Origin of the sequence: Streptomyces sp. NPDC002574 (assembly GCF_042889545.1) — a bacterium.
Lineage (GTDB): Bacteria > Actinomycetota > Actinomycetes > Streptomycetales > Streptomycetaceae > Actinacidiphila.
This window is the reverse complement of the sequence record NZ_JBIARB010000003.1, coordinates 1-54,212: the sequence shown is the minus strand read 5'-3', so window position 1 is coordinate 54,212 and position 54,212 is coordinate 1. Positions and strand designations below refer to the sequence as shown.

General features: G+C 73.2%; 58 protein-coding genes (1 of these 58 running past the window's edge). 23 read left to right on the top strand and 35 right to left on the bottom strand.

The genetic code is table 11. The annotated features are described in order from the left end of the window. The 3 genes from ACFYXS_RS07175 to ACFYXS_RS07165 form a co-directional block, all read left to right on the top strand. Nucleotides 1-1,041, top strand: the 3' portion of a protein-coding gene (locus ACFYXS_RS07175) for a phosphotransferase family protein (RefSeq protein ID WP_389244828.1). It extends 21 nt beyond the left edge of the window; the window shows 1,041 of its 1,062 coding nt (coding positions 22-1,062); its start codon lies off the left edge, out of view; it ends in the stop codon at nucleotides 1,039-1,041. A 135-nt stretch (nucleotides 1,042-1,176) separates the two neighbouring features. Beyond that, nucleotides 1,177-2,052, top strand: coding sequence for a glycerophosphodiester phosphodiesterase (locus ACFYXS_RS07170; RefSeq protein ID WP_389244826.1), 876 nt, complete (start codon nucleotides 1,177-1,179; stop codon nucleotides 2,050-2,052). A 167-nt stretch (nucleotides 2,053-2,219) separates the two neighbouring features. Then, nucleotides 2,220-2,594 carry a hypothetical protein gene (locus tag ACFYXS_RS07165; protein ID WP_389244824.1) on the top strand — a complete coding sequence of 125 codons (375 nt, stop codon included), beginning with the start codon at nucleotides 2,220-2,222 and terminating at the stop codon, nucleotides 2,592-2,594. A gap of 74 nt (nucleotides 2,595-2,668) precedes the next feature. Here the strand turns inward: ACFYXS_RS07165 and ACFYXS_RS07160 are convergent, their stop codons facing one another. After that, nucleotides 2,669-3,313 (bottom strand): response regulator, encoded by a 645-nt coding sequence (locus ACFYXS_RS07160; protein ID WP_389244822.1) that lies wholly within the window; start codon nucleotides 3,311-3,313, stop codon nucleotides 2,669-2,671. Continuing rightward, entirely contained in the window at nucleotides 3,301-4,551 is a 1,251-nt protein-coding gene (locus ACFYXS_RS07155) for a sensor histidine kinase (RefSeq protein ID WP_389244820.1), read from the bottom strand. The genes ACFYXS_RS07160 and ACFYXS_RS07155 overlap by 13 nt, the downstream gene beginning before the upstream one ends. Before the next feature lie 166 nt (nucleotides 4,552-4,717). Between ACFYXS_RS07155 and ACFYXS_RS07150 the strand changes: the two genes are divergently transcribed. Then, on the top strand, nucleotides 4,718-5,218 hold the full coding sequence (locus ACFYXS_RS07150; RefSeq protein WP_389244818.1) for a hypothetical protein: 501 nt from the start codon (nucleotides 4,718-4,720) through the stop codon (nucleotides 5,216-5,218). A gap of 9 nt (nucleotides 5,219-5,227) precedes the next feature. On the opposite strand, the gene moeZ is transcribed toward ACFYXS_RS07150, so the two are convergent. From moeZ to ACFYXS_RS07085, 13 genes are all read right to left on the bottom strand, one after another. Then, entirely contained in the window at nucleotides 5,228-6,406 is a 1,179-nt protein-coding gene (gene moeZ, locus ACFYXS_RS07145; protein ID WP_389244816.1) for an adenylyltransferase/sulfurtransferase MoeZ, read from the bottom strand. A 106-nt stretch (nucleotides 6,407-6,512) separates the two neighbouring features. Then, nucleotides 6,513-7,274 (bottom strand): spherulation-specific family 4 protein, encoded by a 762-nt coding sequence (locus ACFYXS_RS07140; protein WP_389244814.1) that lies wholly within the window; start codon nucleotides 7,272-7,274, stop codon nucleotides 6,513-6,515. After that, nucleotides 7,262-8,176 carry an NAD-dependent epimerase/dehydratase family protein gene (locus ACFYXS_RS07135; RefSeq protein WP_389244811.1) on the bottom strand — a complete coding sequence of 305 codons (915 nt, stop codon included), beginning with the start codon at nucleotides 8,174-8,176 and terminating at the stop codon, nucleotides 7,262-7,264. Before ACFYXS_RS07135 ends, ACFYXS_RS07140 begins: the two co-directional genes overlap by 13 nt. Nucleotides 8,177-8,228: 52 nt before the next feature. Further along, entirely contained in the window at nucleotides 8,229-9,380 is a 1,152-nt protein-coding gene (locus ACFYXS_RS07130) for a hypothetical protein (RefSeq protein ID WP_389244809.1), read from the bottom strand. Then, nucleotides 9,377-11,038: a GT4 family glycosyltransferase PelF gene (pelF, locus tag ACFYXS_RS07125; RefSeq protein WP_389244806.1), complete on the bottom strand. Its 1,662-nt coding sequence runs from the start codon at nucleotides 11,036-11,038 to the stop codon at nucleotides 9,377-9,379. The genes ACFYXS_RS07130 and pelF overlap by 4 nt, the downstream gene beginning before the upstream one ends. 125 nt (nucleotides 11,039-11,163) lie before the next feature. Next, nucleotides 11,164-12,039 (bottom strand): alpha/beta hydrolase, encoded by an 876-nt coding sequence (locus ACFYXS_RS07120; protein WP_389244804.1) that lies wholly within the window; start codon nucleotides 12,037-12,039, stop codon nucleotides 11,164-11,166. Nucleotides 12,040-12,112: 73 nt separating this feature from the next. After that, on the bottom strand, nucleotides 12,113-13,711 hold the full coding sequence (locus ACFYXS_RS07115) for a dipeptide ABC transporter ATP-binding protein (protein WP_389244802.1): 1,599 nt from the start codon (nucleotides 13,709-13,711) through the stop codon (nucleotides 12,113-12,115). Next, the gene (locus ACFYXS_RS07110) at nucleotides 13,708-14,697 is read right to left on the bottom strand and encodes an ABC transporter permease (RefSeq protein ID WP_389245790.1); all 990 of its coding nucleotides are present in this window, start codon (nucleotides 14,695-14,697) and stop codon (nucleotides 13,708-13,710) included. Before ACFYXS_RS07110 ends, ACFYXS_RS07115 begins: the two co-directional genes overlap by 4 nt. 5 nt (nucleotides 14,698-14,702) lie before the next feature. Beyond that, nucleotides 14,703-15,698 carry an ABC transporter permease gene (locus ACFYXS_RS07105; RefSeq protein WP_389244799.1) on the bottom strand — a complete coding sequence of 332 codons (996 nt, stop codon included), beginning with the start codon at nucleotides 15,696-15,698 and terminating at the stop codon, nucleotides 14,703-14,705. Continuing rightward, nucleotides 15,695-17,410, bottom strand: coding sequence for an ABC transporter substrate-binding protein (locus ACFYXS_RS07100; protein WP_389244797.1), 1,716 nt, complete (start codon nucleotides 17,408-17,410; stop codon nucleotides 15,695-15,697). Before ACFYXS_RS07100 ends, ACFYXS_RS07105 begins: the two co-directional genes overlap by 4 nt. Nucleotides 17,411-17,565: 155 nt before the next feature. Beyond that, the gene (locus tag ACFYXS_RS07095; protein WP_389245788.1) at nucleotides 17,566-17,685 is read right to left on the bottom strand and encodes an Ms4533A family Cys-rich leader peptide; all 120 of its coding nucleotides are present in this window, start codon (nucleotides 17,683-17,685) and stop codon (nucleotides 17,566-17,568) included. 40 nt (nucleotides 17,686-17,725) lie between these two features. Further along, on the bottom strand, nucleotides 17,726-19,108 hold the full coding sequence (locus ACFYXS_RS07090) for a DUF3152 domain-containing protein (RefSeq protein WP_389244795.1): 1,383 nt from the start codon (nucleotides 19,106-19,108) through the stop codon (nucleotides 17,726-17,728). Between the two features lie 4 nt (nucleotides 19,109-19,112). Then, nucleotides 19,113-20,087 carry an alpha/beta fold hydrolase gene (locus tag ACFYXS_RS07085; RefSeq protein ID WP_389244793.1) on the bottom strand — a complete coding sequence of 325 codons (975 nt, stop codon included), beginning with the start codon at nucleotides 20,085-20,087 and terminating at the stop codon, nucleotides 19,113-19,115. Between the two features lie 229 nt (nucleotides 20,088-20,316). On the opposite strand from ACFYXS_RS07085, the gene ACFYXS_RS07080 reads away from it, so the two are divergent. The 4 genes from ACFYXS_RS07080 to ACFYXS_RS07065 all read left to right on the top strand — a co-directional run bounded on the left by ACFYXS_RS07080 (nucleotide 20,317) and on the right by ACFYXS_RS07065 (nucleotide 22,046). Then, complete coding sequence (locus ACFYXS_RS07080) at nucleotides 20,317-20,562, top strand: hypothetical protein (RefSeq protein WP_389244791.1); 246 nt, start codon at nucleotides 20,317-20,319, stop codon at nucleotides 20,560-20,562. 100 nt (nucleotides 20,563-20,662) lie between these two features. Further along, the gene (locus ACFYXS_RS07075; RefSeq protein WP_389244789.1) at nucleotides 20,663-21,298 is read left to right on the top strand and encodes a TetR/AcrR family transcriptional regulator; all 636 of its coding nucleotides are present in this window, start codon (nucleotides 20,663-20,665) and stop codon (nucleotides 21,296-21,298) included. Nucleotides 21,299-21,414: 116 nt separating this feature from the next. Beyond that, nucleotides 21,415-21,645, top strand: coding sequence for a DUF3107 domain-containing protein (locus tag ACFYXS_RS07070; protein ID WP_319665118.1), 231 nt, complete (start codon nucleotides 21,415-21,417; stop codon nucleotides 21,643-21,645). 122 nt (nucleotides 21,646-21,767) lie between these two features. Further along, on the top strand, nucleotides 21,768-22,046 hold the full coding sequence (locus tag ACFYXS_RS07065; RefSeq protein WP_389244787.1) for a hypothetical protein: 279 nt from the start codon (nucleotides 21,768-21,770) through the stop codon (nucleotides 22,044-22,046). 35 nt (nucleotides 22,047-22,081) lie between these two features. On the opposite strand, the gene ACFYXS_RS07060 is transcribed toward ACFYXS_RS07065, so the two are convergent. Beyond that, nucleotides 22,082-22,816 carry a ferritin-like fold-containing protein gene (locus ACFYXS_RS07060; protein WP_319665121.1) on the bottom strand — a complete coding sequence of 245 codons (735 nt, stop codon included), beginning with the start codon at nucleotides 22,814-22,816 and terminating at the stop codon, nucleotides 22,082-22,084. Nucleotides 22,817-23,223: 407 nt separating this feature from the next. Between ACFYXS_RS07060 and ACFYXS_RS07055 the strand changes: the two genes are divergently transcribed. Beyond that, nucleotides 23,224-24,996, top strand: coding sequence for a DEAD/DEAH box helicase (locus tag ACFYXS_RS07055; RefSeq protein ID WP_389244784.1), 1,773 nt, complete (start codon nucleotides 23,224-23,226; stop codon nucleotides 24,994-24,996). A gap of 144 nt (nucleotides 24,997-25,140) precedes the next feature. Further along, complete coding sequence (locus tag ACFYXS_RS07050; protein ID WP_389244782.1) at nucleotides 25,141-26,058, top strand: alpha/beta fold hydrolase; 918 nt, start codon at nucleotides 25,141-25,143, stop codon at nucleotides 26,056-26,058. Here the strand turns inward: ACFYXS_RS07050 and ACFYXS_RS07045 are convergent. Then, the gene (locus ACFYXS_RS07045; RefSeq protein WP_389244780.1) at nucleotides 26,055-26,963 is read right to left on the bottom strand and encodes an NYN domain-containing protein; all 909 of its coding nucleotides are present in this window, start codon (nucleotides 26,961-26,963) and stop codon (nucleotides 26,055-26,057) included. The two genes, ACFYXS_RS07050 and ACFYXS_RS07045, sit on opposite strands and share 4 nt — an antisense overlap. A gap of 223 nt (nucleotides 26,964-27,186) precedes the next feature. Here ACFYXS_RS07045 and ACFYXS_RS07040 point away from each other — a divergent pair, with 223 nt between their 5' ends. Beyond that, entirely contained in the window at nucleotides 27,187-27,342 is a 156-nt protein-coding gene (locus ACFYXS_RS07040) for a hypothetical protein (protein ID WP_319665580.1), read from the top strand. Nucleotides 27,343-27,416: 74 nt separating this feature from the next. Here ACFYXS_RS07040 and ACFYXS_RS07035 read toward each other — a convergent pair whose 3' ends face one another. The 4 genes from ACFYXS_RS07035 to ACFYXS_RS07020 form a co-directional block, all read right to left on the bottom strand. Then, the gene (locus ACFYXS_RS07035; RefSeq protein ID WP_389244778.1) at nucleotides 27,417-28,031 is read right to left on the bottom strand and encodes a MarC family protein; all 615 of its coding nucleotides are present in this window, start codon (nucleotides 28,029-28,031) and stop codon (nucleotides 27,417-27,419) included. A gap of 4 nt (nucleotides 28,032-28,035) precedes the next feature. Continuing rightward, nucleotides 28,036-28,914 carry a PHP domain-containing protein gene (locus ACFYXS_RS07030; RefSeq protein ID WP_389244776.1) on the bottom strand — a complete coding sequence of 293 codons (879 nt, stop codon included), beginning with the start codon at nucleotides 28,912-28,914 and terminating at the stop codon, nucleotides 28,036-28,038. A gap of 95 nt (nucleotides 28,915-29,009) precedes the next feature. Continuing rightward, nucleotides 29,010-29,648 carry a DUF6758 family protein gene (locus ACFYXS_RS07025; RefSeq protein WP_389244774.1) on the bottom strand — a complete coding sequence of 213 codons (639 nt, stop codon included), beginning with the start codon at nucleotides 29,646-29,648 and terminating at the stop codon, nucleotides 29,010-29,012. A gap of 118 nt (nucleotides 29,649-29,766) precedes the next feature. After that, nucleotides 29,767-30,459, bottom strand: a complete 693-nt coding sequence (locus ACFYXS_RS07020) for a suppressor of fused domain protein (protein ID WP_389244772.1) — start codon at nucleotides 30,457-30,459, stop codon at nucleotides 29,767-29,769. A 437-nt stretch (nucleotides 30,460-30,896) separates the two neighbouring features. Between ACFYXS_RS07020 and ACFYXS_RS07015 the strand changes: the two genes are divergently transcribed. Then, the gene (locus ACFYXS_RS07015; protein WP_389244770.1) at nucleotides 30,897-32,012 is read left to right on the top strand and encodes a magnesium and cobalt transport protein CorA; all 1,116 of its coding nucleotides are present in this window, start codon (nucleotides 30,897-30,899) and stop codon (nucleotides 32,010-32,012) included. Between the two features lie 7 nt (nucleotides 32,013-32,019). Here ACFYXS_RS07015 and ACFYXS_RS07010 read toward each other — a convergent pair whose 3' ends face one another. Beyond that, on the bottom strand, nucleotides 32,020-32,964 hold the full coding sequence (locus ACFYXS_RS07010; RefSeq protein WP_389244768.1) for a DMT family transporter: 945 nt from the start codon (nucleotides 32,962-32,964) through the stop codon (nucleotides 32,020-32,022). 127 nt (nucleotides 32,965-33,091) lie between these two features. Here ACFYXS_RS07010 and ACFYXS_RS07005 point away from each other — a divergent pair, with 127 nt between their 5' ends. Continuing rightward, entirely contained in the window at nucleotides 33,092-33,613 is a 522-nt protein-coding gene (locus ACFYXS_RS07005) for a hypothetical protein (protein WP_389244766.1), read from the top strand. Between the two features lie 6 nt (nucleotides 33,614-33,619). On the opposite strand, the gene ACFYXS_RS07000 is transcribed toward ACFYXS_RS07005, so the two are convergent. Beyond that, nucleotides 33,620-34,318 (bottom strand): hypothetical protein, encoded by a 699-nt coding sequence (locus ACFYXS_RS07000; RefSeq protein ID WP_389244764.1) that lies wholly within the window; start codon nucleotides 34,316-34,318, stop codon nucleotides 33,620-33,622. Between the two features lie 165 nt (nucleotides 34,319-34,483). Here ACFYXS_RS07000 and ACFYXS_RS06995 point away from each other — a divergent pair, with 165 nt between their 5' ends. The 3 genes from ACFYXS_RS06995 (at nucleotide 34,484) to ACFYXS_RS06985 (ending at nucleotide 37,513) form a co-directional block, all read left to right on the top strand. Next, complete coding sequence (locus ACFYXS_RS06995; RefSeq protein WP_389244762.1) at nucleotides 34,484-35,797, top strand: magnesium transporter MgtE N-terminal domain-containing protein; 1,314 nt, start codon at nucleotides 34,484-34,486, stop codon at nucleotides 35,795-35,797. Beyond that, a complete protein-coding gene (locus tag ACFYXS_RS06990) occupies nucleotides 35,790-36,284 on the top strand; it encodes a DUF1003 domain-containing protein (RefSeq protein WP_389244760.1) in 495 nt (164 codons plus the stop codon). Before ACFYXS_RS06995 ends, ACFYXS_RS06990 begins: the two co-directional genes overlap by 8 nt. Nucleotides 36,285-36,355: 71 nt before the next feature. After that, a complete protein-coding gene (locus ACFYXS_RS06985; RefSeq protein ID WP_319665564.1) occupies nucleotides 36,356-37,513 on the top strand; it encodes an Mrp/NBP35 family ATP-binding protein in 1,158 nt (385 codons plus the stop codon). A 65-nt stretch (nucleotides 37,514-37,578) separates the two neighbouring features. Here the strand turns inward: ACFYXS_RS06985 and ACFYXS_RS06980 are convergent, their stop codons facing one another. The 5 genes from ACFYXS_RS06980 to sigE form a co-directional block, all read right to left on the bottom strand. Next, a complete protein-coding gene (locus ACFYXS_RS06980; protein WP_389244757.1) occupies nucleotides 37,579-38,190 on the bottom strand; it encodes a hypothetical protein in 612 nt (203 codons plus the stop codon). Nucleotides 38,191-38,269: 79 nt separating this feature from the next. After that, nucleotides 38,270-38,719 carry a sec-independent translocase gene (locus tag ACFYXS_RS06975; protein WP_389244755.1) on the bottom strand — a complete coding sequence of 150 codons (450 nt, stop codon included), beginning with the start codon at nucleotides 38,717-38,719 and terminating at the stop codon, nucleotides 38,270-38,272. A gap of 130 nt (nucleotides 38,720-38,849) precedes the next feature. Beyond that, complete coding sequence (locus tag ACFYXS_RS06970; RefSeq protein ID WP_389244753.1) at nucleotides 38,850-40,328, bottom strand: S1C family serine protease; 1,479 nt, start codon at nucleotides 40,326-40,328, stop codon at nucleotides 38,850-38,852. A 69-nt stretch (nucleotides 40,329-40,397) separates the two neighbouring features. Further along, nucleotides 40,398-41,336, bottom strand: coding sequence for a zf-HC2 domain-containing protein (locus ACFYXS_RS06965; RefSeq protein ID WP_389244751.1), 939 nt, complete (start codon nucleotides 41,334-41,336; stop codon nucleotides 40,398-40,400). After that, nucleotides 41,333-42,109: an RNA polymerase sigma factor SigE gene (gene sigE / locus ACFYXS_RS06960; RefSeq protein WP_360907370.1), complete on the bottom strand. Its 777-nt coding sequence runs from the start codon at nucleotides 42,107-42,109 to the stop codon at nucleotides 41,333-41,335. The genes ACFYXS_RS06965 and sigE overlap by 4 nt, the downstream gene beginning before the upstream one ends. A gap of 136 nt (nucleotides 42,110-42,245) precedes the next feature. On the opposite strand from sigE, the gene ACFYXS_RS06955 reads away from it, so the two are divergent. Further along, nucleotides 42,246-42,911, top strand: coding sequence for an O-methyltransferase (locus ACFYXS_RS06955; RefSeq protein WP_319665578.1), 666 nt, complete (start codon nucleotides 42,246-42,248; stop codon nucleotides 42,909-42,911). 179 nt (nucleotides 42,912-43,090) lie between these two features. Here the strand turns inward: ACFYXS_RS06955 and ACFYXS_RS06950 are convergent, their stop codons facing one another. Continuing rightward, a complete protein-coding gene (locus ACFYXS_RS06950; RefSeq protein ID WP_018561471.1) occupies nucleotides 43,091-43,258 on the bottom strand; it encodes a DUF3117 domain-containing protein in 168 nt (55 codons plus the stop codon). A gap of 262 nt (nucleotides 43,259-43,520) precedes the next feature. On the opposite strand from ACFYXS_RS06950, the gene ACFYXS_RS06945 reads away from it, so the two are divergent. Continuing rightward, entirely contained in the window at nucleotides 43,521-44,312 is a 792-nt protein-coding gene (locus tag ACFYXS_RS06945; protein WP_389244748.1) for an enoyl-CoA hydratase/isomerase family protein, read from the top strand. A 30-nt stretch (nucleotides 44,313-44,342) separates the two neighbouring features. Here the strand turns inward: ACFYXS_RS06945 and ACFYXS_RS06940 are convergent, their stop codons facing one another. Together ACFYXS_RS06940 and ACFYXS_RS06935 are read right to left on the bottom strand one after the other, a co-directional pair. Next, nucleotides 44,343-44,936: a DNA-3-methyladenine glycosylase I gene (locus ACFYXS_RS06940; protein WP_389244746.1), complete on the bottom strand. Its 594-nt coding sequence runs from the start codon at nucleotides 44,934-44,936 to the stop codon at nucleotides 44,343-44,345. Continuing rightward, the gene (locus tag ACFYXS_RS06935; protein ID WP_319665556.1) at nucleotides 44,933-45,316 is read right to left on the bottom strand and encodes a DivIVA domain-containing protein; all 384 of its coding nucleotides are present in this window, start codon (nucleotides 45,314-45,316) and stop codon (nucleotides 44,933-44,935) included. Before ACFYXS_RS06935 ends, ACFYXS_RS06940 begins: the two co-directional genes overlap by 4 nt. A gap of 122 nt (nucleotides 45,317-45,438) precedes the next feature. Between ACFYXS_RS06935 and folP the strand changes: the two genes are divergently transcribed. After that, nucleotides 45,439-46,299: a dihydropteroate synthase gene (gene folP / locus ACFYXS_RS06930; protein ID WP_389244744.1), complete on the top strand. Its 861-nt coding sequence runs from the start codon at nucleotides 45,439-45,441 to the stop codon at nucleotides 46,297-46,299. Nucleotides 46,300-46,342: 43 nt separating this feature from the next. Here the strand turns inward: folP and ACFYXS_RS06925 are convergent, their stop codons facing one another. Beyond that, complete coding sequence (locus tag ACFYXS_RS06925) at nucleotides 46,343-47,137, bottom strand: TIGR00730 family Rossman fold protein (RefSeq protein WP_389244742.1); 795 nt, start codon at nucleotides 47,135-47,137, stop codon at nucleotides 46,343-46,345. A gap of 89 nt (nucleotides 47,138-47,226) precedes the next feature. Continuing rightward, nucleotides 47,227-48,294 (bottom strand): succinyl-diaminopimelate desuccinylase, encoded by a 1,068-nt coding sequence (gene dapE, locus ACFYXS_RS06920; RefSeq protein ID WP_389244740.1) that lies wholly within the window; start codon nucleotides 48,292-48,294, stop codon nucleotides 47,227-47,229. Between the two features lie 64 nt (nucleotides 48,295-48,358). On the opposite strand from dapE, the gene ACFYXS_RS06915 reads away from it, so the two are divergent. Continuing rightward, entirely contained in the window at nucleotides 48,359-49,384 is a 1,026-nt protein-coding gene (locus ACFYXS_RS06915; protein WP_389244738.1) for a heavy metal transporter, read from the top strand. A 284-nt stretch (nucleotides 49,385-49,668) separates the two neighbouring features. Beyond that, nucleotides 49,669-50,085: an ATP-binding protein gene (locus ACFYXS_RS06910; protein ID WP_389244736.1), complete on the top strand. Its 417-nt coding sequence runs from the start codon at nucleotides 49,669-49,671 to the stop codon at nucleotides 50,083-50,085. Nucleotides 50,086-50,169: 84 nt separating this feature from the next. Here ACFYXS_RS06910 and dapC read toward each other — a convergent pair whose 3' ends face one another. Then, a complete protein-coding gene (dapC, locus tag ACFYXS_RS06905; protein ID WP_389244734.1) occupies nucleotides 50,170-51,270 on the bottom strand; it encodes a succinyldiaminopimelate transaminase in 1,101 nt (366 codons plus the stop codon). 99 nt (nucleotides 51,271-51,369) lie between these two features. Further along, nucleotides 51,370-51,690 (bottom strand): ferredoxin, encoded by a 321-nt coding sequence (gene fdxA / locus ACFYXS_RS06900; protein ID WP_018561461.1) that lies wholly within the window; start codon nucleotides 51,688-51,690, stop codon nucleotides 51,370-51,372. Between the two features lie 113 nt (nucleotides 51,691-51,803). On the opposite strand from fdxA, the gene ACFYXS_RS06895 reads away from it, so the two are divergent. Together ACFYXS_RS06895 and ACFYXS_RS06890 are read left to right on the top strand one after the other, a co-directional pair. Continuing rightward, the gene (locus tag ACFYXS_RS06895) at nucleotides 51,804-52,820 is read left to right on the top strand and encodes a GNAT family N-acetyltransferase (RefSeq protein WP_389245786.1); all 1,017 of its coding nucleotides are present in this window, start codon (nucleotides 51,804-51,806) and stop codon (nucleotides 52,818-52,820) included. A 10-nt stretch (nucleotides 52,821-52,830) separates the two neighbouring features. Further along, the gene (locus tag ACFYXS_RS06890) at nucleotides 52,831-53,655 is read left to right on the top strand and encodes a transglutaminase-like domain-containing protein (RefSeq protein ID WP_389244732.1); all 825 of its coding nucleotides are present in this window, start codon (nucleotides 52,831-52,833) and stop codon (nucleotides 53,653-53,655) included. Nucleotides 53,656-54,212: the final 557 nt, after the last annotated feature.

Below are 54,212 nucleotides of genomic sequence, written 5' to 3'. Positions count from 1 at the left end.
ACCCGTGACCCCGAACTGCTGTGCCGCCGACTCGACCTCTGGCTGAACGCCAAGCACCCCGGCGCCCGCTGCCGGAACGTGCGGGTGCCCGTCGCCGGCGGTCCGTCGAGCGGGACCGTCCTGTTCGACCTCGCCGTCCCGCACCCCGCCGGCACCGCCCGGCAGCGGGTCCGGCCCTGCGTGCTGCGGCTGGCGGCGGACCGGGGGGCGTCCGGGGCCCTCCCGCCGTCCGGAATGGCCGCCCAGTACGGCACCATCCAGGCCGTCGCCGCGCGCACGCGCGTCCCCGTCCCCGAACTGCTGTGGCTGGAGACCGACCCGGAGCCCCTGGGCGTGCCGTTCTTCGTCATGGAGCGGGTCGCCGGACGTGTCCCGCCGGACGTCATGCCGTACACCTACGGCTCGAACTGGCTCTTCGACACCACCGAGGAGGAACGGATGCGGCTGGAGCGCGCCACGGTGGGCGTGCTGGCGGAGATCCACTCGGTGCCGGCGGAGGGCGGGCTGCGGGAGCACGTCGACGCGTACCGCGCCCTGTATGCCCGGGTGGTCGAGGGGCGGGCCCCCTCCCCCGTGATCGAGCGGGCCTTCGCCCGGCTGGAGGACAGCCGGCCCGCCGACCCCGGTCCGTCCGTGCTGAGCTGGGGCGACGCCCGGGTCGGCAACATCGTCTACGACGCCGACTTCGCGCCCGTCGCCGTGCTGGACTGGCAGATGAGCGGCGCCGGGCCGCGCGAACTGGACCTGGCCTGGCTGGTGCACCGGCACCGCCACTTCCAGGACCTGGCGACCGCCTCCGGCTTCCCGGGCATGCCCGGCTTCCTGGACCGCGGCCGGGTCGACGGGATCTACGCGGAACTGACCGGGCACACCCCGCGCGACGCGGACTTCCACGCCCTGTACGCGGCCCTGCGGCACGCCGTGGTGATGCTCGACGAGGGCTACCGGCAGGTGCGTTCCGGGGAGCGGGAGATGCCGGCCGACCCGGACGACCTCATCCTGCACCGCGGATCGCTGGAGGCCATGACCGAAGGCCGCTGACGCGGCCGTGCGCCGCGGCGGGACCAGGGCCGGGGCCGGCGGTCACCCGTCTGCCGCACCCCTCTGGCCGCCGCGGCGTGTCCTGCCCGACACGCGCCACGGGCCCGCGGATCCGCGCCGTCGTGAGGAGAGCGCATGCAGCGTCGTACCGCCGGAGCCGCGCTGGCCGCCGTCGTCGCCGGCTCCCTGCTGGGCTGCTCCGCCCCGTTCCCTCCCGTGCACGCCGCGCCCGACGGGCGGGCGCCCACGGTGTTCGCGCACCGCGGCGCGTCCCGGCAGGCTCCCGAGAACACTCGCGCCGCGGTGCGCCGGGCCCATGAGCTGCACATCACGTGGATCGAGAACGACGTCCAGCGCACCCGCGACGGCGCCCTCGTCGTGATCCACGACCCGACGCTCGCCCGCACCACCGACGTCGAGCAGGTCTTCCCCGGCCGCGGGCCCTGGCGCGTGGGCGACTTCACGCTCGCCGAGATCCGGCGGCTGGACGCGGGCAGTTGGTTCGGCAGCCGCTTCAAGGGCGAGCGCGTCCCCACCCTCCAGCAGTACCTGACCCTCCTCGACCGGGACCACCAAGGGCTGCTGCTGGAGCTCAAGCAGCCGGAGCTGTACCCCGGCATCGAGCGCCAGACCCTCGACGTCCTGGACCGGGCCGGCTGGCTGGACCCCGCCCACGTCCGCGACCGGCTCGTCGTCCAGAGCTTCGACGCGGCCGCCCTGCGCACCACCCACCGGCTGCGGCCCGCGGTACGGATCGGCTTCCTCGGAAAACCGCCGGTCTCCCGGCTGAAGGAGTACGCCTCCTTCACCGACATGATCAACCCCGACCACCGCGGACTGACCCGCGACTACGTCGTCCACGTCCACCGCCTCAAGGGCCCGCACGGCGCGCCGCTGCGCCTCAACGCCTGGACGGTGGACGACGGGCCCACCGCGGCCCGGCTCGTCGCCCTCGGGGCGGACGGCATCATCACCGACCGCCCCGACGTGATGCGCGCCCGGCACTGGTGAACACTGTGACGCGTTCATGAACACGTCCGGGGGTCCTGGTGAAGCGGTATTCGATGTCGACGGCGATTCTGACGCTCGCTCTGCTGACAGGCTGCGGCGGCACTGCCGGTGAGCCCGACCGCGACCGGGCGGCCGCGTCGCAGGCCCCGCGATCGTCGGAGGCGGTCATGGCCGAGCGCGTGAAGTCGGCCTTGGAGGCCCGACTGACCCCGAACGAGGCGCGGTTCGGTTCCGGTACGGGATCGCCCTGCTCGACCTCGTCGGCCCGGATGTTCGCCGCCGAGTGCGGCGACGCGGCGAAGGCCACGGGAGCGGACGCGTCGTTCGCCCTGGAGCAGATCGAGGGACGGCAGGGTTTCACCACGCTGCGCACGGTCGCGGTCGGGCTCCGCTCCGCCGTCGCCTCCTACCAGCGCCTCGGCTGCGCCGACCACCCGGCCGCGACCGCGACCCGCCACGCCTGCCTCGCCCCCGCGGCCGTCATCGCCCAGGGCTTCCCCGACCTCCGCGACGGCGCCGACCTCGGCCTGCGCGGCGCATAGCGGGGCGCACGAGCGGCGTCGGGCCTCGGGGCGGGCAAGCACGGGCGCCGCACCGCAATCGCCGGCTCGTGACGTCAGGAGACGCCGAGGAAGCGCAGTACGGCCAGCACGCGGCGGTGGTCGGCGTCCGCCTTCGGCAGGTCGAGCTTGGTGAAGATGCTGTTGATGTGTTTGGCCACCGCGCTCTCGCTGATCACGAGCTGTTCGGCCGTCCCGGCGTTGGACCGGCCGCTCGCCATCGACTCCAGGACCTGGCGTTCCCGGACGGTGAGCCGGTCCAGCGGATCGCTGTGGCGGCGCACCAGCAGCTGAGAGACCACCTGCGGGTCCAGCACGGTGCCGCCCGCCGCCACCTTCCGCAGGGTGTCGGCGAACTCCTCGACGTCCGCGACCCGTTGCTTGAGCAGGTAGCCGATCCCCGAGGTGTGGGCGGACAGCAGATCGGCCGCGTACCGCTCCTCCACGTACTGGGAGAGGAGCAGGACCGCCGTGTTCGGCGACTGTCGCTTGATGACCAGCGCGGCCCGGACCCCCTCGTCCGTGAAGCCGGGTGGCATGCGGACGTCCACCACCGCGATGTCCGGCCGGTACTCCTCCACCACCGACAGGAGCGTCTCAGCGTCACCGGTTTCGGCGACCACCTCGAAGCCGGCCATCTCCAGGACCTTGACCACGCCGATCCGGAGCAGCACGGAATCCTCGGCGATCACGGCACGCACGGCAGCTCCACGGTCATCGAGGTCGGCCCCCCGGCGGGGCTGTCCAGCGACAGGGTGCCATCCACCGAGGCGACGCGGTGGGCCAGCCCCGCCAGCCCGGTGCCACGGGCCGGATCGGCGCCGCCCACCCCGTCGTCACGGACGACGACCAGCAGGGTCGGACCGAGGCCCTCCACGGTGACCTCGGCCCCGGACGCCCCGGCGTGCTTCACCACGTTCGTCAGCGCTTCGGAGATGACGAAGTACGCGACGGCCTCGATCGTGGGCGACGGTCGTGACGGCAGGTCCACCGTCACCCGCACCGGGATGGGCGCCCGGGCCGCGACCCCCGAGATCGCGGCGTCGAGGCCACGGTCCTCCAGAACGGCCGGGTGCAGCCCGCGGACCAGACCGCTCAGCTCCTCGATCGCCGCCTTCGCCTCCCGGTGCGCCTCGTCGATCACGCGGCGGGCGTCCTCGGACAGGTCGCCGAGCGTCGCCCTGGCCAGTCCGAGGTTGACCGCCAGGGAGACCAGCCGCTGCTGGGCGCCGTCGTGCAAGTCCCGCTCGATGCGCCGCCGTTCGGCATCGACGGCGCCCACCAGGGCCGCCCTGCTCTCGGTCAGGTCGTCGACGCGGCGCGCCAACCGCTCCGCGCGGTTCGGCCCGAGCAGTTCGGTCGCGACGCGGGTGTCGAGCCGGGACAGGGCGCGGGACAGCCACGCCGCCGCGAGGAGCAGCGCGATTCCGGCGGCGGTGACGTAGGCCGCCCAGGTGGTGGAACCGGGGTGGTCGACGCGCCAGTCGAGGGGCACCAGCCAGAGCCACCCGTAGACCGAGACGGCCGTACCGGCGGCGAGCCACATCAGGAGGACGAGGGCCGCCGCGAAGGCCAGGAGCGGTCCGTACAGCAGGTGGTACGTGAGCTGCCGCCGTCCCGCCGGCGTCCGTATCCAAACACGCGGTCCGGGGCGCCGCCCCGCGTGGGGCGAGGCGATGTCCACACCGAGCCGGACACGGAAGCGGCCGTGCTGCACCGCGGTCACCAGCGGCCCGGCCAGCACGACAGCGGCGAGCGGGACGAGAACCGCGAGAAGAATGGCCCACACCGCGGTCGGCACGAAGATCGTCCAGGGCAGTGCCATGACGAGCAGGACGCCGAACTGGATCAGGACACCCGTGGCGAGGAACGCGACCGAGCGTCCGGCCCCCCGGAACGCTCCCGGGATCACACGCTGCGGGCGGGCGGTTGTGTGCATGGGACGACGGTAGGTGTCCCGGCCGGAGTCGGTCCATGGCGTGGGCATCCGGTCAGGGGGTGCAACTGGTGCCACCCCGGGACGGACATCTTCGTTACTGACTCCGATCGCCGCGCGGCGGAAGCTGGAGCCCGTGAGGGAGCGGGAACGTGAGGAGACCGAGCCGATGAGCGCGCCGAGTGACCGTCGACCGCCTGACGCCGTGTACCGGCCGGCCGGCAGCGGGGACCGCCGCCGGTGCCGGCCGGAGCACCTCCTGGTCGTCTGCGGGCTGGCCCTGCTGCCCTGGCTGGTCGTGCTGGCCGTCGGACTGCCCGGTGGCGCCGGCACCGGGACCCGGCCGACCGTCTGGATCGGCCTGGACATCCTGGAGGCCCTGGGCCTGATCGCCACGGGGCTGCTGGCCGGACGTGGCCACCATCTGCACCCGCTCACGGCCGTCGCCACCGGCACGCTGCTGGTGGTCGACGCCTGGTTCGACACGATGACGGCGGCACCGGGCGCGGAACGGCTCTCCGCGCTGGTGATGGCGTTCTGCGCGGAACTGCCGCTGGCACTGATCTGCGGCGGACTGGCGCTCCGACACAGCACTGACCGGCGTCGGCACCCGGTGGGGGTGTCGACGCCGGTCAGCGGACGACTCGGGTCCCGAGCCGCAACGCAGTGACTCGCGGGCCTAGTAGACGGGCTTCTCCGGCTCGATCGTGTTGACCCAGCCGATGACGCCGCCGCCGACATGGACCGCGTCGGCGAAGCCCGCGGACTTCAGGACGGCGAGGACCTCGGCGGAGCGGACGCCGGTCTTGCAGTGCAGGACGATCTTCTTGTCCTGGGGGAGGTCCTGGAGGGCGTTGCCCATCAGGAACTCGTTCTTGGGGATCAGACGGGCGCCGGGGATGGAGACGATCTCGTACTCGTTCGGCTCGCGGACATCGATGATGTCGATGTTCTCGCCGTCGTCGATCCACTCCTTGAGCTGCTTGGGAGTGATCGTCGACCCCATGGCCGCAGCCTGCGCCTCCTCGGAGACGACGCCGCAGAAGGCCTCGTAGTCGATGAGCTCGGTGACGGTCGGGTTCTCGCCGCAGACCGCGCACTCGGGGTCCTTGCGGACCTTGACCTGACGGTAGGTCATCTCCAGGGCGTCGTAGATCATCAACCGGCCGACCAGGGGCTCGCCGGTGCCGGTGAGGACCTTGATCGCCTCGGTGACCTGGATGGAGCCGATGGACGCGCACAGTACGCCGAGGACGCCGCCCTCGGCGCAGGACGGGACCATGCCCGGCGGCGGGGGCTCCGGGTACAGGCAGCGGTAGCAGGGACCGTGCTCGGACCAGAAGACCGAGGCCTGGCCGTCGAAGCGGTAGATGGAGCCCCAGACGTACGGCTTGTTCAGCAGCACGCAGGCGTCGTTGACCAGGTAGCGGGTCGCGAAGTTGTCCGTGCCGTCGACGATCAGGTCGTACTGGCCGAAGATCTCCATCACGTTGTCGGCCTCGAGCCGCTCCTCGTGAAGGACCACGTTGACGTACGGGTTGATGCCCTTGACGCTGTCGCGGGCGGACTCCGCCTTGGAGCGGCCGATGTCGGCCTGGCTGTGGATGATCTGGCGCTGCAGGTTGGACTCGTCGACCTCGTCGAACTCCACGATGCCGAGCGTTCCGACACCGGCGGCGGCGAGGTACATCAGGGCCGGCGAGCCGAGCCCGCCGGCACCGACACAGAGCACCTTGGCGTTCTTCAGCCGCTTCTGCCCGTCCATCCCGACGTCGGGGATGATCAGGTGGCGGGAGTACCTGCGGACCTCGTCGACGGTGAGCTCGGCGGCCGGCTCGACCAGGGGTGGCAGCGACACGGGGACTCCGTTTGTCGATCGATCACTACGGGTGGTTCTACCCGTAACACTGCCACGCCCGTCTTCATTCCAAGACCGCCGTCCCGAGGGTCGAGACGCCCACGGGTCACATGCTGGGCGGCGGCTGGCTCTGCAGCATCCGCGACGCCTCGGCCCAGTACGCGGGCAGCCCCTCCCAGGCCGCGTGGTCGGTGCGGTCGGTGAAGTAGACGGTGGCGGCGCCCTGCCAGCGGGCGATCCGCATGGCGTTCTCCAGGTGCGGGGCGGGGACCCCGTGCACGAGGTGGCAGAAGCGCTCGGGCGGATGGGCCGCGGTCCACTCCGGGGCCTCGGACCAGCGGTACTGGGTCCACGGACCGGCGAACGTCACCAACTGGTCGGCGATCTCGGCGTAGCCCTCGAAGGGGTGGCTGCCGTGGCCGAGGACGACATGGCCGCGGCTGCCCCCCTCGACCGCGAGCAGGGCGCGCAGCGTGGTGATCAGCCGCCGGCAGTCCTGCAGCTCGGCCGCCGTCGTCGGGGCCCGGTCGACGTAGAAGCCCTCGACCCGGTACCAGTCCAGGAAGCGGTGCGCGTCGGCGACGAGCTGCCCGAACGGGCGCGCCCCGTGCCGGGCGTCCAGGTAGCCGAGGACGGGCACGGCCGCGTCCCGCAGCCGTACGGCCGCCTCGGTGTACAGGGGGTCGACGCGGGCGCCGGGGCCCCGGGAGACGTTGACGACCACCCAGTGCAGCGGCGCCTCGGGGCGGGCCAGTTCGGCCCACTCCGTGGGGGCGACCAGCGGGTGCGCGTACGCGGGGACGCCGAAGCCGAGCCCGTCGCAGCGACCGATCGGCCGGCGTGTTCCGGCCGAGGTCAGACCCGGCATGCCGCCTCCATCCAGACGTCGGCGAGTGATTCCTCCAGCGCGATCCTGGGCCGCCAGCCCAGCCGGTCGCGCGCGGTGCGGACGTCGGCCTGCTGCCAGGCCCCGCAGCCGTCGGGGTAGTGCGGTGCGCCGCCGCCGGCGATCTGCGGCTCCTCCACCTCGTGCAGCGCGCCGGTGTAACCCGCCGCGGCCGCCAGGCCCGCCGCGACCTCCCGCAGCGCGACCGCGCGGCCGGTGCCGATGTTCACCGTGCCCTGCGCCGCGGACAGCGAGGCGGCGTGCACGGCGCGCGCCACGTCGCGGACGTCCACGAAGTCGCGCTGCACACCCAGGCCGGTGAGCTTGAGCTCGCCGTCGCCGGTCTGCATCGCCCGGCGCAGTGCCTCCGCGAGCCGGCCGATGGGCGAGGCGGCCGGTGTGCCCGGGCCGACGGGGGTGAACACCCGCAGCACCACCGCGTCCAGGCCGGACCCCAGCACCAGTTCCGAAGCGGCGAGCTTGCTGACCCCGTACGGGCCGCCCGGCCGCGGCACCGCGTCCTCGGCGGTGGAACTGCCGGCGGGCGAGGGGCCGTACTCCGCCGCGCACCCGACCTGCACCAGCCGCGCCGTGGTGGCGCTGCGGCGCATGGCCTCGCAGACCGTCGCCACCGCGATCGTGTTGTGCCGGGTCAGTTCGCGCGCGCCGCCCCGGATCGCCCCCGCGCAGTTGACGACGACGCCGGGGTGGACCGCGTCCATGAACCGGGCGAGCGCCCCCGGGCTCCCCGACGACAGATCGAACCGGACGTCCGCGTCGTCGCTGCGGCCCAGCGCGGTGAGCTGCACGGCGGGGTCGGCCAGCAGCCGTTCCGCCACGTGACGGCCGACGAATCCGTCGGCCCCGAGCAGGAGGACTCTCATCGCGCGCGCCTCCGCGGGGCCTGCACTGGGTTCGGGGGTCGGTGGTTCATCGTCAGTTGCTCCTTGACTGCTTCTTCGTGCCTCGCGGGGCGGGGCGGGTCATCGCGGGTGCCGCCGCGAAGGTGTGGGCCGAGGCCCGGGACAGCGCGGACAGCGCGTAGGCCACCAGCACCGGGGCCGCCGCCGCGCACGCGAGGGCGGCGACCGAGTCGGGGGCGGGCGACAGCCGGCCGAGCAGGACCGCGGCCAGGCCGACCGCCTCGGTGGCGCTGGCCAGGCCGGTGCCGACCGCCCCGGCGTCGGGGTAGCCGTGGATCGCCAGCAGGCGGCCGGTGAACAGCAGCAGGGCCAGCGCCGCGGGTCCCGTGAGGGCGGCGGGGGTGAAGGGGGCGCCGACGACGGCGCGCGCGGCGCAGAGCAGGGTCGTGACCGCGACCAGGTAGAGCGCCAGGGTGCCGAGGAGCAGCGGGCGCACGGCGGCCCCGAACTCCTCCAGGCTGCGGCTGCGCAGCAGATGGCCGCGGGCGCGTACGGCGAAGCGGTGCGCGCACCAGGCGGCCGGCGCGAGCGACAGCGCCAGTGCGGTCGTCGCGGCCCCGGCGGCCGGCTGCCGGACGCCCTCGGCGAAGGCGGCGAAGCCCAGCAGCCAGCAGGCCCACAGGGTGCCACCGGCGCCGTTGCCGTAGGGGGCCCGCAGCGGGCCGGTGCGCAGCGCGGCGAAGAGCGCGGCCAGCAGCAGCGGGCCGGCGACGGCGGCGACCGCGAGCGAGTGCAGGGCCTGCAGCGCCCAGGTGGCGGCCGCGCACACCAGGCCGGGGGCGAGGGTCAGCAGCACCGGGGGCCGCGCCGGCGCCTCGGCGGCCGCTTCCGGCACGTCGGCCCGGGGCACGCGGGCGTACAGCTCCTCGGCGAGGGTGAAGACGTCACGGTGCCGGAAGGAGCCCGCGACCCGGTCGGTGACGCCCTGCGCCTCCAGTCCGGCGACGATCTCCAGCGGGTCCACCGCCTCGGCGCACAGTCGTTGATGACGGTGCATCAGTCCGCGGACGGGGTCGGCGGGGCCCCGTTTGCGCGGGGCGCCGCCCTTGCGGGCGGTCTGCTCGGCGGGGGCGGCGGGCGGCGGGTCCCCCCAGGGCTCACCGGCAGCCGGGGCCACGGGGTCCGCGGATTCGCCACGCCACTGCTCCTGCGATGCGCGGCTCACGCCCGGTCCTGCCTCTCGGTGCCGGCGAGCGCGGGCTCGCGCCGGGCGCGCGCCCAGGTGGGGGCGGCCGTCCAGCGGCCGGGGACGTGCGCCTCGGCGGGCCGGCCGAAGGGCACGAGCGCGCCGTCCTCGTCCCGCAGCGGCCCGTTGCGGCCGGGGGCGTGGGCGACGAGGTCGAGGTAGATCTCCCGGAAGGCGGCGATGTTCTGCTCGACGGTGAAGAGTTCCAGGGCCCGTTCGCGGGCCGCAGCGCCCAGCCGCCGGCAGCGTTCCGGGTCGCGCAGCAGGGCGACGCACGCCTCGGCGAGCGCGCGCGGGTTGCGGGGCGGGACGACCAGGCCGGTGCCGCCGATGACCTCGCGGACGGCGCCGACGTCCGTCGAGACCGTGGCCCGGCCGCAGAACATGGCCTCGACGAGGGAGAGCGGGAAGCCCTCCACGATGCTGGAGAGCACCACCACGTCGCCGGCCGCGTACGCCTCCGCCAGGCCGGGAGCGCCGGGCGCGCCCAGTTCCTCGAAGGTCACCGGGCTCTCGCCGACGGTCACCGCGTCGGCGGCCTCGTCGGGGAAGAGCTGGGCGGCCAGCGCGCGGCAGTGGTGCAGATAGCCGGGGTCGGCGGCGCCGCCCTGGACGATGCGCAGCCGGGCGCCGGGTTCCTGCCGGCGGACCTCGCCGAAGGCGTGCAGCAGGGCGATCAGGTCCTTGCCGGGTTCGATCCGGCCGACCCACACCAGGGCGGGGTCGCCGCCGCCGGTCTCCACGGGCCCGGGCACGGCGCCCTGGTAGCCGGGATGGACGGTGCGCAGCCGCTCGCGGTCGGCCCCGCAGTGCTCCTGCCAGCGGCGGGCGTGGGCGTTGCCGGGGGTGACGAGGGCGGCCTTGCGGTATGCCTCGCCGGCCAGGCGGCGGTGGAAGGCGGCGAGCAGGGCGCGTACGGGGGCGGGGAGGCCGGCGGCGCGGTGGGCGAGCAGCGTCTCGCGCAGGCGGACGCCGTACTCGGTGATCAGCAGGGGGGTCCCGAAGAACCGTTTGGCCAGGAGGGCGGGCAGCAGCGCGGTGCCGCCGGTCACCGCGTGGGCGAGGTCGGCGGTGGCAAGGGTGTCGCCGAACTCGTCGTACCAGGGGGCCGTCAGCGGGCGCAGCGCGCGCTCCAGCTGGTCGGCGACGGCCATCAGGTCGCCCACGCCCGCGTCGGCCACCAGCGGGCGCGCGCCGGGCGCGCGGCAGGCGTCCTCCAGGACGTGCAGGGCGAGTTCGGACCGGAGCAGCGCGGGGACGCCGCCGTCCTCACGGGCGAGGTCGGCCAGTCCGTAGAGCGCGGAGGCGAAACGGTCCGCCACGCCGTTGGCGTCGACGTCCCCGGCGAGTGTCCCGACCAGGTCGCGGTAGTGCTCCAGCACCAGGGAGCGGCGCCGGCGCGCCTTCGTCCCGGCCGCCGCCGGACGGGGCACCGGGCCCCACAGCGGCAGCGTGCGCACGGCGGTCACCTGCGCCGGCAGCTCCAGCAGCCCGGCGGCGTCGGCCCGTTCGCTGCGGCCGAGCGTGTACACCGCGAACTCGTGTGCGTCGAGCCCGCGCACGAGACGGTCGACCCAGGCACTCCCCTCGCCCCGCGCATACGGGTAACCACCCTCCGCGAGTAATGCGATACGCACGTCTGCCCCCTCTCGGCACCGGTTCTTTTCGGGCGCGATGACCGTATGCCGGTGAAGTGGGGGCACGACGGACGGTTGTCCGCCGTGCCACCGAAAGGGGTGAAGTGGCGTAACTTCCGCAAGCGTCAGGCGTTCTTACCGAGTAGGCGTTCGCCGACGAAGCGGAGCGCGTCGGGCGCGACCCGGCGCCAGTAGCCCTCGTCGTGTGCGCCGTGGTCGAAGGCCGCGACCGCCGGGTGCACGGCGTCCGCGAATTCCAGTGCGGCGTCGTGGAACGGGTCCTCGCGGCCGCACCACAGGCCGACGGCGGTGGGCTTCACCCGCAACTGCCCGGTGTGGAGCAGCGGTTCGTCCGCCGTCCAGTCCGTCTGGCCGCGGAACACCCCGACGGCACGCGCGTCGGTCCAGGTGCGGAACAGCGCCGGGCTCAGTACCGCCACCGCGTCGACGGCGCGGGAGCGGGCGTAGCGCAGCGCGCCGAAACCGCCCATGGATATGCCGAGCACGGCGCGCGGGGCGCGGCCGCCGAGCCAGCCGGGCAGTTCCCGCAGCAGCATGCGCTGGGGGTCCGAGCCGCCCGAGGCCTGCCAGTACGAGGCCGCGCCGCCGTCCACGGCGACCAGCCGGCAGGGCGGGACGCCGTCGCGGACCGCCTGCGTCAGGAACCGGGCCATCCCCAGCTCCACGAAGCCGTACGCCGACGAGTCCCGGCCGTGCAGCATCAGGCACACCGGCAGCCGGTCCGCCTGCTCGGCGGGGACGCCGTGCGGGTCGATCGTGACCAGCTCCGGGCGGCCGCGGGTGGCCCGCGAGATCACCCGGCGGCGGGTGACCCGCCCCTCCGGCACGTCCGGGACGACCCCGTCCGGGCCCGTCCAGCCCAGCTGCCGCCGGAACGCGGCGCTCTCGGGCACGATGTCCGCGGCCACCCCCGCCACGCCCACCCCCAGCGCGGCCGCGGTCGCGACCGCGCCTCCCACCATGAACGCCCGCCGCCGCACGTGTGTGCTCCCCTCGCCCCCGGCCCGCGCACGTCGCGCGGGCCGCGCCCATCCTGCCCCAGGGGCAGGACGGTCACGCCACGCGGACCCGGTCCGCGCGACGGGCCGCCGCGGCGGCGGGGTCCAGGACCGGTACGGCGGCCAGCAGACCCTGGGTGTAGGGGTGTTCGGGGGCGTCGTAGATCCGGTCGGCGGGCCCGTGCTCCACGATGCGGCCCGCACGCATGACGGCGACGCGGTCGCTGACCTGCCGGACGACGGCGAGGTCGTGGGCGATGAAGACCAGCGCGATGCCGAGTTCGCGCTGCAACTCCCCCAGCAGTGCGACGACCTGGGCCTGCGTGGTGACGTCCAGGGCGGAGACGGGCTCGTCGCAGACGATGAGCCGGGGGTCGGGCGCCAGGGCCCGTGCGATGCCGACCCGCTGCCGCTGCCCGCCGCTGAACTCGTGCGGGTAGCGGTGGTACCAGGCCGGGTCGAGCCCGACCCGTTCCAGCAGTTCCCGCACCCGGGCCCGCACGGCCGCGTCGTCGAGGACCCCGGCCGTGCGCAGCGGGTCGGCGATGGACTCGCCGATGCTGCGCCGGGGGTTGAGCGAGGAGACCGGGTCCTGGAACACCATCTGCAGCCCGGTCCTGCCGCCCTCGTGCCGGATCCGGCCGGCGGTGGGCTCCAGCAGGCCGACGAGCATCCGCCCGAGGGTGGTCTTGCCGCTGCCGGACTCGCCGACGACGCCGAGGGTCTCGCCGGCGCGCACCGTCAAGGAGACGTCGTCGACGGCCGCGAACCGGGCGCCGCGCCGGCCGAACTCCCGGCGCAGGCCGGTGGCCTCCAGCAGGACCTGCCCGCTGTCCGCGGGCGCGGCCGGCGTCCGGGCCTTCTCCACCCGCGGCACCGCCGCCACCAGGTCGCGGGTGTACGCCTGTTCCGGCGCGCCGAGCACGTCGGCGACCGTGCCGCGCTCCACGGCGCGGCCGTCCTTCATGACCAGGACCTGGTCGACGCTGCCCGCCACCACGCCCAGGTCGTGCGTGACCAGCAGCAGTCCCATGCCGGTCTCGCGGCGCAGTTCGTGCAGGAGGTCGAGGATCTGCGCCTGCACGGTGACGTCGAGGGCGGTCGTCGGCTCGTCGGCGATCAGCAGCCGGGGCTCGCAGGCCAGTGCCATGGCGATGAGCGCCCGCTGCCGCATGCCGCCGCTGAACTCGTGCGGGCGTGAGCGCGCGCGGCGCGGCGCGTCGGGGATGCCCACCCGGTCGAGCACCTCGACGGCCCGCTGCCGGGCCGCGCGGCGCGAGGCCTTGGGGTGGTGGACGCGGTGCACCTCGGCGATCTGGTCGCCGACGGCGAAGTAGGGGTCCAGCGAGGACAGCGGGTCCTGGAAGACCATCGCGGCCAGTCCGCCGCGCAGCCGCCGCAACTCGCGCTCCTGCGCGGTCTGCACGTCGATCCCGGCGACCCGCACCGAGCCGCCGATCTCCGCGCCGGTGCCGCGGTGCAGCCCGAGCAGGGCGTAGGCGGTGGCGCTCTTGCCGCTGCCGGACTCGCCGACGACGCCGAGGGCGCCGCCCGCCTCCAGGGTGAAGGAGAGCCCGTCCACGGCGCGGACCGTGCCGGACCCGGTGGGGAAGTCGATCGTGAGGTCCGTGACCTCGATCAGCGGTGACGTCATGCCAGCACCACCCGTCGGTCGGCCACCGCGTACAGCACGTCCGCGAGGGCGTTGGCGAGTACCACGAAGAAGCCGGTGACCAGCACCAGGCCGACCACCACCGGCAGGTCCTCGGTGCTCACCGAGTCCACCAGGCTCTTGCCGAGCCCCGGGATGCCGAAGAGCGACTCGGTGAGCACCGCGCCGCCGAACATCGTCCCCAGGTCCAGCGCGGACAGCGCGATGACCGACGGCAGGGCGCCGCGCAGCGCGTGCCGGCCGATGACGGAACGCTCGCGGACGCCGTAGGCGCGCAGCGTGCGCACATGGTCCTCGGCGAGCGTCTCCAGCATGGAACTGCGGGTCAGCCGTGCGTACTTGGCGCTCTCCAGAATGGCCAGCGAGAGCCAGGGCAGCAGCAGGTTCCACGCCCACTGCTCGGGGTCCTCGGTGAGCGGGACGTACGACGGGAAGGGCAGCCAGCCCAGCACCGAGACGAACAGCAGCATCAGCAGGATGCCGATGATGAAGACGGGCACGGCGTTGCCCGCGAGGGTCAGCGTGGTCAGCAGCCGCTCGCTGAGCCCGCCGTGGCGCAGGGCCGACAGCAGTCCGCTGCCGACGCCGATGACCAGCCACAGCACCATCGCGCCCAGGGAGAGCGAGGCGGTGGCCGGCAGCCGCTCGGCGAGCAGGGAGGTGACCTGCTCGCCGCTCTGGTAGGAGAAGCCGAGGCACGGGGCGCCGCAGTGCTCGGTCCCGACGCCGGTGCTGACGTCCGTGCCGGCCACCAGGCCGTGCAGGAAGTGCAGGTACTGCGTGTAGGCCGGGGAGTCCAGGCCGAGTTGCGTGCGCACCTGGTCGACCTGGTCGGCGCTGCACTTGGGCCCGCAGGCCAGCCGCGCCGGGTCGCCGGGCAGGAGGTAGAAGAGCGCGTAGACCACGACGCTCAGGACGAGGAGGACCAGCAGCGCCGCCAGCAGCCGCTGAAGCGCGAACCGGGTCATGGCCATCAGGAATCCGCCTTCTTCCGCCGCCGCCGTGCGAGCACGCGGATCCGGCTGGCCGCCCGCGGGTCGAGCGCGGTGCGGACCCCGTCGCCGAGCGCGGTGAACGCCAGCACGGTGACGAAGATCAGCCCGGCGGGCAGCAGCACGTACGTGGGATCGGCCTGGTACCAGGTGGTGGCCGAGGACAGCATCTGCCCCCAGGAGGGCGTGGGCGGCTTCACACCGATGCCGAGGAAGGACAGCCCCGCCTCGGCGGCGATGTTGCCCGGCACCAGGAGCGCGGTGTACGTCACCACCGGCGCGGCCAGCGACGGCAGCAGCTCGCGGCGGGCGACCCGCCAGCGGCCGGCCCCGCCGAGCCGGGCGGCGGCCACGTAGTCCAGGGACTTGAGGCTCAGGGTCTGGGCGCGGACGATGCGGGAGGTGCCGCCCCAGCCGAGCAGGCCGAGGACGAGGATCAGCAGCACCGGGCGCGGGAACCCGGCGGGGACGATCGCCAGCAGCGCGATCGAGAAGACCAGCGTGGGCAGCGCGAGCATCACGTCGGTGGTCCGGCTGAGCAGACCGTCCAGCGCGCGGTTGCCGAGTCCGGCGGCCAGGCCGACGGCGACGCCGATGACCACCTGCACGACGGTGGCGCCGACACCGATGCCGAGCGAGATCCGGGCGCCGAGGACGAGCCGGGCGAACAGGTCGCGGCCGGTGCCGGGTTCGACACCGAGCCAGTGGTGGGCGCTCACGCCGCCGAAGGAGCCGAGCGGGACGCCGCCGAGGGCGGAGTCGACGGCCGAGGCGTGGTACGCGTCCGGGTCCTGCCCCTCCAGGGCGGCGAGCAGCGGGGCCGCGAGGGCCACCAGGACCAGCAGGGCGATCACGGCGACCCCGGCGAGGGCCGCGCGCTGGGCGCGCAGCCGTCGCCAGACCTGCCGGGCGCCCGGCGCGGCCTCGGAGTTGTCCGAGGCCGCGCCGGGCGTCACCAGTACGTCGGTGGTGGTCACTTGACCGCGACCTGCGCGACGTCGAGGACACCGGTCCAGTCGCTGATGACGACGTTCTTGACGTCCTTGCCGTACAGGCGCTTGTAGACGGGGTGCACCAGCGGCACGGTCAGCGCCTGCTCACCGATCTTCTTGTCCAGCGCGCCCCAGCGGGTGGCGGCGGCCTGGAGGTCGGTGAGCTTGTTGATCTCGTCGATCTCCTTGTTCACCGCCGGGTCGTCCAGCTGCGCGTTGTTGTAGTTGTAGCCGTCCTTGACGATCTGCCGTCCGTCGAAGATCGGGGCCAGGAAGGGGCCACCGGACGGCCAGTCGGCGCCCCAGCCGGTGAGGAAGAAGCCGGGCTCGGTCTTCACTCCGTGGATCTTCTCGCTGTAGGCGCTGGACTCCAGACCGTCGAGCTTGACCGTGATGCCGGCCTTCTTCAGCGCGTCCTGCAGGGCGGTGGCGACCTCCGGGCCCTGCTCGTCACCGGTGCTGGAGTCGTGGGAGAGGGTGACGGTCAGGCCGTTGGGGTAACCGGCCTCCTTCAGCAGCTCCTTGGCCTTGGCGGCGTTGCCGTTCGCGCCCGCGGGGAACGGGTCGTACGGGGCGTAGCCGAAGGACTTCTGGGCCGGCAGGAAGGTGGTGGCGGCCTCGGCGAGGGAGGAGCCGCCCAGGGCGTTGACGACGGTGGTGCGGTCGGTCGCGTAGGCGATGGCCTGGCGCACCTTCGGGTTGTCGAAGGGCTTCACCTTCGGGTTGAAGGCGATGTAGTCGGTGTAGCCGAAGTGGCCCGTGCCGACCCGGCTCGCCAGCTCCTTGTCGCCGGTGATCTTCGCGAGCTCGGCGGCGGTGAGGTTGGTGTCGGTGGTGACGGCGGCCGCGTCCTTGCCTGCGCCGGAGGACAGCCGCTGGTTGATCACGGCGGCGGCGAGGCCGGACTGGACGTCGATCGTGTCCGGGTAGGCCTTGCGCTCCGCGTCGGTCTTCGGGTCCCAGTGGGTGTTGCGTTCCAGGACCAGGTGCTGCCCGTCGTTCTGGTTCGTCACGACCTTGTAGGGGCCGGAGGAGAACGGGTGGGTCTCGTACTTGGTGCCGGTGTCCTTGGCCTGCGGCACCGGGGCGAAGGAGGTCTGGGTGGCCAGGAACGGGAAGTCGCCCTCGGGCTTGTTCAGGTGGAAGACGATGGTCTTCGCGTCCGGGGTCTCGATGGAGTCCAGGCCGCCCTTGTCCTTGTAGGGGCCCTGGTAGTCCGTGCCGCCGATCAGCCAGTCCCGCAGGTACGGGGCGCCGCCGGACAGCTCGCCGGCGAAGGACCGCTCGATGCCGTACTTGATGTCGGCGGTGGTGATGGCCGAACCGTCCTCGTACTTCAGGCCGTCCTTGAGGTGGTACGTCCAGACGGTGGCGTCCGCGTTCGGCGTGCCGGTGTCCGTGGCCAGGTCCGGGACGACCTTGGCGCCGGGGGCGCCGTCCTCGCGGTTGCGCGTGGTCAGGGTGCGGAAGACCAGGCCGGGTATGTTGCCGCCGCCGGAGGTGTAGAGCCGGGCGGGGTCGAAGTCCTCCTGCGGCGACTGGTTGAGGACGTAGAGGGTGCCGCCCTTGGCGGCCTTGCCGCCGCCGGTCGCCTTGGCCCCGTTCTCCTCCGGGCCGCACGCGGCGGCGCCACCGGTGATCGCCAGGACGACGGCGGCCGCGGCGAGGCGGCGGGGTGTGACGGACAACTTGGACATCAAGGAGACCTTTCGCGGCTGCGAGGTGAGGGGCGGGGCGGATGAGGCCCGCAGGCAGCGGCGAACAGTCCTGTCAGGAGGACCGGTGAAATACGTGCGTCAAGCACTGCGCCCACGGGCTGATGGCTCCGGGGGCGGTGAAGGGGAGATTCCCGTTACGCGCCCGGCACCGTGGAAGGGCGACACGCAATGTCGGCCACGCTCTGCCCGGCCACGCCGATGAGCGCCAGCTCGAAGCTGGCGTCGGCGTCAGTGGCAGGACTGTGCGGTGGCATGCCGCAAACATTGAACGATGAATCGCTGGATGTCAAAAATCTATCCACGGGGGTAGGGCCAGGCGTTCGGCTTGCAGGTCAGCCCGTCGATGGTGAGGAACTTGGTCTGCTGCATCATCACCGGGGCGAGGGCCCCGTTCTTCGGGCACAGCACGTGGTTGTGGCCGAGCCGGTGCCCCACCTCGTGGTTGATCAGCATCTGGCGGTAGGCGTGCATCCTCGCCGGGCCGTAGGTCGTGGACCCCTGCGCCCAGCGGAAGGCGTTGATCATGGTGCGCGGAGTGGACGCCGCGTCACATGACACATTGTCAACTGTCGTGTCCAGACCGGATTCCGCGCACACCTTCGCGGTGGTTCCGGGACTCGCCAGGGTAATGACGATGTCCGCGTGCCCCGATGACACGCGCTCGAAGGTGCGGGCTCCGTCGTGCGCCCAACTCCGTTTGTCGTTCAGCGTCGTGAAGACCGCGTCGGCGAAGAGCCGGCCGTCCAGCGGCAGGCCCTTCTCGACGTCGACCCGCACGCGCAGCAGCGTGCCGCCGCCGGGCGCCTTCTGGTGGCCGCCGACGGTCTGGAAGGCGCCGCCCAGGTGCAGGTCCTTGCCGAGCGGGTACTGCCGGGCCATCGCCTGGTCGTAGGTGAGCGGCGCGGCGGCGACGGAGGGCGAGGTCGAGGGGGTCGCCCGGTCCTGGGACCGGGACGCGGAGTCCTCCGCCGCCCGGGACGCCTCGGCGGTGCCGGCCGCGGCCGCACGCTTCCCGTCGTGGCCGCCGTACAACTGCCCGGCCACCACGACGGCCAGGACGGTGACCACCGCGGCTGCGGCCGTTCCGGTGAACGCGCGCCCCTTGGAGCCCTTCTTCGGAGCGTCCTCGGCATCGTCGGCGTCGCCGTCGGCGGCCTCGTCCGGCGACCCGGGGGCCGGCGGCGCGGCGGCGTCGAACGCCGCGACGAAGTCCTTCCGCGGGCCGGGTATTCGCCGCCCGGGCGGAGGCGGGGCCGTGCGCTGGCGCGGCAGCAGCCCGGCCCGCCGGCCGTCGGTATCGGCGGGGTCGGCAGCGTCGGCGGGGTCGTCCGTGGCCTGCAGGTCCTCCGGCACCAGCGCCGAGTCCGCGAGATCCGCCGGCCGTGTGCCCCGCGGGGTGCGCGGCGGGGCCCAGGAGCCGGACCGGCCCCAGGCGGAGTGCTCCCGGTGCTCCGGGTGCCCGTGCCCGGAGCCCTCCTGGCGGTCCCTGGCGGTGTCACCGGGCCGGAAGCCGTCCCAGCCGCCGGGAGCCGGGGTGCCCGGCCCGGCCGGACGCGGCGGCACCGTGGTGGTCGGGCCGCCGCGCCTGCGGCGCCCGTTGCCCGAGCCGCCGGATATGCCGCCGGTCGTGTCGTCGCGGCGGCCGTCGCGGCCGCCCGGTGCGCTGTGCCTGCCCATGCCGTCAGTGATCCGTCCGCGCGTCCGTGTCCGTGGCGTCCAGCAGCTCGCGGAAGGCCCGCGACACCGCGTCCGGGTGCTCCATCATCGCGACGTGCCCGCTGTCGGGGAGCAGCAGCAGCCTCGCGTCCCGGAAGGTACGCGCGGCACGGTACGCCATCCGGGGGGCGACGAGCCTGTCCCGCCCTCCGTACACCAGCAGCGTCGGCGCCAGCACGCGCTCGGCCTGCCGCCACAGATTGTGCTGCCCGCCCAGCGTGTAGGCGTCGATGATGCCGCGCGCGGAACGCGTCAGCGCGTCCCAGAAGTAGGGAAGGGCCAGCCGCCGCTCGTACTCCTTGGAGTGCGCGGTGAAGGCCTCCTCCGTCACCTTCCGCGGGTCGCCGTAACAGAGCGCGAGCAGCTGCTGGGTGCGCCGGTCCACCGTCCAGTCCCGGGTCGCCCGGGTGAAGAGCGCGGCCACGCCGGGCACCCCGAGGATGCCGGTCGGCCAGGCGCTGCGCTGCGGCGGCACCTCGGGCAGGGCGGGCGAGATCAGGGTGAGGGTGCGGACGAGGTCGGGCCGGGCGGCGGCCACCTTGGTGGCCACCGCGCCGCCCAGGGAATTGCCGAAGAGGTGCACCGGACCGCGCCCGGAGGTCTCCACCAGGCGCACGACGGCGCGCGCGTGCCCCCCGATCGAGTAGTTGCCGTCGTCGGGCGGCGGCGAGTAGCCGAATCCGGGCAGGTCGAGGGCCTCGCCGCGGACCCGGTCCGACAGCACGCCCATCAGCACCGACCAGTTCAGGGAGGAGCCGCCCAGACCGTGCACGAAGAGTGCGGGGGCCAGCCCCTCGTCCTCGTCGGCACGCGATCGGACGGTCAGTGTCAGGCCGGGCAGGGACACCACGCGCACGCTCTCGCCGTCCCCGGCTCTCGGCCCCGAAGGCGGCAGAGGCACGGCGGCAAGTGCGGCTTCTGGGGACTCCGTCGAGGACATGGGGCAATGTTACGAGACGATCACGCGTACGCTTGTGTGTTCGCCCTCACACGCGCCGCCCGGATTTTTTCGCCCCTCCCGTCACTCTGCGGGGGCCGATGACGTCTCCTACGCTCGCAAGAGGGGAACAAGGGGAAACAGACGGACGAAGCGAGAACAGCGCTGGCGGCCGGGTGGTCCCCCCGCGAATACCGGGGACCACCGATTCCGGACAGGAAGGGAGGTGCCCGTGTCCGACGACATCGAGACATTCAACGGTGACCTCGCCGAGATCACCGACCTCACCGACATCACCGACGACCTGGAGGACACGGAGGCCGACATCGAGGCCCCCGAGTACGACATCGCCGAGCAGCACCTCGAGCTGCTGCAGCACCGCGATGTCCCGATCACCGAACGGCCCGACGACGCCGATCCGGCGGATGTCGCGGAGCAACGGCGGGTGGTGGAACTCGACGAGGACGACTACCGGTGAGTTCCACTTGGTGAGAATGTGCGTTCGCACAGCGCATGGCCCCACTACCGAAAAGTACGATGGCACCCGCAGCGCAGAACGACATCACTTGGGAGGCGGCGTGACAGCCATCGAGCGGACTGAGGCGCGCCCTCGCGGCACACGCCTGCCGCGCCGGGCCCGGCGTAACCAGCTGCTGGGCGCGGCCCAGGAGGTGTTCGTCGCCCAGGGCTACCACGCCGCCGCGATGGACGACATCGCCGAGCGGGCGGGCGTGAGCAAACCCGTGCTCTACCAGCACTTCCCCGGCAAGCTGGACCTCTACCTGGCCCTGCTGGACCAGCACTGCGAGGCCCTGCTGGACGCGGTGCGCACGGCCCTGGCCTCCACCACGGACAACAAGCAGCGCGTGTCCGCGACCATGGACGCCTACTTCGCGTACGTGGAGGACGAGGGCGGTGCCTTCCGGCTGGTCTTCGAGTCGGACCTCACCAACGAGCCGGCGGTGCGCGAGCGCGTCGACAAGGTCTCGCTGCAGTGCGCCGAGGCGATCTGCGAGGTCATCGCCGAGGACACCGGGCTGGCGACGGAGCAGTCGATGCTGCTGGCCGTGGGCCTCGGCGGCGTCTCCCAGGTGGTGGCCCGCTACTGGCTCTCCAGCGGCAGCTCCATGCCCCGGGACACAGCGGTGCAACTGCTGACCTCACTGGCCTGGCGCGGCATCGCCGGCTTCCCGCTGCACGGCACCGAGCACTGACTGTTCGCTGAGGGCGTGCCCGTCGGCCGATCGGCGGGGCGCGGGCGCGGCTAATGTGTCCTGCGTACGGCGCGAATCACCGCGCACACCGCAGACCGTTCGGAGGGACGAAAGCCGTGGAGGTCAAGATCGGCGTGCAGCACGCGCCGCGTGAGATCAGCATCGAGAGCGGGCAGACGGCCGAGGAAGTCGAGAAGGCCGTCGCCGAGGCCCTCACGGGCACCGGCAAGCTGCTCAGCCTCACCGACGAGCAGGGCAAGCGCGTGCTCGTCCCGGCCGACCGGCTGGCCTACGTGGAGATCGGCGAGCCCGCCCAGCGCCGCGTGGGCTTCGGGGCCCAGCTCTAGCCGGACCCGGCTACGGAGCACGACGGCGGGTCACCCTCACGAGGGGGGTGGCCCGCCGTTTCGCGTTCCCTTCCGGAGGGGTAGGACCCGGAGCGACCGTCACCTCAGGGAGGGGCCGCCGCATGCTGTGGGAAACGATCGCGTTCGCCGCCGCCGGGCTCGTCGTCGCGTGGGCCGCGACCAGGCTGCTCCCCCGGCGCCGCCTTCCCGCGACACCGTTCGCGCTGGTCACCGGCCCTGTCGCCGCCCTCGTCGGCGGTTCCATCGCCCGTACGGTGCTCGGCTCCGCGCTCTTCCCGCTCAACCTGACGCTGTCCGTGGCCGTGGCGGCCGCGCTGCTGTCGGTGCTGGTCCGCCGGCCCCGGGCGGAACGCCGCCGGCCGGCGCCCCGCCCCGCGTAGGTCCCCCGGAGTCCGGAGGCGAACCGAGCCCTCGATCAAGCGGACAGGCCCAGGGCGGCCATGCGCTTGGTGTGGGCCTCGGTGATCCGGGTGAACATCCGGCCGACCTCGGCGAGGTCGAAACCGTCGGCCACGCCGCCCACCAGCATCGTGGAGAGCGCGTCCCGGTCGGCGACCACCCGCTGCGCCTGCGAGAGGGCCTCGCCCATCAGCCGTCGCGCCCACAGCGCGAGCCGGCCGCCGAGCCGCGGGTCGGCCTCGATCGCCGAGCGCACCTTCTCCACGGCGAAGGAGGCGTGGCCGGTGTCGTCGAGCACGGCGAGCACGAGCTCACGGGTGTCGGTGTCCAGCCGGGCCGCGACCTCGCGGTAGAAGTCGGAGGCGATCGAGTCGCCCACGTAGGCCTTGACCAGGCCCTCCAGCCAGTCCGAGGGCGCGGTCTGGCGGTGGAACTCGTCCAGCGCCGCCGCGAAGGGCTCCATCGCCTGGGTCGGGGCCGCCTCGATCGCCGACAGGCGGTCGCGCAGCTGCGCGAAGTGGTGGAACTCGGCGGACGCCATCGCGGCGAGCTCCGCCTTGTCCTCCAGGGACGGCGCGAGCTTCGCGTCCTCCGCCAGCCGCTCGAACGCGGCCAGCTCCCCGTAGGCGAGCGCCCCCAGCAGATCCACCACCGCGGCGCGGTACTGGGGATCGGCGGACGCGGCGGCCCAGTCCTGGGCCGCGATGGTGGGAGCGTCGGGGGTCTCGGCGGGGGTCTCAGGCGTCTCCATGGTGCGCACAATAGCCAACCCCACCAGCCCGGCAACCATCCCGTACGACCCCGCCACGCGGAAGTCCCCGGGGGTCCCGTCCCGCATCCCGGAAATCGGACCACCTCGGCTGTGTGATTCCGGGGTACAGTGGTATGAGCCCGCCAGGTGAACCGGCGGGTAATTTGTGAACGAGCACAAATGGATGCCCGGTCGGTGGCCCGATCGGCTCCTACCGACCGCCCTCCCCGCGTCTGGGGAGGGGCCCACTTCGCGGCGCACGCGAGGGCAGCGGTCCCGCGCACCTCGGCCGCCCATGGCCGTACGACACCCCGCGCGGTCAGCGCAGTTCCCTGCGTTCGACCCTCCCCGCTTCACAGCACGGCGCCGCGCCCAGAAACAGAAGAGGCAGCATCCTGACCACCACCATGACCTTCCGTGACCTGGGGATTCTCCCCGAAACCGCCGAGGCCCTCGAAGCCGTGGGCATCGTCACCCCCTTCCCGATCCAGGAGATGACCCTCCCGGTCGCCCTGGCGGGCAACGACGTGATCGGCCAGGCCAAGACCGGCACCGGAAAGACCCTGGGCTTCGGTCTCCCGCTGCTCGAGCGCGTCGTCGTCCCGGTCGACGTCGAGGCCGGCCGCGCCCGCCCCGAGGACGTCGTCGACGGCCCGCAGGCCCTGGTGATCGTCCCCACCCGCGAGCTGTGCCAGCAGGTCACCAACGACCTGCTGACCGCCGGCAAGGTGCGCAACGTCCGCGTGCTGGCCATCTACGGCGGCCGCGCCTACGAGCCGCAGGTCGAGGCCCTGAAGAAGGGCGTCGAGGTCGTCGTCGGCACTCCGGGACGGCTGCTGGACCTCGCCGGCCAGAAGAAGCTCAGCCTCCGCAATGTGCGCGCGCTGGTGCTCGACGAGGCCGACGAGATGCTCGACCTCGGCTTCCTCCCCGACGTCGAGAAGATCATCAACATGCTGCCGGTCAAGCGGCAGACCATGCTCTTCTCCGCGACGATGCCGGGCGCCGTGATCGGCCTGGCCCGCCGCTACATGTCGCAGCCCACGCACATCCGCGCCACCTCGCCGGACGACGAGGGCGCGACCGTCGCCAACACCACCCAGCACATCTTCCGTGCGCACTCCCTGGACAAGCCGGAGCTCGTCTCCCGCATCCTCCAGGCCGAGAGCCGCGGCCTGGCGATGATCTTCTGCCGCACCAAGCGCACCGCGGCCGACCTGGCGGAGCAGCTGGAGCAGCGCGGCTTCGCCTCGGGCGCCGTCCACGGCGACCTCGGCCAGGGCGCCCGCGAGCAGGCGCTGCGCGCCTTCCGCAACGGCAAGGTCGACGTACTGGTCTGCACCGACGTCGCCGCCCGCGGCATCGACGTCGAGGGCGTCACGCACGTGATCAACTACCAGACGCCGGAGGACGAGAAGACCTACCTCCACCGCATCGGCCGCACCGGCCGCGCGGGCGCGTCCGGCACCGCGATCACCCTGGTCGACTGGGACGACATCCCGCGCTGGCAGCTGATCAACAAGGCGCTGGACCTGCCGTTCAACGACCCGGAGGAGACCTACTCCACCTCGTCCCACCTCTACGAGCTGCTGGGCATCCCGCAGGGCACCAAGGGCGTCCTGCCGCGCGCGGAGCGCACCCGTGCCGGGCTCGACGCGGAGGAGATCGAGGACCTGGGCGAGACCGGCGGCCGCGGCCGTGGTCGTGGCGGCCGCAAGTCGGCCGCTCCCGTGGCCGAGACCGAGGAGCGGCCGGCCCGCACCCGTGCCCCGCGCCAGCGTCGCCGCACCCGTGGCGGGAGCCCGCTGGCGGAGGGCGCCGCCGGCGCCGAGCAGACCGCCGAGGCCGTGCTCGACACCGCCGAGGGCGCACCGGCCGGGGAGCGTCCGGCGCCGCGCCGCCGGCGCCGTACCCGCACGGGTGCGGAGTCCGCGGCAACGGCCACGACCGCCGCTCCGGTGGGCGAGGAGACGGCCGCCGCCGAGGCGCCCGCCGCGCCGCGCCGCCGCCGCACGCGTGCCGCCGCCGGTGCCACGGCCGAGGCTCCGGCGCAGACCGCCGAGGTCGCGGTCGCGGACGGCGTGACCGCTGCCGAGGGCGAGGGCGGCGAGGCCAAGGCCCCGCGCCGCCGGCGCCGTACCCGCACGGCCAAGCCCGCGGACGCCGAGACGGCGGGCTGACGCACCCCACCCGGCACTGCCGGGAGACGAGAACGACGGCGAACGGCCGGGCACCCTCCGCGGTGCCCGGCCGTTCGCCGTCGCGCGCCACGGTCGTGGCGGACACGTCGCACGACGGAAACCCGCCGCGGATAGCCTCGGCGCATGAGCCGACCGCCGTTTCTGACGCTGCCCGAGAACGTCACCGCGCATCCGCTGTCCACCGAGCGCGGTCGCTTCGCCGTCCTGGAGTCGGTCCCGCCGGCGGGGACCCCGCGGCGCGGCACGGCGCTGCTGGTGCCCGGCTTCACCGGCAGCAAGGAGGACTTCCTCGCGCTGCTGACGCCGCTGGCCGCGGCGGGCTTCCGCGCGGTCGCCGTGGACGGCCGGGGCCAGAACGAGTCGGTGGGCCCGCGGGACGAGGCGGCGTACGCGCAGGGCGAGCTGGCAGCCGACGTCCTCGCGCAGACCGCCGCGCTGGGCCCGGACACCGGCCCGGTCCATCTGCTGGGGCACTCGATGGGCGGCCTGGTGGTGCGCGCCGCGGCGATCGCGGCCGCGGCCTCGGGGAACGGTCTGCCGTGGGCGTCCCTGACCCTGATGAGTTCCGGCCCCGCGGCGATCGAGTCGGCCCAGCAGGCGCGCACGAAGCTGCTGCTGGAGGCGCTGTCCGTGATGGACATGGAGAGCGTGTGGCGGCGGATGCGCGAGCTGGACGCCCAGGACCTCGAAGGAACAGCAGGAACCGCGGGCGCTTCCGGCGAGATCGAGGAGTTCCTGCACCAGCGGTGGCTGCGGACCGTGCCGGAGCAGCTGACGGCGACCGGCAGGCAGCTGATCGCGGAGCCGGACCGGGTGGCGGAACTCGCGGCGGTGGGGCTGCGCACCCTGGTGCTGTCCGGCGCGGTCGACCACGCGTGGCCGGTGCCGTGGATGGACGGGATGGCTGCCCGGCTGGGCGCCCGGCGGGTGGTCATCGAGGGCGCGGAGCACTCGCCCAACACGGAGCGGACGGCGGAGACGGCCGCGGCCCTCGTCGGTTTCTGGACCGGGGAGCCCGCGGGCGGTGCCGACAGGGCTTAGAGCCTGGCCTGCAGGTGCTCCCAGAAGCCGTCGCGCAGGACGCGCCGCAGGTCGGCGTGGCCGCGCAGGGAGATGTTGAGCATGCCCTCGGCCTCGACGAGCAGTTCCTGGTCGTAGGCGGGCGGCAGGTAGGGGTGGCCGGGCAGCAGCTCGGCCAGGGAGTCGCGGCCGCGGGTGGCCAGCCACTGGGAGGCGACCCGGGCCCCCACGAAGTGCACGTCCTCGCGGGTGGGGATGGGGCCGGTGGGGATGGGCGCGTCGCCGTAGATCGGCGACGTGCGCCGGGTGATGTACGGCTTGCAGAAGTCCAGGTCGAGCGTGCGCAGGCTGTCGACCTCCCAGAGCAGGGGGTCGGCCTGGTTGCGTCCGTCGGCGGCCTCGATGCCCCACAGGTGGACGCGGGCGCCGTAGCCCTGGGCGGCCTCGACCGCCGAGACCAGGTCCTCGTCGCCGCCGATCAGCACGGCGTCGGAGATCGCCCGGTGCCGGGCCAGCGACTCCAGGTCGCTGCGGATCAGCGAGTCGACGCCCTTCTGCTGCCGGCTGGCGTTGAGGTTGCCCAGCCGCACCTTGACGTCGGGCAGCTCGGCGATGCGTTCCTGCTCGGCGCTGTGGATGCGGCGGCGGGCCCCGTCGTACCAGTAGACCCGCAGCAGCCGGCTGTCCGGGAACAGCTTGCGGGCCCGGTCGATGAAGGCCTCGATGATCCCCTCGGCGTCGAGTTCGAAAGCCCTGCGGTCCTCGGTGCCCGCGACGAGGCGGCCGGCGGCGGCGTACACGTACCCGGCGTCCACGAACACAGCGTGGGTCGCCGGGGTCGTGGCGACCTCGGCGAGGACCCGTTGCAGGAGCTCGTTGGTGCGCTCGATGCCGGCGGCGATGGCGGAAAGGGCTTCGTCTTCCATAGAACTCACATTGTCCGGCGCCCCGGTCCGCACACACAACCGGAACCCGGGCCACCACGGACCGTTGTTACCGGCAGGTAGAAGACGGCCGGAAGATTTTCCTTAGGACAGGGAAGGTTTTCGCCGCGGCAACAGTTGTGGATACATGAATGACCCACGCAGGTAACGGCTGCGAAGCAGCCCCGTACTCCAATGGAGGAGTGCCCGGACGAAGGGAGAAGCCATGAAGACCATGCGCTTCGAGATCATGCGCCTCAACGACCAGGACGGTCGCGCCGTCGACTGCACGGTCGTGGACGCCGCCTCCGTCGATCAGATCGTTCAGCAGGCCGCCGCGATCGGCCAGCGCATCTACATCCGCCCGGTCGAGCTGGCCTGACGGACCCCGCGGAAGGGCCCCGTACGCTGCGGCTGCGGGGCCCTCGTCGTGCCCGCACGACGGGAGACGGACCGTCAGCCCTCGCCGCGGATGAAGCCGAAGACGCCGTTGGCGATCTGCTGCACCGCGATCGCGGACAGCAGCATGCCGGACAGCCGGGTGACCAGCACCACGCCGCCGTCCTTGATCAGACGGATGATCACCAATGAGTAACGCATCGTCAGCCAGAGCACGACGTGCATGGCGGCGATGGCGATCCACACCGACACCTGTTCACCGAAGCCGTGTGCGCGCTGCACGGCGAGGATCACCGTCACGATCGCGCCCGGCCCGGCGAGCAGCGGCATGCCCAGCGGCACCAGCGCGACGTTGACGTCCTTGGTCTGGGTCGGCTCGTCCGCCTTGCCGGTGAGCAGGTCGAGCGCGATGAGCAGCAGGAGCAGCCCGCCGGCGATCATCAGGGCGGGCACCGAGACGTGCAGGTAGTCCAGGATCTGCTGGCCGCAGATCCCGAAGACGGTGACGACGCCCAGCGCGACCGAGGCGGCCTGCCAGGCCATGCGGCGCTGGACCTTGGCCGCGCGGCCGGAGGTGAGGGCGAGGAAGATCGGCGTGATGCCGGGCGGGTCCATGATCACGAACAGCGTGACGAACACGGACCCGAACAGGGTCAGGGAGAAGAGATCCATGGGCCTAGCGGTGTGCGGGAGGGGTGAGCGGAGCCGCGCCGGTCGCCCGGCGGACGATCTCGCGGTAGACGTCGGGGTCGGTGGTGTGCTCACCGAGCCGGCAGGTCTTGCGCGTGCCGTGGTAGTCGCTGGAGCCGGTGGCCAGCAGCCCCAGCTCGGCGGCGAGGTGGCGCAGCCGGGCGCGGGTGGACTCGTCGTGGTCCATGTGGTCGACCTCGATGCCGTCCAGCCCGGCGGCGGCCAGCTCCTGGATCATGCTCTCCGGGACGACCGCCCCGCGTTTGACGGCGGCGGGGTGGGCGAAGACGACGACCCCGCCGGCGTTCTTGACCAGGCGGATCGCCGCGAAGGGGTCCAGTTCGTGCTTCTGCACGTAGGCGCGGCCGCCGGGGCCTATCCACTCGGGGGTGAACGCCTCGGAGATGCTGTCCACCAGGCCCGCGTCGATCAGCGCCTGCGCGATGTGCGGGCGGCCCACGGCGCCGTCGCCCGCGATGCGGGCCACCTGTTCCCACGTCACCGGCACGCCGTACTCGCGGAGTTTGGCCACCATGGCCTGCGCGCGGGGGGTCCGGTCGTCGCGGACGAGCTCGCGCTCGCGGTACAGCTCCGGCTCCAGCGGGTCGAAGAGGTAGGCGAGCATGTGCATGCTCACGCCGTCGTGCCGGCAGGACAGCTCTGCGCCGGTCACCAGGGTCAGGCCGCTGTCGCCGGAGGCGTGCAGTTCGTCGAGCGCCTTCCCGGCCTCGGCGTACCCGCCCACCGTGTCGTGGTCCGTGAGGGCGACCACGTCGAGCCCCGCGGCGGCCGCGGCGCGGACCAGCCCGGCCGGGGTGTCCGTGCCGTCGGACGCGGTGGAGTGGGTGTGCAGGTCGATGCGCACGAACGTCACTCCAGGGCTCTCGGTACTCGGTGCCGGCCGCCAGGGGGCGGCGGTCTTGCGATTACCAGGATAACTGTCCGGCGAGCCTCGGAATCTCAGGAGAGCAGGCGGGGGGAGAGCGCCCCGCACGGAACCAGGTCGATCTCGGCACCGGCCTCGCGCAGATCGGTCAGTATCAGCTCGTCGTAGATGAGCAGCCCGGACTCCTCGGGCCAGACGATCGCCCACAGCCACAGGCCGAACGATTCCCCGGCGAACACGGCCCGGTCCAGCGGGGTGCCCGTCACGTGCCACAGGGGGGTCGGCCGCCCCGCGGCGACCACCTTCGCCGCCGGCGGCTTGCCGATGCACATCTGCGGCCCGGGATCGGGCCCCGCGATGCCCGCGAACCGCGCGCCGAGACCGACGCCCAGTTCCTCCGCGACCAGCACCATCTCCCCCGGCCCGCCGAGCGGCCCGGGGCCGGAGCAGGCGACCGCGGTCGCCCGGCCGCCGCTGCGGTCGTCCCCCGCGGACGCGACACCGCTGAAGAGCCAGCCGACCGGCAACGGCCAGGGCATCCACACCGGGACGTGGGCCCGGCTGACGACGACGCCGAGCGCCTCGACACTGGGTGGTACGACGGGCTGCAGCGGGTACACGGCGCCGTGCTCGTCGCACTGCCAGGAGTCGGCGAAGAGGCCGGGCGCGCGGACCCGTCCACCGCACTTCGGGCAACTGGGTTCGCCCCTCATACCGCCCCACGGTCCTACCACGGCGTGCCCGCGTCAAGGACGATCACCCGTCCGGGTCCGGCAGCGTGGCGCTCGCGGGCCCGACGCGACGGCGCAACGCACCGGCGCGGCACGGCCGTCAGTCGGACAGCGGCACCGAAGCGCGCATCGGGTCGCGCAGGTCGGTGCCGGCCCGCAGCCACCGTTCCTGCAACGGCCCGGCGCCGCGCACGCGCTTCCAGGCGGCCTCGTTGGCCGTCATGGGCAGCAGCGGGAAGAAGCGGACCGGGTCCATCGGCGGATCGAGGTCGAGGTCCTCGACCAGGCCGCCGGGCTCGGCGACCAGGACGGCGGAGAACGCGGCGCCGGGCCACAGGGGTTCGCCGACGTCCAGGGAGTTGCCGGGCGCCACGACCACTCCCTCGACCTGGGGCGAGGCGGCCAGCACGGCGAGCGGGCGCAGCACCTGGTCGATGTCGGCGCCGCTCCCGGCGCGCAGGGTGAGCACGAGTTCGGCCCGCGGTCCGCGCACGGGATCGGCGACGGAGACCGACAGGGGCGCCGCGAAGGTCGAGGGGCCGGCGCCGGCCGAGGAACCGGCCGGGTCGTTCATCGGTGCACGGGACATGCCGAGCGTCACGTAGCGCACCAGTGCCCCGTCGTTCCCGCCGTGGACGTCGGGGACGTCGCGGACGTCGCGGACGTCGCGGACGTCGCGGAAACGGAGCACCTCGATGCGCTCGGTCCCGAGGAAGGTGATCGCCGCGCGCGCGTCGGGCTCCCCGAAGGACATGCGCAGCCGCGCCTCGACCAGCCCCAGTACATCGACCATGAGCCGAGCATAGAGCGCGTATGAAATGGGCAAAGGAGCGCTGTGACGCTTTGGGTGCCTGGTATGGTGAGCCGTCGGCCACGCCGGTAGAGGCGTGCTCGTTTTCCCCCAGCGGGGACAGGCCGGAGGAGGTGGGGCTGCAATGGATCCTAGTCGACCGTGCAGTACCGGCAGCTCTTCCGCCCGGCATCTCTCCTGATCCCCAGCGTTCCGTACCCGGCCACCCGGTCGTGAAACCAAGATTTTCACGGAACTCCAGAGGATTTTCGGAACACTCCGCGAGCACCCGCGTGCCCCTGTAGCCGCCCTGCCCGCCCCCTGGTCTGCCCGGGCCGCCTGCCGCCTCCGGAAGAGCTCGCTGAACTGCGCAGTGATCAACGGTGATCACCCTGCCCTGATCCGCATTTCAGTCCGGCCAGTCCGTGAAGGAGCTTGCCATGTCGATGATCCGCGACCTGCGCGCAGTCGTCCGCCCCGCCCTGCGCAAGAGCAGCACTTCGTACGACTACGGCCCGGACCGCTCCCGCAACACCACCGTGCCCAGCGCCGTCGTGGACTGCGCCGTCTACCGCGACGGCCGCCGCAGCAGCGACCACATCACTCCGCGCGAGGCGCTGGAGAAGGTGAGCGGCGGCGGCGACGAGGGCTTTGTGTGGATCGGGCTGCACGAGCCGTCGGAGCGCGAGTTCTCCGAGATCGCGGACGTCTTCGGGCTGCACCCGCTGGCCGTGGAGGACGCCGTCCACGCCCACCAGCGGCCCAAGCTGGAGCGGTACGACGACACGCTCTTCATGGTGTTCAAGACCATCCGCTACGTCGAGCACGCCGAACTCACCGCCACCAGCGAGGTGGTGGAGAGCGGCGAGGTCATGGTCTTCACCGGCCGGCAGTTCGTCATCACCGTCCGGCACGGCGGCCACGGCTCGCTGCGCGCGCTGCGCCACCGTCTCGAGGACGACCCCGAGCTGCTGGCCAAGGGCCCCTCGGCGGTGCTGCACGCCATCGCCGACCAGGTCGTCGACGACTACCTGGCGGTCAGCGAGGCCGTGCAGGACGACATCGACGAGGTCGAGATCGACGTCTTCTCCGCGCAGGGCAAGTCCCCGCGCGCCACCGACGCCGGGCGGATCTACCAACTCAAGCGCGAGGTGCTGGAGTTCAAGCGCGCGGTCTCCCCGCTGCTGCGGCCGATGCAGATGCTCAGCGAGCGGCCGATGCGCGTGGTGGACCCGGAGATCCAGAAGTACTTCCGGGACGTCGCCGACCACGTCGCCCGCGTCCACGAGATGGTCGTCGGCTTCGACGACCTGCTGAACTCGATCCTCCAGGCCAACCTCGCCCAGGCGGCGGTCGCGCAGAACGAGGACATGCGCAAGATCACCTCATGGGCGGCCATCATCGCCGTACCGACCATGATCTGCGGTGTGTACGGCATGAACTTCGAGCACATGCCGGAACTGCACTGGCGCTACGGGTACCCGATGGTGCTGGTCGCCATCGGTGGCATCTGCCTCGCCATCCACCGCATCCTGCGCCGCAACGGCTGGCTGTAGGGCGCGTTCAGCCCTTGCGGCGGTCGGCGAGGACGACCAGCGCCAGTCCGGCCAGGATCACCAGGAGCGCCGGGTACGCCGCCACGGGCGGGGTCTGGCCCAGCCAGAGGGCCGCGACCAGCGCGGCGCCCGGCGTCTCCAGCAGGATGGCCGTGGAGGTGGTCGAGGCGCCGAGGCCGCGCACCACGCGGTTGAGGATGCTGTGCCCGAGCAGTTGGGCGGCCACGGTCAGCGCGGCGAGCTTCAGCCAGGTCGTACCGGAGTAGCCGGCGAGCGCGGAGCCGGAGACGAGGCAGGCCGCCAGCAGCGCCACGGCGGTGGTGGCGTAGCAGACGAAGGTGTACGCGGTGGTGCTGACGGTCCGTCGCACCTCCGCGCCCAGCAGTACGTAGCCCGCGGCGGCGATGCCGCCGGCCAGCGCCAGCGCGTCCCCGGCCAGGGCGCGGGGCGACAGCGACAGGTCGACGCCGGTGAGGATGACCACGCCGAGGACGGCGAGGCCGGTGCCCGCCCACACCAGCGCGGGCTGCCGCTGACCGCGCAGCCGCAGGAAGAGGGTGGTCCAGACCGGCGTCGTGGTGACCATCGCCGTCGAGGAGGCCACCGAGGTCATCGACAGGCTGGGCAGCCAGAGCCCGAAGTGCAGGGCCAGCACCGCGCCCGCGGCGAGCGACATCACGAAGGCCCGCCGGCCCATGCCGCGCAGTTCCGCGCGGTTCCGCAGCAGCGCGAACGGGCTGAGCACACCCACCGCCATGGCGTTGCGCCAGAACGCGATGGCGAGCGCGGGCGCGGCCGTGGCCGCGATGAGCGGCGCCGACAGCGACACCCCGGCGATGGCCACCGCCAGCAGGGCGAAGTCCAGGGGGGCCTTGGCCTGCGGGACGGCGTCCGGGGCCTCCACCGCCGTCGTCAAAGCGGGGCTGCTGCTGGTGGGCGGCGCGGCGGACACGCGGGGTCTCCTCGGGGCGGCGGGACGGCGACCCCCATAGCGTAAGGCCCGTACCCCGCCCGAGCCCCTGTCGTCTCACGATGCGTGCGGCCGACGGCCCCGGAAGGGCAGGCAATAGGCTGGGCGCATGACGGAAAGCGTGGAGCAGCCCCTGCTGGACCGGGCACTCATCGAGGAGGCCGCGAAGAAGTCGGGGCTGCTGTGGGTCGACGGTCAGGCGCTGTGGCACGCGTGGGTGGACGGCGCGGTCGTGCTGGTCGGCGGCGGCCCCGGCGAGCAGCCGCTGCCCGGGCTCTCCCCCGGCGGCAGCGCCCTGGTGACACTCCGCAGCAAGGACAAGGGCGGCCGGCTGGTCGCCTTCCCGGCCCTGGTCTCGGAACTGCCCCCGCAGGAGGAGGCGTGGACCGCCGCCGTCGCGGAGCTCAAGGGCAAGCGGCTCAACGCGCCGGACGCCGAGACGATGACCGAGCGCTGGGCGCGCGAATGCCGCGTACTGCGCCTGGAGCCGGCGGGGGCGCCCACCGAGCGGCCCGGCCTGATGCCGGAGCACAGCGGCGCCGCGGTCCCGGTGCCCACCGCCGCCACCACCCGCCGCCCGGCTCCGGCCGGTCTGCCGAAGCTGCTGTTCCGGCGGCGCGGCCGCGGCTGAGGGCGGCTACGACGTCACGGACCGGCCGTAGTCGACGACCTCGTCCTTGTCGGGGGCTCGCAGCGTGAAGTCCTTGCCCCAGTCGGCCATGGTCAGCGTGCCCGCGCCGCCGGCCCGTTCGTAGCGCAGCGGGTAGGGCGTGCCCTCCAGGGAGACGTCGATCGTGCCGCCGCTGCCGCCGTCCGCGGTGACGGCGATGGTGCGGACGGAGCCGACCTTGCGGTGGTCGCCCAGCGCGAGGTCGCCGCGCAGCACGAAGAAGCCGTCCAGCAGCACCTCCTTGTCCGTGAAGCCGCTGAACTGGCGGTAGGCGGGATCGCCGGCGGGCACCTTGACGTACTTGTTCTTGAGCTTGGCGCCGACCTCGTCGCCGTAGAAGCCCGCGCCGGCCTTCAGGTACAGGTCCTTGCCGACCCGCAGCAGCTCGAAGGTGCTGCCCTTGGTGCTGACCTCACCGAAGCCGCCGTTGCCGCGCAGCCGCATGTCGAGGGTGTAGGTGCGGCCCTGGCTGACGACCGTGCCGGACAGCCGCACGGTGTCGGCGGTCTCCGCCGCGGTGCGGGCGCGCTTCTCGATGGTGGTGGGGGGCAGCTTGCCGACGCCGTTGGTCCCCGCGTCCGGATCACCCGCGCATCCCGTCAGCAGGGTGAGCGCCAGTGCGCACACGAGGCTCGTGAGGGCGGCTGAACGGCGGCCGGGGATCACGGTGTTCTCTTCCTCCTGCGGTCGTCGTCGCCGTCCTGAACGGCGAAGCGGAGCCGAAGCTACCGAAGCGTACCCCCGGCCGGGTGAACGGCTGTGAACGCGATGCGAAGCCCCCGTGGAGCATCCCCGCGCGCCCGGTACGACCTGCGGCGTTAGCCTGACCGCATGGCAGCCGGAACCTCCCGGGTCTTTCTCTCGCACCTGTCAGGGGTGCGGGTCTTCGACCCCAACGGGGACCAGGTCGGCCGGGTCCGGGACGTGATCGTGATGCTGCGGGTCGGCGGCCGCCCCCCGCGCGTGCCCGGCCTGGTGGTCGAAGTGGCGAGCCGGCGCCGGATCTTCCTGCCCATCACGCGGGTGACCGGTGTGGAATCCGGCCAGGTCATCACCACCGGCGTGGTCAACATGCAGCGCTTCGAGCAGCGCCCCACCGAGACCCTGGTCATCGGCGAGCTGCTGGACCAGCGGGTCACGCTGGTCGACACCGGCGAGGAGGTGACCGTGCTGGACGTGTCGATGGTGCGGCTGCCGGCCCGGCGCGACTGGGAGATCGACAAGGTCTTCGTCCGCCGCGGCAGGGGCCGCGGGCTGCGGCGCGAACTCGAAGGGCGCGTGGGCCTCGCGTGGCGCGGCGCCGGCGGGCGGCGGGGAGAGACCCTGACCGTGGAGTGGTCGGCGGTCACCGGCTTCTCGCTCGACGAGCACGCGCAGGGCGCCGAGGCGCTGCTCGCCACCTTCGACCAGTTGCGCCCGGCGGACCTCGCGGGCGTGCTGCACCACCTGTCGGCCAAGCGCCGCGCCGAGGTCGCGGCCGCCCTGGACGACGACCGGCTGGCGGACGTCCTGGAGGAGCTGCCCGACGACGACCAGGTGGAGATCCTCGGCAAGCTCAAGGAGGAGCGGGCGGCCGACGTCCTGGAGGCGATGGACCCCGACGACGCCGCCGACCTGCTCGCCGAGCTGCCCGAACCGGTGCAGGAACGCCTCCTCGGCCTCATGGAACCCCACGAGGCCGCCGACATGCGGCGGTTGCTGTCGTACGAGGAGCGCACCGCGGGCGGTCTGATGACCACCGAGCCCATCGTGCTGCGCCCGGACGCCACCGTCGCCGACGCCCTCGCGCGGGTCCGCAACCCCGATCTGTCCGCCGCGCTCGCCGCCCAGGTGTACGTCTGCAGGCCGCCGGACGAGACCCCCACCGGCAAGTACCTGGGCACCGTGCACTTCCAGCGGCTGCTGCGCGACCCGCCGTTCACGCTGGTGAGCTCGCTGCTCGACAACGACCTGGAGCCGCTGCACCCCGACACCCCGCTGCCGGCCGTCACCAGCTTCCTGGCGACGTACAACATGGTGGCCGTGCCGGTGGTGGACGAGGGCGGCTCGCTGCTCGGCGCGGTGACCGTGGACGACGTACTGGACCACCTGCTGCCGGAGGACTGGCGCGAGACCGAGCTGCACGGGGTGGCCGGGGATGAGTGACGAGCGCCCCCGGGTCCGGCTCGACCAGCCGCTGGTACGCCGGATCAGCCTGCTCCCCGCCTACGACCCCGAGGCCTTCGGGCGGCTGTCGGAGAAGATCGCCCGCTTCCTGGGGACGGGCCGCTTCATCGTCTGGATGACCGTGGTCATCATCGCCTGGGTGGCGTGGAACGCGTTCGCGCCGCCCGGGATGCGCTGGGACCCGTACCCGTTCATCTTCCTGACCCTGATGCTGTCGCTGCAGGCCTCCTACGCCGCCCCGCTCATCCTCCTGGCCCAGAACCGGCAGGACGACCGGGACCGGGTCAATCTGGAGCAGGACCGCAAGGCCAACGAACGCAGCATCGCCGACACCGAGTACCTCACCCGCGAGATCGCCGCGCTGCGGCTGGGACTCGGCGAGGTCGCCACCCGCGACTGGATCCGCTCGGAGCTCCAGGAACTGCTCAAGGACCTCCACGAGCAGGCGCGCGCCGACGCGGAGTGAGGGCGGGCGGGGCCGTGTGAACCCGACCACCGCGGGTCATGGGCCGTTCACGCGCGACGTACCATCGAGCCATGGCTGACGACACTCCCGCAGGCGCTGTCTCGCTCGACGCGGTGCGCGCCGCCCTCGCGACGGTGAACGACCCCGAGATCCACAAGCCGATCACCGACCTGGGCATGGTCAAGTCCGTCGACATCGCCGACGGCGGCGCGGTGCGGGTCGGCGTGTACCTGACGGTGTCGGGCTGCCCGATGCGAGACACCATCACCAGCCTGGTGACCACGGCGGTCGCCAAGGTCGCCGGCGTCACCGGGGTCAGCGTCGAACTGGACGTGATGAGCGACGAGCAGCGCCGCGAACTGGCCTCCTCGCTGCGCGGCGGCCAGGCCGAGCGCGAGATCCCCTTCGCCCAGCCGGGCTCGCTCACCCGCGTGTACGCGGTGGCCTCCGGCAAGGGCGGCGTCGGCAAGTCCTCGGTGACGGTGAACCTCGCCGCCTCGATGGCCGCCGACGGCCTGAAGGTCGGTGTGGTCGACGCCGACATCTACGGCCACAGCGTGCCCCGCATGCTGGGCGCGGACGGCCGTCCCACCCAGGTCGAGAACATGATCATGCCGCCCTCGGCACACGGCGTGAAGGTCATCTCCATCGGCATGTTCACCCCGGGCAACGCCCCCGTGGTGTGGCGCGGCCCGATGCTCCACCGCGCGCTGCAGCAGTTCCTCGCGGACGTGTACTGGGGCGACCTGGACGTGCTGCTGCTCGACCTGCCGCCCGGCACCGGCGACATCGCCATCTCGGTCGCCCAGCTGGTCCCCAACGCCGAGATCCTCGTGGTGACCACGCCCCAGCAGGCGGCGGCCGAGGTCGCCGAGCGCGCGGGCACCATCGCCGTGCAGACCCACCAGAAGATCGTCGGCGTCATCGAGAACATGTCCGGGCTGCCCTGCCCGCACTGCGGCGAGATGGTGGACGTCTTCGGCAGCGGCGGCGGCGAGCGCGTCGCGGAGGGCCTGACCCGTACGACCGGCGCCAACGTGCCGGTGCTGGGCCAGATCCCGATCGACGTCCGGCTGCGCGAGGGCGGCGACGACGGCCGCCCGGTCGTGCTCACCGACCCGCAGTCCCCCGCGGGCTCCGCGCTCCGCGACATCGCCGGCAAGCTCGGCGGGCGTCAGCGCGGTCTGGCCGGCATGTCCCTGGGCATCACGCCGCGCAACAAGTTCTGAGCGGCGGCTGCCGCCGCGTCAGGGGCGTCCTCCTCGTGAGGGCGCCCCTGTCGTGTGACCGCGGGTCAACGCCGGTAGGCGTGGATGTCCTTGACCCGCGACAGCCCGAGACCGTAGGCGCTCATGCCGCGCCCGAACGCGCCCAGGTGCACCCCGCGCGCGGAACCGGCCATCACCCAGCCGTACTCGGACTCGCGGTAGTGGAAGGGCGCGGGCTCGCCGTCCACCGGCAGGGTGAGCGTCGACCAGTCGGCACCGTCGAGGTTGTCGGCCAGGTCCCACGCGATGGCGGTCTGCTGGTCCAGCCAGTCCTCGCGCAGATGGCGTTCCATCTGGGTGGGCCAGGTGCACGACAGCAGCCCGGAGCCGGCCAGCCACGCCGCGGAGGACACCGAGGTCTCCTCCAGGACGCCCGTGCCGTCGGCGCTGTGCCGCACCGGGCGCTGCGCGACCGTCACGACCACCGTGAAGCGGCGGTTGTCCGGCGTGGGCTCCACCTTCACGGAGGGCTCGTCACCGTGGCCCGTCGAGCCGTGCTCCACGGTGCCGTCCGCGCTCCTGCCGACGGGGGCGAGCCAGCGGTGCCCGGTGAACGCCTCGTCCAGCCCGTACCAGGCGAAGTCGGCCCTGAGATAGCCGTCGATCGTACGATCCGCTGGATCAGCTGTGGTCTCCATACGCGCGGCGCCTCCTCCATAAGGGCAAACAAAGGGAGAATAGCCACTCGCGCGACCTGAACGGGGCAGGGGCCCCGGTTCAGGTGGCGTCGGAGTCGAACGGCGGAGCCTCGCCGGGCTCCAGCCCGTCCCGCTTGCGCAGCCGGTCCGGCGTGCCCGGGGAGCCGGAACCGCCGGTGGAACCGCCGCCGCCGGAACCGCTGTCCCGGCCGTGGACGGCGTCGGTGACCGCCGACATCTCCTCCTTGAAGTCGAATCCGTTACGGATCTCCTTCAGGCCGAGCTCGTCGTTGTCCAGCAGCTGCTTGCGGACGAAGTTGCGCGGGTTGAGGTCCTCGAACTCGAAGTCCTTGAACTCCGGGCCCAGCTCCTTGCGGATGTCCGCCTTGGCACTGTCGGAGAACTCACGCACCTTGCGGATGAACTGCGTGACGTCCTTGATGACCTTGGGCAGCTTGTCGGGCCCGAACACGAGCACGGCAAGGATCACGAGCGCGACGACCTCCAGCGCGCCTATGTCTGAAAACACCGTGCAGCTCCTCGTGGTCCTCGGCCGGCGGACGGAATCCGGCGGATCTCACCGTACCTGCCCGAACCAGGTAGGCGGGAGTGGCCCGGGGTCAACAGTAGGCCGCGCCGGGGTAAACCCGTGCCCCGGCTCAGCCGGTGGCCGAACCGAGGACCAGCTGCACGCTGCGCTGCTTGCCGCCGCGCTTGAGGGTGAGGGCCAGCTTGTCCCCGGGACGGTGGCTGCGGATGCGCACGATCAGCTCCTCGCCGCTGTGCACGCGCTTGCCGTCGATGGCGGTGATGACGTCGCCCGGCTCGAGACCGGCCTTGGCGCCGGGGCCGTTCGGGGTGATGGACTCCCCGTCGCCCTCGCCCTCCGGGCTCACCTGGGCGCCGTCGCCCTCGTACTGCAGATTGATGCTGACGCCGATCACCGGGTGGGTGGCCTTGCCCTTGTTGATCAGCTGCTCGGCGACCCGCTTCGCCTGGTTGACGGGGATGGCGAAGCCCAGGCCGATGCTGCCGCCCTGGCTGCCGTTGCCGAAGGGGTCCGAGCCGGTGTCGGCGGAGCGGATGGCGCTGTTGATGCCGATGACCAGGCCCCGGGAGTCCACCAGCGGGCCGCCGGAGTTGCCCGGGTTGATCGGGGCGTCGGTCTGGATGGCGTCGACGTAGCTGACGTCGCTGCCCTCGGTGTCGCCGCCCGCGGTGATCGGCCGCTGGGTGGCGCTGATGATGCCGGAGGTCACGGTGCCCTCCAGGCCGTACGGGGCGCCGATGGCGACCACCGGGTCGCCCACCTGGGCCGCGTCGGAGTTGCCGAGGGCGACCGGGCGCAGCCCCTTGACCCCGCTGACCTTGATGACCGCCAGGTCGTAGCCGGTGTCGCGGCCGACGATCTTCGCTGAGCGGATCTGGCCGCCGTTGAAGGTCACCGAGATGGTGCCGCTCTTCGCGACGGTCTCCACGACGTGGTTGTTGGTGAGGATGTGGCCCTCGTCGTCCAGCACGAAGCCGGTGCCGGTGCCCTCGCCGCTGTCGCTCTTGACGTGGATGTAGACCACGCCCGGCAGGACCTTGGCGGCGATGCCCGCGACGCTGTCCGGGGCGCGTTTCCCGGCGTCCCGGGTGACCTGGGGCAGGGTCACCTGCTCCGATCCGTCGCTCTGCGCCACGTACGCGCCCAGGGCGCCGCCGATGCCGCCGGCCACCAGCGTGAGGGCGACCAGGCCGGCGGCCAGCGGGCCGCGGCGGCGGGAGGTCCGGGGGGCGGCGGACAGCGGCCCGGGGGCCGCCCAGGGGTCGTAGCGGTGCCACTGGCCGACCGGGAGCGGCGGCGGGACCGGGTTCGCGGTGGGCGGCGGCGCGGCCGGCAGGGGAGGCCGGGAGGGCGGTGCGGTGTCCGCCGGACGGGTGACGGGAGGCGCCGGCGCCCAGGGCCCGGGCTCACCGTAGGGCGGGGTGTCGTACGGGTCTGAGCCGTGCCGCGGGACGGCGTCCTGCGGAGGCTGCGGGGGCGGGGCGGCGGACGGACCGGACCGGGGCGCGGCGTGCGTCTCCGGCGGGGCCGGTGACACCGGCTCCGGGCGGCTCCACCACTTCGGCCCGCCGGGCTTCCCCTGGTCCACAGTGCTCCCCTACGACGACCTGTCCTCCCTGGATTGAACCAGGAGTCGGCGCCGCCCGCAGCCGCCCGCTCAGCGGCTGACGGGGAAGGAGCCCAGCAGGGGGGTGGCCGAGTCGGCGGGAACGGATGCCGACGGCGAGGCAGGGGTGCCGCCGCCGGGACGCGGGGAGGCCGTGGCCGACGTACCCGGCGCGGGGGCGGCCAGGGTGGCCGGAACCGCCGTCCCGGACGCGGAGGGCGAGGGGGACGCCCGACGGCCCGGTGCCAGGAGGGACCGCGCGACGGCCGCCGGGTCGACCCGGCCCTCGGACGTCGGCGAGGTCATCGCGAAGGGCCGCGTACCGCTGCTCGGGTGCAGAAGGTCGCCGTTCGGCCTGGCCCACACATCGGCGGCGGGCCGGGCGGACTGCTGCGAGCTCAGAGGGGTCACCGCGGCACCGGTCTCGTCCAGACCGGGCTCAGGGGCGCCGTCCAGCGGCAGCGCGCCGCCCAGGGCGATGGCCGCCATGGAGAACGCGCCGGCCGCCGCGAAGGCGAACCGCCGCCGGCCGCGGCCGGCCGAGCCGGTCGGGCCCGGCGCCGCGGGGGTGCTGGGACGCGCCGTCTCGTGGATCCGGAAGCCCCGGGACGCCGATGCCGACAGCGGCAGCGCGAACTCCTCGCGGGCCTTGCCGAACAGATCGCCGTTCAGCCGCTCGCCGCCGAGGCTCGCGGCCTGGATCATCCCGCCGCCGTCGAAGGGCCCGCCCGTCGCGTCCCCGTCGCCCGCGGGCAGCTCCTGGAGGCGGGCCAGCAGGCCCGCCGAGAGTGCGGGCGGCGCGGAGGCCGCGATCGCGTCCTTCATACGGCGCTGCTCGTCGGCCGCGTCCTTGCACTCGGTGCAGGTCGCCAGGTGCGCCAGCACCCGGTCGCGGGCGTCGTCGTGCAGCTCACCGTCGACGAAGGCGGCGAGATGGTCTCCCAGGTGCTGCTCGGCGCAGAGCAGATGCCGGCTGCGGGTGCTGCTCACGTGCCCCCGCCCTCCAGGGCCGCCCGGCCCGTGGTCAGCACGGGTGCCCGGCCCGGACGGGCGGCGGGCGCCCGGTGCTCCAGCGCCTTGCGCAGGTGGGAGCGGCCGCGGTGGATGCGGCTGCGCACCGTGCCGAGCTTGACGCCGAGCGTCGCCGCGATCTCCTCGTACGACAGGCCCTCGATGTCGCAGAGCACGACCGCGGCGCGGAACTCCGGTGCGAGGGTGTCCAGCGCCTGCTGGATGTCGGCGTCGAAGTGCGTGTCCGCGAAGTGCTGCGCGGGGGACGGCTCACGGCTGGGCAGGCGCTCTGCCGCGTCGTCGCCGAGTGCGTCGAAACGGATGCGCTGGCGGCGCCGGACCATGTCCAGGAAGAGGTTCGTGGTGATGCGGTGCAGCCAGCCCTCGAAAGTGCCGGGCGTGTACGTCGACAGCGAACGGAAGACCCTGACGAAGACCTCCTGCGTGAGGTCCTCGGCGTCGTGCTGGTTGCCCGTCAGGCGGTAGGCGAGACGGTAGACCCGGGCGCTGTGCGTACTGACGATCTCCTCCCAGGAGGGAGGGGTCCACGTCTGAGCACCCCCGTCGGTGGCGAAGGTCGCGTTGGCGGCCACTGTCGAGGACTCGTCGGAGCGCGGACGGTCGTCAGCTGTATCGGTCACGGATTTCGGCTCGCCGGCCGACCTGCGGAAGCGCGACAGCACTCCCCGGTGACCCGCCGCAGCCGCACCTCCCCTATCGGCTCTGGTGGTGTCCAGTAGAGCCCCTACCATATCCACCTCGCCCGTTAGCTCCGGATAAGTGCCGAGCTCATCCGCGCGGCCCTCGTTCCCCACCATCTCTCGAACCTCCCAACGACTGGTCCCATCTCCGGGTTCCCGACCGCAACGGATACAGTCGCCGGGCGGGCTGCAACCGTCACGCGGACAGGAGAGGGCAATTACCGGCAACCGGCAGGCGAGCTGGGCGTTCGCGGACGCTTTCGTCGCCGAGGACGACGCGCTGATACGAGCCCGCGCGCGAGCTCGTGAGGCGGGCGTGCGTCCGGTCTCCCCGGGCACCGGCGCGACCCTGCGCCTGCTGGCCGCGGCCACCGACGCCAAGGCGGTCGTGGAGATCGGCACCGGCACCGGGGTCTCCGGCATCCACCTGCTGCACGGCATGCGCGCCGACGGCGTGCTGACCACCGTCGACACCGAGCCCGACCGCCAGCAACTGGCCCGCGGCGCCTACCGCGAGGCCGGCTTCGCCACCAACCGCGCCCGCTGCATCCCCGGCCGGGCGCTGGACGTACTCCCCCGCCTCGCCGACGGCGGCTACGACCTGGTCTTCTGCGACGGGGACCGGCTGGAGTACCCGGACTACCTGGGTGAATCGCTGCGCCTGCTCCGGCCGGGGGGTCTGGTCTGCTTCGAGGGCGCCTTCGCCCAGGGCCGCGCGATGGACGCCGCCCACCAGGAGGCCGAGGTGATCCGGCTGCGCGAGCTGATGCGCACGGTCCGGGACAATCCCGCGCTCGCCCCGGTCCTGCTGCCGACCGACGACGGACTGCTCTGCGCGGTACGGCGCGGCTGACCATTCCGGCGTCGCCGATACCGCCGCGCGCCCGTATTCAGGTGCGTTTCGCACCGTCCGGCCGTTCAGCGGTTCTGCGGGTCTGCGGTTCTGCGGGTCCGCCGTTCTTCCGGAAAGAACAAACAAGCGACCCCCGGCGCAGGCGTGCTGCCGGGGGCCCAAGGCTTGGATTGGCCGGTTCAGGCGATGGCCTTCTTCAATGCCTCGCCGAGTGCATCCGCCTCGTCCGGGGTCAGCTCGACGACAAGCCGTCCGCCGCCCTCGAGCGGAACGCGCATGATGATGCTCCGCCCCTCCTTGGTCACCTCGAGCGGGCCATCACCCGTCCGCGGCTTCATGGCCGCCATGCTCGTTCCCCTTCCTGAAACCAGCTCTTCGCACACGGTGGCCCAGGCGCCACCGGACTCGAACACATTGGTTCTCGGCCATTATCCCGCATCGGGTGACCCGATGACCAACATCGGTTCCCATCCGTTCGAGAACCCGGTCCCGCAAAACCGTCCATTTCGGTGATCGCCCACTCGTGTGCGTTTGATGGACGTCACATGTTCGCGTGCGGCGATCTCCGGCATGCTGACCCCGAACGCGAGCCGCGACGAAGGGGATCACATGGCCGACACCGTGCTGTACGAGGTGAGCGACGGACTCGCCACCATCACCTTGAACCGCCCCGACGCGATGAACGCGCTGAACGTCGAGACCAAGGTCGCCCTCCGCGACGCCCTGCGGGCGGCGGGCGCCGACCGGGTGGTGCGGGCGGTGCTGCTGACCGCGACCGGCAGGGCGTTCTGCGTGGGACAGGACCTCAAGGAGCATGTGGCGCTCAGCGGCGAGGCGGGCGGCGGCCCCGCCATGTCCACGGTCCGGGAGCACTACAACCCGATCGTCACGGCCATCACGACCATGCCCAAGCCGGTCGTCGCCGGTATCAACGGCGTCGCGGCGGGCGCGGGGGCCGGTTTCGCCTTCGCCTGCGACTACCGCGTGGCCGCCGACACCGCGGCGTTCAACACCTCCTTCGTCGGCGTCGCGCTGACCGCCGACTCCGGCGCCTCGTGGACGCTGCCCCGGCTGATCGGCCGCAGCCGCGCCGCCGACCTGCTGCTCTTCCCGCGGACGGTCCCCGCGCAGGAGGCGTACGAACTCGGCATCGTCAACCGGCTCGTCCCGGCGGCCGACCTGGCCGCCGAGGCCGCCGCGGTGGCCCGCGGCCTCGCCGAGGGCCCCACGGTCGCCTACGCGGCGGTCAAGGCGTCCCTGGCGTACGGCCAGGAGCACTCGCTGGTCGAGACGCTGGCCAAGGAGGACGAGCTGCAGACCCTCGCGGGCGCTTCCGAGGACCACCGGATCGCGGTCGAGGCGTTCCTCAAGAAGGAGAAGCCCCGCTACCTGGGGCGCTGACGGCCTCCGGCGGCCGGCTGCCCCGCGGCCTCAGCGGCGGGCGAAGCAGCCGGCCAGGTGGTCGTCCACCAGGCCGCAGGCCTGCATCAGCGCGTAGGCGGTGGTGGGGCCGACGAAGCGGAAACCGCGCTTCTTGAGGTCCTTGGCCAGGGCGGTGGACTCCGCCGTGACGGCCGGTACGTCCGCGGAGGTGCGGGGGGCGGGCCGATCGGCGGGGTCCGGCGCGTAGGACCACACCAGTGCGTCCAGGCCGCCCTCGTAGCCCTCGCGCAGCTCCAGCGTGGCCCGTGCGTTGGAGATCGCCGCGTCGATCTTGGCGCGGTTGCGGATGATGCCGGAGTCGCCGAGCAGCCGCTCGCGGTCCTCGTCGGTGAAGACGGCCACGGCGTCCGGCGAGAAGCCCGCGAAGGCCTTCCGGAAGCCCTCGCGGCGGCGCAGGATCGTGATCCACGACAGACCCGACTGGAAGGCCTCCAGGCAGACCCGCTCGAAGAGCGGGGCCTCGCCGTGCACCGGCCGACCCCACTCGGTGTCGTGGTACTCCCGGTAGTCCGCGGAGGTCTCGGTCTCCAGTCCCCAGGGGCAGCGCGCCTTGCCGTCCGCCCCGACGACCACTGCGCTCATCGCTCGCCGCCGGGCCCGCTGGGCTCGTGGGCGGCGTCCTCCGCGTCCTGGGCGGCGTCCTTGACCAGGGAGGGGCCGCCGAACGCGGTGGCGTGCGCCCCGGCGAGCGCTGCCTCCAGGTCGGCGATGTGCGCGTCGCGCTGGGCGAGTTCCGCGGCCAGCCGGTCCAGCACGTCGTCGACGTCGAGCATGCGGTAGCCGCGCACGGCCACCGGCAGCCGCAGCTGCTCTATGTCGGCGCGCCCCACCGGTCGCTCGCGCGGCAGCCGGTCGTCCAGCCGGTCCGGCTCCACGTCACGGAGCCCCCCGCCGTCACCGAGCACCGCGAGGGCCACCGCGGCGACCACCGCGACCAGCGCGATGAGCAAGAACCAGAACAAGACCTCTCCCGGGGTCGGCCCGACGTGTACGGCACGATCGTGCCACGCCGCGCTGTGCGCGCGGTGCGCGGTCGGCGACTATCTTCGGTCGGCGGACCACATTTCGAGGAGACGGGCGCGACATGCTGAGGCTGGGCACACGGGAATTCGGCGAGCACGAACCCGTGATCATGGCGATCGTGAACCGGACGCCGGACTCGTTCTACGACCAGGGCGCCACGTTCGGCGACGAGCCCGCCCTGGCGCGCGTGGCGCAGGCCGTGGCCGAGGGCGCCGCGATCGTCGACATCGGCGGTGTCAAGGCGGGCCCGGGGGCGGAGGTCTCGGCGCAGGAGGAGATCCGGCGCACGGTCGACTTCGTCGCCGAGGTGCGGCGGCGCCACCCCGACGTCGTCATCAGCGTGGACACCTGGCGCCACGAGGTCGGCGAGGCCGTCTGCGAGGCCGGCGCGGACCTGCTCAACGACGCGTGGGGCGGGGTCGACCCCCGGCTCGCCGAGGTCGCCGCCGAGCACGGCGTCGGCCTGGTGTGCACGCACGCGGGCGGCGCGCAGCCACGCACCCGGCCGCACCGGGTGGGCTACGACGACGTGATGGCGGACATCCTGAAGGTCACCGTGGGGCTCGCCGAGCGGGCGGTGGCCCTCGGGGTGCGGCGGGACGCCGTCCTGATCGACCCCGGGCACGACTTCGGCAAGAACACCCGGCACTCCCTGGAGGCGACCCGGCGCCTGCCGGAGATGACGGCGACGGGATGGCCGGTGCTGGTCTCCCTGTCCAACAAGGACTTCGTGGGCGAGACGCTGGACCGTCCGGTCAAGGAACGGCTGCTGGGCACGCTGGCGACCACGGCGGTGTCCGCCTGGCTGGGCGCCCGGGTGTACCGCGTGCACGAGGTCGCCGAGACCCGGCAGGTGCTCGACATGGTCGCGTCCATCGCGGGCCGGCGCCCACCGGCGGTCGCCCGGCGCGGACTGGCCTGACGGGCCCGCCCGCGCCGGCTGCCTGCCTGCTGGGGCAGAGCGGCTAGTCGCCGCTCTCCTTGGTCACCAGGCGGACGGCCTCGTCCACGTCGTCGGTGAGGTGCAGCAGTTCCAGGTCCACCGGGGACGCCTTGCCCTGGTGGACGACGGTCTCCCGGACCCAGTCGACCAGGCCCCGCCAGTAGGCGGTGCCGAACAGGACGATGGGGAACTGCGTGACCTTGCGGGTCTGCACCAGGGTGAGGGCCTCGAAGAGCTCGTCGAGCGTGCCGAAGCCGCCGGGCAGCACGATGAAGCCGGAGGCGTACTTCACGAACATCGTCTTGCGGACGAAGAAGTAGCGGAAGTTCACGCCGATGTCGACGTAGGGGTTGAGCCCCTGCTCGAAGGGGAGCTCGATGCCGAGCCCCACCGAGACGCCGCCCGCCTCGCACGCGCCGCGGTTGGCCGCCTCCATGGCGCCCGGGCCGCCGCCGGTGATGACGGCGAAGCCGGCCTCCGCGAGGGCCCGGCCGATGCGGACGCCGGTCTCGTACTCCGGGGCGCCCTCGGGCGTACGGGCGGAGCCGAAGACGCTGACGGCACGGCCGAGTTCGGCCAGCGCGCCGAAGCCCTCGACGAACTCGGACTGGATGCGCATCACGCGCCAGGGATCCCCGTGCACCCAGTCCGACGGGCCGCGGGTGTCCAGCAGCCGCTGGTCGGTGGTGGACTTCTGCACCTGGCCCCGGCGGCGCACCACCGGGCCGGTGTGGCGCTCGGGCCAGCCTCGCCCTGCGGAGCTGCCTTCCGCCGCCGCCGTCTCGGCCGCCGCCGCCTCCTCCGCGTCATGGTCCATGTCGCGCTCCTTTCGCTGCGTCCCCCCGGTCCGGTCAGGGTACGCACGCGCCCACCGCGCGGATCAAGAACGCGCCGCTGAACAGCTCGTTACGCCAGCCAGGCGCGCAGTTTCCGCTCCGCCTCCAGGACGGCGGCGACGGCGACGTGCTCCTCGCGGGTGTGGGCCAGCTTGGGGTCGCCGGGGCCGTAGTTCACCGCGGGGACGCCGAGCGCGGAGAAGCGGGCGACGTCCGTCCAGGCGTCCTTGGGCGCGGGCTCGGTGCCGATGGCCGTCACGAACGCCGCCGCGGCGGGGTGGGACAGGCCCGGCAGGGCGCCGGGGGCGCTGTCGGTGAGCAGCACGTCGAAGCCCTCGAAGACCTCGCGGACGTGGTCGAAGGCCTCGGCCTCGGAACGGTCGGGGGCGAAGCGGAAGTTGACGATCACCGCGCACGCGTCGGGGATGACGTTGCCGGCGTGACCGCCCTCGATCATCACCGCGTTGAGGCCCTCGCGGTACGTCAGGCCGTCGATGACGGCCTGCCGGGGCTCGTAGGCGGCGAGCCGGGCCAGCACCGGCGCGGCCTTGTGGATGGCGTTCTCCCCGAGCCAGGCGCGCGCGGAGTGGGCGCGGCGGCCGGTGGTCTCGACGCGGACCCGCAAGGTGCCCTGGCAGCCGCCCTCGACCTTGCCGTCGGTGGGCTCCAGCAGGACCGCGAAGTCGCCCTCCAGCCAGTCGGGGTGATGCTGGACCAGCCGCCGCAGCCCGTTGCGCTCGGCCTCGATCTCCTCGGCGTCGTAGAAGACGAAGGTGAGGTCGCGATGGGGCTCGGTGAGGGTGGCGGCGAGCCGCAGCTGCACGGCGACGCCGGACTTCATGTCGGTGGTGCCGCAGCCCCACAGGATGCCGTCGTCGTCCAGCCGGGAGGGGACGTTGTCGGCGATGGGCACGGTGTCCAGGTGCCCCGCGAGCACGACCCGCTCGGCGCGGCCCAGACGGGTGCGGGCGACCACGGCGTCGCCGTCGCGGTCGACGGTGAGGTGCGGCAGGGCGCGCAGCGCCTCCTCCACGGCGTCCGCCAGCGGCTTCTCGGCGAGGCTGACGGAGGGGATGTCGACGAGCTGCGCCGTCACCGCGGCGGCGTCCTGACTGAGATCGAGCACGGGCCGTTCCATGAGGCCGACCTTACCGGGGGACGAATACCGTGGTCGGCACAGCCGCCTTCGGTACGGTGTGCGCGTGCCGAAGCCGACGTCGACGTCCAGCCCCGCCGCGCGCGCCCCCAAAAAGCGGGGGCGGGCCGCGCGGGTGGTCACCGCCGCCCTGGTGCTGCTGGGGGGCGCGGGCTACGCGGCCCACCACTTCGGCGTGATCGGGGGTCCCGGGCCCGTCGAGTGCACGGTGACCGCCGAGGGCGGGACGCTGCGGCTGGAGCCGCAGCAGGCCGCCAACGCCTCGACGATCGCCGCCGTCGCCAGTTCGCGCGGACTGCCGGAGCGGGCCGTGGCGATAGCGCTGGCGACGTCGATGCAGGAGTCCGCGCTGCGCAACATCAACCACGGCGACCGGGATTCGATGGGCCTGTTCCAGCAGCGTCCCTCGCAGGGCTGGGGCACGGCGGCGCAGATCATGGACCCGGTCTATGCCTCGAACGAGTTCTTCGACGGCCTGGTGAAGATCCAGGGCTATTCGCGGCTGCCGCTCACCGTGGCCGCGCAACGGGTGCAGAAGAGCGGTTATCCGCAGGCGTACGCCAAGCACGAGGCGGACGCGGCGCTGCTGGCCGCCGCCCTCACCGGCCGGCACGGTGCGGCGCTGACCTGCACGACGGCGGACGGCGAGCGGACCGTCACCGGTGGGGACGCGGCGAAGGTGCGCTCCCGCCTGGTACGGGAGTTCGGCCCGGACGTGGCGCCGCGGACGATGGCGGCCGCCGATCCGGACCCCGGGGCCGGCGCGGAGGGCGACGCCAAGAACGGCGGTGCCGCGGACCGCGCCAAGGGCGGTGGCCAACAGACCGCGGGGCCGCGCACGGTGGCGGTGCCCTCCGCGCCCGCCGACGGCGAGGGCCGCGGCGGGGACGCCCGGCGGGGCTGGGAACTCGCGCAGTGGGCGGTGGCGCACGCCCATGAACTGAAGGTGGAGAAAGTCGCGTTCGCGGAGAGCGAGTGGTCGGCGGCGGCCTCCGGCAAGGGCTGGACGAAATCGAATAGCGCCGATTCCGGCACCGCGACCGAAGACGTGCGCATCACCGTCGCGCAATAGTGCGGGCATTCACCCCCAGGCGGGTCGCTTGTACGCCAAACCCATCAGATGGGAAACCACCTCGGGAGAACGTCAAAACCCCATCTGAGGAACGGCCGTGACGTTTCGTCGGCGCAGCTCAAGGCGTCCGAATTGCTCCGCTTTACCGGCCGCCGGAACTCACCGCATTGCCAACTCTTTACCTGAGGCGGCCGCAACCTTCGGGGCACCTCACGCGGTAGTCACGACGTCCGCCCCGCGGACATGTCACGCCGTAACTGTCGTCTCTCCGTAAAAGGAGCACCATGTCTCTCCCCCTCACGCGTCGGATCGTCCGGGCCGCCCTGCTGGTCGGCGCGGCCGCGGCTCCTCTCATCGGTGCCGGTGCCGCGTCCGCCGCCGAGCTGCCGCAGGTCGGCGACCTGGGTGGGCTGACCAACGTGGACAAGGCCCCGGAACTCGCCGGCACGGTCACCAATGCGGCCCAGGACTCCGGCGCGGTGAAGACCGTCCAGCAGTCCGTGCCCGCCACGGCGAACACGGTGGCCGGTCTCGGCAAGACGGTCCAGCCGGCCGTCAGCGGCGTCGCCACGAAGGCGGTGGGCACCATCGGCGGCGCCGCCGTGGAGGTCGGCAAGCACGCCGGCAAGACCGGCCTGCCGCTGCAGAGCCTGCCCACCACCGACCAGCTTCCCCTCAAGGGGCTTCCCCTCGGCGGCTGACCCCCACAGCCGCACCGGAAGGGCCCGGAGAGCCTCGGCTCCCCGGGCCCTTCGGGCACTTCGGGTTCTCCCGCTACGGGTCGGTCAGCCGGCCAGGCGGCGCACGGCGGCCGCCACCCGTTCGTCGGTGGCCGTGAACGCGATCCGCACGTACCGCTCGCCGGCCGCGCCGTAGAAGTCGCCGGGCGCCACGAGGATGCCGCGCTTGGACAGGTCGGCGACCGTGTCCCAGCCCGACTCGTCACGCGTGGCCCACAGGTAGAGGCTGGCCTCGCTGTGCTCGATGCGGAAACCGGCCGTCTCGAAGGCGGTGCGCAGGGCCGCCCGGCGCCGCGCGTAGCGCTCGCGCTGCCCGGCCACGTGGGCGTCGTCACCGAGGGCCGCGATGGTGGCGGCCTGCACCGGCGCGGGCGTCATCATGCCGCCGTGCTTGCGGATCTGCAGCAGCTCGCCCAGCACGGCCGGGTCGCCCAGAAGGAAGGCCGACCGGTAGCCCGCCAGGTTGGAGCGCTTGGACAGCGAGTGGACGGCGACGATGCCCTCGTACGAGCCCCCGCAGACGTCCGGGTGCAGCACCGAGACCGGGTCGGCGTCCCAGCCCAGCTCCAGGTAGCACTCGTCGCTGAAGACCAGCACGCCGTGCTCCCGCGCCCAGGCCACCGCCCGGCGCAGCTCCTCCTTGCCGAGCACCCGCCCGGTGGGGTTGGACGGGCTGTTGAGCCACAGCAGCCGCAGGCCGGCCGGGTCGAGCTCGGTCGGCTCGTCGTAGACCACCGGCTCGGCGCCCGCCAGGCGCGCGCCGACCTCGTAGGTCGGGTAGGCCAGCCGCGGGTACGCGACCTTGTCGCCGGCGCCCAGGCCCAGCTGGGTCGGCAGCCAGGCGACCAGTTCCTTGGAACCGACCACCGGCAGCACATGCGTGTCCCCCAGGTCCGGGGCGCCGAGCCGGCGGCCCGCCCAGCCGGTGATGGCGGCGCGCAGCTCGGGGGTGCCCCACACCGTGGGGTAGCCGGGGCTGTCGGAGGCCTCGCTCAGCGCGCGGCGGACGATGTGGGGGACCGGGTCGACGGGGGTGCCCACCGACAGGTCGACGATCCCGCCGGCGTGTGCGGCGGCCGTGGCCTTGTACGGTTCGAGCCGGTCCCACGGGAAGACGGGGAGTCTGGACGAGACTGGCTGCGCCACGCTGATGCTCACTTTCCGTTACCGAACGGCCCGGGGGCCGCTAAACACGGCGGTCCCGCACGGCGGTGTGCCGTACGGGACCGCCCGCAATTGTCGGGGTCACTCGCCCTGCGGGGGCAGGGCGGCGATGAAGGGGTGGTCGCGCTCGATCAGCCCGAGCTTGGAGGCGCCACCGGGCGAACCGAGCTCGTCGAAGAACTCGACGTTCGCCTTGTAGTAGTCCTTCCACTCCTCCGGGGTGTCATCCTCGTAGAAGATGGCCTCCACCGGGCAGACCGGCTCACAGGCTCCGCAGTCGACGCATTCGTCCGGGTGGATGTACAAGGACCGCTGGCCCTCGTAGATGCAGTCGACCGGGCACTCCTCGATGCACGCCTTGTCCTTGACGTCGACACAAGGCTGCGCGATGACGTAGGTCACGCTGTCGTTCCTCCTCGATAGGGCTGTCTCGCGCGGGAGCGCGGCGTCGTCGATGCCCGCCCCTAGTATCTCCGTTCTTGGGCGGCAGACGAACAGGAGGGGCGGTCATGAGCATGGATTTCACCGCCGGAGCTCGGGCGGACGTACGCATAACCCCCTCTGACGTGGGTAAACGCGTATCGGTCCGCCGGATCGCGGAGATCGTCGGCGGGCGCCCCGTGTTCACCGACGCCGTAGGGGTTCTCACATCGTGGGACGCGGGCGCACTGGTCGTGACCCGCAGGAACGGGGAGGCCGTCCGCATCGCGGAACCCCTGCTCGTGGCGGCCAAGATCGTTCCCGACACGCCGGTCCGGCGCGGCGCGCGGGCACCCCGCGCGACCGTCCGCGAACTGCAGGAGAGCGCCGCGCGCTGCTGGCCCGCGCCCGAGACCGCGCGGCTCGGCACCTGGACGCTCCGCGCCGCCGGCGGATTCACCCGCAGGGCCAACTCCGCGCTGCCGCTCGGCGAGCCGGGGCTGCCGGTGGCGGCCGCGGCCGAGGCGGTGGCCCGCTGGTACGGCGCACGCGGGCTGCCCGCGTACATCCAGGTCACCACGGGCGGCGAGGACGGCGACGAGGCCCTCGCGGCGTCGCTCGACGCCCTCGGCTGGACCGCCGAGGGCCACGCCCTGCTCCGCACCGCCCCGCTGGCGCCGCTCGCGGACCTGTCGGGCGCCGAACGAGTGCGGCTGACACGGGAGGTGGACTCCGGGTGGCTCGCCCGCTACCACCGCACCGGCGGCCTCGGCGACGCGGCACTCGCCGTTCTCACCGGCGGCCCCTCCGTGTGGCTGGCAAGCGTGCCCGGCGCCGCGGAAGGCGCGCCCGCAGCGATCGGCCGGTGCGTGGTCGACGGACGCTGGGCGTCCTTCGGCGCCGTCGAGACCGACCCTGCCTCGCGACGGGGCGGGCTGGCCACGGCGGTCGTGGCGGCACTGGCCCGCAAGGCCCTGGACGAGGGTGCCTCGGGCGCGTACCTCCAGGTCGAGGCCGACAACGAGGGCGCCCGCGCGCTCTGGGACCGGCTGGGCTTCGGCACGCACCACGGGTACCACTACCGGCGCGGACCGCGCCCGGCGGACGGTTAGGAGCGGCGACATGGAGGACACCGTGAGGCGGCGCTTCGCCGATGCCGCCCGCGAACCGCGCCCGGACCTGGCGACGCTGTGCCTGCTCATCGGCGAGGAGGCCGACCCGGGCCTCGGCGAGGCCGGGACGGACGCCGCGCAGATCGAACTCGACCGGCTCGCCGGGCTCCTGCCGTACGGACTGACCCGGCCTGCCGACTGGGCCGCCGCCACGGCCGCCCTGCTCGGCGGCCGGCTCGGCTTCGGCGGGACGCCCGCGGACTACCAGCGCCTGGACTCCTCACTGCTGCACGAGGTCCTGCGACGGCGGCGCGGGCTGCCCATCCTGCTGTCGGTCGTGTGGATCGAGGTCGCCCGGCGGGCCGGTGCGCCGGTCCACGGCGTCGCCCTCCCCGGCCACTTCGTGGTCGGCTTCGGCGACCCGGCCGGCGCGTTCGTGCTCGCCGACCCCTTCAACGGCGGGCGCCCCCTCGGTGACGAGGACGTACGCCTGCTCGTGGCCGGCGCCACCGGGTCCGCTCCGTCCCCGGCGATGCTCAGCCCGGCCGACCCGCTGGACATCGTGCTGCGCGTGCTGAACAACATCCGTGCCTGGGCCGACGTACGCCCCGAGCACCTCGCGGTCCAGCTGTGGGCGGTCGAGCTCTCCCTGCTCCTGCCGCACCATCCCGGGCGGTTGCGGCAGGAGCACGCGCAACTGCTGGTGCGGGCGGGGGATTTCGTGCGGGGCGCGGCCGAGATGGAGGCCTGTGCGGAGGTCCTCGACGCGGCGGAGCCCGCGGTGGCGGGGGTTCTGCGGCGTCAGGCGCGGGCCGCGCGCGCCTTGCTCAACTGACGCTGCGCTTGCGGTCCGGGTAGGTTTTTCCCCGCCCGCCCTCCCGGGTGCCCTGTGAAGTCACGCACCCCGGCGCGCGTTTCAGTGGGTGCCGGGTGCGGGGCCTCCGGGGCCGGCCATTCTGGACAGCACATTTACGTGCGTTTCCAGCACCTGCTCATCCCATCCCTGCCCGGATCCTGCACACAAATATGCTCCACAGTCCAGAACACCCACCCCTACACCCCCGCCCCCTCCGTAGGAGCAAGCGCCTGATCCCCAGTGGGGGTATGAAGGCAGTCCGGGGTGGCTGCGGTTGCCTGGATACCGCCCCCACCGGCCCGCCAGGCCTGCCCCAATATTCGGCCGGGGGACCCGCTGTGGGCGCGACGTGGCGGCCGCTGCGGTGTGTGTGGGCGGTGACGGCTGGGCGGCCGATGTGCCGCCGCACCAACCCTGGGCCTGTGCCATGGCCGCCCTACCCCGTTATCTTTTTCGCGGTCCTGCAATGGGGCCGCTGGCCTCCGGGCCCGGTATGACTGTTGCCCCCTGTCGTAGGTATGACCTGGGGGGTGGTG

Bases quoted from the DNA above. Each gene is read 5' to 3' on its own strand.
- ACFYXS_RS07050 (WP_389244782.1), top strand. From the start codon at position 25,141: ATGAGCCGACCGCCGTTTCTGACGCTGCCCGAGAACGTCACCGCGCAT.
- ACFYXS_RS06910 (WP_389244736.1), top strand. From the start codon at position 49,669: ATGTCTCTCCCCCTCACGCGTCGGATCGTCCGGGCCGCCCTGCTGGTC.
- ACFYXS_RS06940 (WP_389244746.1), bottom strand. From the start codon at position 44,936: ATGAGCGCAGTGGTCGTCGGGGCGGACGGCAAGGCGCGCTGCCCCTGG.
- ACFYXS_RS07100 (WP_389244797.1), bottom strand. From the start codon at position 17,410: ATGTCCAAGTTGTCCGTCACACCCCGCCGCCTCGCCGCGGCCGCCGTC.
- ACFYXS_RS07035 (WP_389244778.1), bottom strand. From the start codon at position 28,031: ATGGATCTCTTCTCCCTGACCCTGTTCGGGTCCGTGTTCGTCACGCTG.
- ACFYXS_RS06945 (WP_389244748.1), top strand. From the start codon at position 43,521: ATGGCCGACACCGTGCTGTACGAGGTGAGCGACGGACTCGCCACCATC.
- ACFYXS_RS06890 (WP_389244732.1), top strand. From the start codon at position 52,831: ATGGAGGACACCGTGAGGCGGCGCTTCGCCGATGCCGCCCGCGAACCG.
- ACFYXS_RS06950 (WP_018561471.1), bottom strand. From the start codon at position 43,258: ATGGCGGCCATGAAGCCGCGGACGGGTGATGGCCCGCTCGAGGTGACC.
- ACFYXS_RS07095 (WP_389245788.1), bottom strand. From the start codon at position 17,685: ATGCCACCGCACAGTCCTGCCACTGACGCCGACGCCAGCTTCGAGCTG.
- sigE (WP_360907370.1), bottom strand. From the start codon at position 42,109: ATGGTAGGGGCTCTACTGGACACCACCAGAGCCGATAGGGGAGGTGCG.
- ACFYXS_RS07015 (WP_389244770.1), top strand. From the start codon at position 30,897: ATGTCGATGATCCGCGACCTGCGCGCAGTCGTCCGCCCCGCCCTGCGC.
- ACFYXS_RS07170 (WP_389244826.1), top strand. From the start codon at position 1,177: ATGCAGCGTCGTACCGCCGGAGCCGCGCTGGCCGCCGTCGTCGCCGGC.
- ACFYXS_RS07135 (WP_389244811.1), bottom strand. From the start codon at position 8,176: ATGAGAGTCCTCCTGCTCGGGGCCGACGGATTCGTCGGCCGTCACGTG.
- ACFYXS_RS07055 (WP_389244784.1), top strand. From the start codon at position 23,224: ATGACCTTCCGTGACCTGGGGATTCTCCCCGAAACCGCCGAGGCCCTC.
- ACFYXS_RS06980 (WP_389244757.1), bottom strand. From the start codon at position 38,190: ATGGAGACCACAGCTGATCCAGCGGATCGTACGATCGACGGCTATCTC.
- ACFYXS_RS06895 (WP_389245786.1), top strand. From the start codon at position 51,804: ATGGATTTCACCGCCGGAGCTCGGGCGGACGTACGCATAACCCCCTCT.
- ACFYXS_RS07005 (WP_389244766.1), top strand. From the start codon at position 33,092: ATGACGGAAAGCGTGGAGCAGCCCCTGCTGGACCGGGCACTCATCGAG.
- folP (WP_389244744.1), top strand. From the start codon at position 45,439: ATGCTGAGGCTGGGCACACGGGAATTCGGCGAGCACGAACCCGTGATC.
- ACFYXS_RS07025 (WP_389244774.1), bottom strand. From the start codon at position 29,648: ATGAGGGGCGAACCCAGTTGCCCGAAGTGCGGTGGACGGGTCCGCGCG.
- ACFYXS_RS07065 (WP_389244787.1), top strand. From the start codon at position 21,768: ATGCTGTGGGAAACGATCGCGTTCGCCGCCGCCGGGCTCGTCGTCGCG.
- ACFYXS_RS07140 (WP_389244814.1), bottom strand. From the start codon at position 7,274: ATGCCGGGTCTGACCTCGGCCGGAACACGCCGGCCGATCGGTCGCTGC.
- ACFYXS_RS07165 (WP_389244824.1), top strand. From the start codon at position 2,220: ATGGCCGAGCGCGTGAAGTCGGCCTTGGAGGCCCGACTGACCCCGAAC.
- dapE (WP_389244740.1), bottom strand. From the start codon at position 48,294: ATGGAACGGCCCGTGCTCGATCTCAGTCAGGACGCCGCCGCGGTGACG.
- ACFYXS_RS06985 (WP_319665564.1), top strand. From the start codon at position 36,356: ATGGCTGACGACACTCCCGCAGGCGCTGTCTCGCTCGACGCGGTGCGC.
- ACFYXS_RS07045 (WP_389244780.1), bottom strand. From the start codon at position 26,963: ATGGAAGACGAAGCCCTTTCCGCCATCGCCGCCGGCATCGAGCGCACC.
- ACFYXS_RS07150 (WP_389244818.1), top strand. From the start codon at position 4,718: ATGAGCGCGCCGAGTGACCGTCGACCGCCTGACGCCGTGTACCGGCCG.
- ACFYXS_RS07155 (WP_389244820.1), bottom strand. From the start codon at position 4,551: ATGCACACAACCGCCCGCCCGCAGCGTGTGATCCCGGGAGCGTTCCGG.
- ACFYXS_RS07085 (WP_389244793.1), bottom strand. From the start codon at position 20,087: ATGTCCTCGACGGAGTCCCCAGAAGCCGCACTTGCCGCCGTGCCTCTG.
- ACFYXS_RS07040 (WP_319665580.1), top strand. From the start codon at position 27,187: ATGAAGACCATGCGCTTCGAGATCATGCGCCTCAACGACCAGGACGGT.
- ACFYXS_RS07090 (WP_389244795.1), bottom strand. From the start codon at position 19,108: ATGGGCAGGCACAGCGCACCGGGCGGCCGCGACGGCCGCCGCGACGAC.
- ACFYXS_RS06995 (WP_389244762.1), top strand. From the start codon at position 34,484: ATGGCAGCCGGAACCTCCCGGGTCTTTCTCTCGCACCTGTCAGGGGTG.
- ACFYXS_RS07020 (WP_389244772.1), bottom strand. From the start codon at position 30,459: ATGGTCGATGTACTGGGGCTGGTCGAGGCGCGGCTGCGCATGTCCTTC.
- ACFYXS_RS06925 (WP_389244742.1), bottom strand. From the start codon at position 47,137: ATGGACCATGACGCGGAGGAGGCGGCGGCGGCCGAGACGGCGGCGGCG.
- ACFYXS_RS07115 (WP_389244802.1), bottom strand. From the start codon at position 13,711: ATGACGTCACCGCTGATCGAGGTCACGGACCTCACGATCGACTTCCCC.
- ACFYXS_RS07060 (WP_319665121.1), bottom strand. From the start codon at position 22,816: ATGGAGACGCCTGAGACCCCCGCCGAGACCCCCGACGCTCCCACCATC.
- ACFYXS_RS07110 (WP_389245790.1), bottom strand. From the start codon at position 14,697: ATGACCCGGTTCGCGCTTCAGCGGCTGCTGGCGGCGCTGCTGGTCCTC.
- ACFYXS_RS06990 (WP_389244760.1), top strand. From the start codon at position 35,790: ATGAGTGACGAGCGCCCCCGGGTCCGGCTCGACCAGCCGCTGGTACGC.